The following is a 57671-nucleotide window of genomic DNA, read 5'->3' as shown; positions in this document are numbered from 1 at the left end:
AGCGATACCCATGCGCTCGTTAGCCATCTTGCCATCGAGCCTTGTCATACGGAAAAACTCATAGCAGCACAGACCGCTCATGACAGAAACAAAGATGGCCGTGGGCACGATACCCAAAACCAGGCACAGGATAAAGACAACGGCGTAGACGATACCGGCGGCGGCACGGGTAATAAAGCCCGCCAACCACGAACCGGTGCCGCTCTTCGCTGCAGGCGCTCCCGCAGTGGCAGCCTTTCGCGCAGGCGCCGCGGAAACTGGCGTCTTGGGAGCAGATGCCTTGGGACGATCGGACATGATTAAGCCTCCTCGGTCTTGCTCAGTCCACCAAACCTACGGTCACGGCCCTGATAGGCCAAAATGGCGTCGACAAGGCCCCAACGATCAAAGTCGGGCCAATAGGTATCGGTGACGTAGAATTCGGAATAAGCCACCTGCCACAGCAGATAGTTCGAAAGGCGCAGCTCACCAGAGGTGCGAATCACAAGTTCGGGATCGGGAAGACCGGCGGTATAGAGGTGGGAAGCCACCATGTCGTCATCAATTGCGGCAGGATCGATCTTACCGGCGGCAGCGTCGGATGCGATCTGACGGACAGCGCGGGTAATCTCGGCACGCGCGCCGTAGTTGACGGCAAGCGCCAGCGTCATACCGGTGTGATCGGCGCACTCGGCAAGACCGCGCTCAAAAACGTCGCGAGTCTTCTTGGGCAGCGCGGAAATGTCACCCAAAAAGACTACGCTCACATTTTCGCGCTTCAGAAGCGGCAGCTCGTCGATAAACGTCTTGGCAAACAGGTGCATCAGAACGTTGACTTCGTGCTGCGGTCGAATCCAGTTTTCGGTCGAAAATGCATAGGCCGAAAGCACGTCGACGCCCAGGCGCACGCAGGCGGTAATGATCTCGCGCAGCGAGACGATACCCGCCTTGTGGCCCTCGGTGCGTGCAAGACCGCGCGACGTGGCCCAACGACCGTTGCCGTCCATGATGCACGAGATATGGTGCGGAATGTTATTGAGGTCAAGGTCGGAAAAACCGACGCCCGCAGGGGCGTCGGCAAAGTACTCGACCAGTTTATGCTCGTCGTATTGCACCTTAGATCTCCATGACCTCGGCTTCTTTTTCCTTCAGAAGCTCCTCGACCTTGGCGACATACTCATCGGTATGCTTCTGGACCTTGGCCTGCTCGCGACGTACGTCGTCCTCGGTGAGCTCCTCATCGCGCTCGAGCTTGTTGTTGAAGTCGCGACGGATGTTACGGATAGACACCTTGGCCTGCTCGGCGTACTCGCGGCACTCCTTGACGAGCTCGCGACGGCGCTCCTCAGTGGGAGCCGGGAACGGAAGACGAACGACGGTGCCATCGGAGTTGGGGGTAATACCCAGATCGGAAGCGCCGATGGCCTTGACGATAGCATTGATGAGCGCCTTATCCCACGGCTCGATGAGCAGCATGTGAGCCTCGGGGGTCTTGACGGCGGCAACCTGCGTGACCGGCGTGGGGACACCGTAATAATCGACGGTGATGTCGGACAGAATGTTGGCGTTGGCACGACCGGTACGGACCTTGGAGAAGTTATGCTTGAGGGACTCGAGCGACTTGTCCATATGGGTGGTGATGTTCTCTGCCATGCTTAATCCTCCTGATAGACGAGCGTGCCGACGGGCTCACCCGCGAGCGCGCGCTTGACGGTGTCCTCGCCATCGATGTTGAGGACCAAAATCGGCATACGGTTATCCTGGCACAGTGCCGTAGCCGTGGAATCCATAACCTGCAGACCGCGGACGAGAACCTCGTGATAGGTAATCTTGTCAAAACGGACGGCATCGGCGCACTTGACGGGATCCTTGTCGTAGATGCCGTCAACCTTGGTGGCTTTAATCAGAATCTCGGCGCCGATCTCGCACGCACGAAGAGCCGCGGCGGTGTCGGTCGTAAAGTACGGATTGCCCGAACCGGCAGCGAAGATGACGACGTTGCCCTTGGACAGATGGTTGATAGCGCGGCGACGAATATAGGGCTCGCAGATCTCGTTCATCTGGATAGCGCTCATCACGCGGCAAGGAACATCGTTGTGCTCGAAGGCATCCTGCAGGGCGAGCGCGTTCATAACGGTTGCCAGCATCCCCATGTAGTCGGCCTGAGCACGCTCCATGCCACCGGCAGCGCCTGCCATGCCGCGGAAAATATTGCCGCCGCCGACAACGACGCCGACCTCATGGCCAACGGCGAGCAGTTCCTTGACCTGCTTGGCAAGATGATCGGTAACCTTGGGGTCGATGCCATATTGGCCGTCGCCCATCAGTGCTTCGCCGGAAAGCTTAAGAAGCACGCGTTTATATCGGATGTCGGACAAAGCGATCCTCCTTTAATTAGACTCTCAATATGATATCAAAGGCTCTGATAAGAGCCATGAAAAAGCAGGCTGTGAGTAAAACCCACAGCCTGCTCATTACCAGCTACAAGAGCTTATTTACTCGCCACGGACCAGACGGTCAAAGGCAACGACGGTAATGGTGTCGCCGAGCTCCTTGGAGACCTGCTCAGCGTACTTCTTGATGGTGAGGGAGCTGTCCTTGATGAACTCCTGCTCGGTGAGCACGGACTGCTTGTAGAACTTCTCCAGACGGCCAACAGCCATCTTCTCCTGGATAGCCTCGGGCTTGCCGGACTCGGCAGCCTGGGCCATGTAGATCTGCTTCTCGTGCTCGACGGTCTCGGCCGGAACCTGATCGCGGGTAGCGCAGATCGGGGCGACGGCGGCAACCTGAAGGGCAACGTCGTGAGCGAAGGTCTTGAAGGACTCAGCCTGAGCGGTCTCGGCCTTCTCGAAGGCGAACTCGACGAGGACGCCGATCTTACCACCCATGTGGATGTAAGAAGCGAGCGCGCCGTTCTCGGCCTTGCGGGCAGCGAAGCGGGAGATCTTCATGTTCTCGCCCATGATGTGAATCATCTCGGTGAGCTCGGAGGAAACGGTCTCCTCGCCCATCGGCTTCTCGAGCAGAGCATCGACGTCAGCAGGCTCGGTGGTAGCGACAACCTCAGCGACCTTAGAAGCAAAGCCGGTGAACTTGGCGTTGGAGCCAACGAAGTCGGTCTCGCAGGAGAGCTCGAGCAGAGCGCCGGTCTTGCCATCCTCGGAGACGAACGCGGCGACAGCGCCCTCGTTGGTCTCACGGCCAGCCTTCTTGGCAGCCTTGGCAAGGCCGTTCTTACGCAGAACGTCGACAGCGGCGTCCATGTCGCCGTCAGCCTCGACGAGAGCCTTCTTGCACTCCATCATCGGGGAGTCGGTCATCTCGCGGAGCTGCTTGACCATAGCGGCGGTAATCTGGGCCATTGTGGTTCCTTTCAAAGAGATGAAAAAGAATTAACTAAGACTGATTTACTCGGCCTTGGGCTCAGCGGCCATCTCGGCCTCGGAGACCTGCTCCTTACCGGAGCCAGCGAGGCAGGCGTCAGCCATGAGCTCGCACATAAGGGTGACAGCGGAGATAGCGTCATCGTTGCAGGGGATGCCGTACTCGACCTCGTCGGGATCGGAGTTGGTGTCGATCAGAGCGACGACGGGGATGTTCAGGCGCTGAGCCTCCTTGATGGCGTTCTCCTCGCGCTTAGTGTCGATGACGAAGAGAGCCTGGGGCAGACCCTTCATGTCGCGGGCGCCACCGAGGTTGGTCTGGAGCTTGGTGAGCTCCTTGCCGAGCACAGCCTGCTCCTTCTTGGGGAGCACTGCCATACGGCCGTCCTCGACCATGGCCTCGAGCTCCTCCATGCGGTTGATGCGGGAGCGGATGGTGACGAAGTTGGTCAGCATACCGCCGAGCCAACGCTGGTTGATGTAGGGCATATTAGCGCGCTCAGCAGCGTTCTTGACGGCCTCCTGAGCCTGCTTCTTGGTGCCGACGAACAGCACGTTGCCGCCCTTGGCGACGTTCTTGACGAAGGTGTAGGCCTGGTCGGCGTCGAGGATGGTCTGCTTAAGGTCGAGGATGTAGATGCCGTTGCGCTCACCGAAGATGAACGGCTTCATCTTGGGGTTCCAGCGACGGGTCTGGTGACCGAAGTGGCAGCCGGCCTCGAGCAGGGTGCGGATATTAATCTTGGTAGCCATGTTAAACCTCCTGTGGTTTGCCTCCGCGCGGGGTCATCCTCCAAAACCAACCCGGACATGTGCTACCAAAGCCCGGGCACCACGGTATGAAGTAGCCGCGCGTGCGTGATAAAAACCTGTTGCCGTGAAGCAACCCGATGAATGATAGCAGGAATGCATCTTCCTGCCAACCCGCAATCAAAACCACACACCTGAGCGCGGCGCGGGACGTCCCAGCCACTATTCGCCGCGGGGATGGGCTTGAGCCACAGCCCGCTTAAGCCGATCGGGTGTGAGATGCGTGTAGATCTGCGTCGTGGACAGGCTCGCATGGCCCAGCAGCTCTTGAACCGAGCGCAGGTCCGCACCGCCCTCGAGCAAGTCGGTCGCAAAGGTATGGCGCATCGCATGCGGGGCGATGTCGGCAGGCATGCCGGCGAGCGTCGCCAGCGTATGAAACCGCCGCCTGAGCATGGCGGCACTCATGCGATTACCGCGCGCCGATATAAGCAGCGGATGCGGCCCGGTAACGGGGTCACGACGCTTTGCCTGAGCGAGCAACTCCGGCCTTCCCTCCTCAATATAGAGACGCGTCGCCTCGAGCGCACGACGATACAGAGGGACGATACGTTCTTTGCTCCCCTTGCCCCACAGGCGCAGCGTGCGTTCGGACCACGCAATGGACTCCACATTGAGTGCTGCGAGCTCAGAGATACGGGCGCCCGAGGCATAGAGCAGCTCGAGCATCGCCGCATCGCGCAGTCCCGCGGGTGTTGAGGTATCAGGCGTCTTGAGCAGCGCCTCCACCTGTTGGGTCGTCAGCACACCGGGTAGATCGCGCGGAAGCTTGGGCGAGGAAATTGCCGAGACCACATCGCCCTCCACGACCCCCTCGGCAGCCATCCATCGATAGAGCGATCGGATAGCCGACAGATGCGCCGCAAGCGTTCGGGGAGCCACCTGCTCACGCGAAAGCTCGGCAAGATAGCGACGAATGGTGCGCACGTCGGCAGCGAAAGCATCGATATCCTCGCGCTCGCACCAGGCAGCAAAGCGCTCCAGCCTCGAGCCATAGGCCGTCACCGTATTGGGAGAAAGCCCCTCGACACGTGCGATATAGGCGATAAACGAGTCGACGGTGTCGTACAGGTCAAAGGCTATGACCGGTCGCCTCCAAACAGATCGGGGCGAGTGGCCAGATAGGCATCAAGGGCCACGAGCGCACGGTCCGCATAGGCCTGGTAGCGGTCGCGCTTGCTGCGGCGCTTACCATCCTCGAGTGGCGGCACCAGGCCAAAGTTGACATGCATAGGCTGATAGCCCACCGTGGCCGGATCGGTAGCATAGCCCACGAGCGCGCCCAAAGCACCCACGCGCGGCAGCTCGATGGGAGCGGCCCCGACAGCCTCGGCATAGGTGTTGAGTGCCGCGAGCAGACCTGTCGCCACGGCTTCCATGTACCCCTCGGTGCCGGTGATCTGACCGGCCAGGCGCACGCCGGTACCAGGCACGGCAAAGGTGCCATCGAGCACGTGCGGCGCATCGACAAAGGTATTGCGGTGCATGACACCGTAGCGGAAGAACTCAGCGTTCTCCAGGCCCGGCACCATATGGAAGACGCGCTTCTGTTCGCCAAAGGTCAGGTTGGTCTGGAAGCCCACCAGGTTATAGGCGGTCTTCTCCTTGTTCTCGGCACGCAGCTGAATCGCCGCCCAGGGACGACGACCGGTTCGCGGGTCGGTGAGGCCGACGGGCTTCATGGCGCCAAAGCGAATGGCGTCCTTGCCGGTGCGCGCAACTTCCTCGGCAGGCTGGCAGGCCTGGAACAGATCGCCGCCCTCAAAGTCCTTGAGCACCACGCGGTCGGCCGTGGTAAGCGCCTCGATAAAGGCCTCGTACTCTTCCTTGTTGAGCGGAGCGTTGAGATAGTCGCCGCTCCCCTGCTCCTCGTAGCGCGACTGCGAGAACAGCACGTCCATATCGAGCGTGGAGGCATCGACGATCGGCGCCGCGGCATCGAAGAACGCAAGGGCGTCGCCACCGACGAGCTTCATGACCTCTTCGCTCAGCGCCGGCGAGCACAAGGGGCCAGCGGCAATGACCACGTGACCTTCGGGAATCTGCGTGACCTCGCCGTGAATGATCTCGATATTGGGACGGGCGGCAACCTCGGCCTCGACAAACTCGGAAAACTTGACGCGGTCGACCGCCAAGGCGCCACCGGCGGGAACAGCCGCGCGATGGGCGCAATCGAGCAGGACTGAACCCATGCGCTCAAGCTCGGCCTTCAGCAATCCAGCCGCGGAATCCGGACGGGTCGACTTAAACGAATTGGAACAGACGAGCTCTGCCAGGTGATCGGTATGGTGGGCCGGGGAGCTAACCTGGGGGCGCATCTCGCACAGCTTTACGGCGAACCCGCGATCTGCCAGCTGAATCGCGCACTCCGAACCCGCCAGACCGCCACCGATAACCGTCACCTGATCAAACAGCATCTGCAAACACCTTTCTAATTGACATGTTTTCCATTGTGACCGAAGGGTGTCTGAGCGTGAAGGGCAAACTTGGAGGGCGCATACCTTCCATCCATCATGCGCTCGATAAGACCCTCGAGCTCAAGCGAACCCAGGAGTTTGAGTACGCCGACGGCATCGAGCGAGACGAGCGCCGCGATGTCGTCGACCTTGAGCGGAGAGGCGATGAGCGCATGCATCACGGTCTGCTGTGTTTGATCCAGGTCGGCAATGCCGGGAGCATCGGGGCGCGAGTAGCGCAGGGTGCCGTAGATGCGTGAAATAGCCATCTCGATAGATTCCTCGTCGATGATGCAGCAGGCACCGTTCGCAATGAGGTAATTCGTGCCACGCGACTCGGGCGATAGGATCGACCCTGGCACGGCAAGAAGTTCTCGCCCCAAATCCATAGCAGCCTCGGCTGTAGAAAACGTCCCGGAAGGCATACCCGCCTCGGATACAAAGAGGGCTTGCGACAGGGCCGCGATTACGCGATTGCGGCGCGGAAAGGCAAACTTGCGCGGACCCATGCCCCACGGAGAGATCGACACGACCGCGCCACCCGTATCGAGCGTGCGCGTAATAAGCCCCGCGCTCGAACGCGGGTAGACCACGTCGGCGCCCGTCCCCAGCACCACGACGTGTTTGCCGCCGGCATTGACCGCAGCCCAACCCGAGGCCTGGTCACAACCGACCGCGCCGCCCGAAACTACCGTCACGCCCGCCTCGACCGCAACCTTTGCCGCAAGCTCTGCCACGGCAAGACCATACGGAGAGGCCTTGCGCGCGCCGATGATGGAGAGCGCGGGCGTCGAAAGCACCTCGGGGTTGCCGCGCACATAGAGTGTCTGGGGTACATCAGAAAGCTCCAAAACGGTCTCGGGATACAACGCGTCACCTGGATGCAGCTCGAAGGTCCCCTCGGCCATCATTGGTCCCTCCTTCCCTGGTACATCGCCGCCTCGAGCACGTGGTCCTGCGTCACTTGCTCGCTCTCGGCGACGTCGGCGATGGTACGCGCGATACGCACCAGGCGCACGATGCCGCGGCCCGTGAGATGCGTGCGCTTCGACAGGCCGAGCACACACTTCTCCGCCGCATCATCGAGCTCAAAGGTCGAAACGACGCCGTCAATGGACCGTGTCTCGTCATCCTCGGCCTCGGCATCAGCATCGTCCATACGGGATTCGCGCCAAGCGCGAAAAGCGCGACCGCGCACAACGTAGTCACGTAACTCAGCTGACGACATACCCTCCGCGCCCTCGATAATCACCTGAGGGTCGGGACGGGTCACATCGATCATCATGTCGATACGGTCGGCCAAAGGACCGCGCAGTTTAGACCGATAGCGCTCGACCATCGCCGCCGAGCAGCGACACGGTACCTCACGATCGCCCAAAAAGCCGCAGGGGCAGGGATTGCTCGCAGCCAGCAGCTGAAAGCGCGACGGGAAGGTAAAAGCCCCGTCGACGCGTACGATCCTGACGTAGCCGCGTTCGATGGGCTGACGCAGCGTCTGCAGCACACCCGTGGGAAACTCAGCAAGCTCGTCCAAAAATAGCACGCCGCCATGAGCAAGGCTGATCTCACCCGGGTGCACCGGGCGCCCACCGCCGATAAGACCTGCGGTCGAAATACTGTGATGGGGACTGCGGAAGGGCCGGTGCCCCGCCAACAAGCCATCAATGTTCTCACCCAAAACCGAATGGATGCACAGCGCCTCCTGTTGATCCTCAACGGAAAGCTCGGGCAGGATGCCGGTCATACGACGCGCGAGCATCGTCTTGCCCGATCCCGGGGACCCGATCATGAGCAAGCCGAGTTCTCCTGCCGCCGCAAGCGCCATGCCGCGCTTGGCGACCTCCTGCCCCAGTACGTCGGCATAGTCGAGCTCGGGCTCAAAGGTCGCCTCGAGCACTTCAAAATCCAAGTAGTGCCGCGCGGCATCGCCCATGCCATGGGCAAGCTGAGACAAATGATCGATGAATCCACAATCCACGCCCGCAAGCGGCACATGCTGATCGGACCTGCCGGCGATAAAGGACAGCCCCATATCACGCGCCAATAGCTGAAACGCCACCTCGCCCTTGACAGGAAGCACCGTACCGTCCAAGCCAAGCTCACCAGCGATAAGACAACGATCGAGGTTGTCGCGGGGAATCTGACCATCGGCCGCCAATACCGCGATGGCGATGGGCAGATCAAAGCCGCTACCGGTCTTGCGAATATCGCCGGGCGCCAGATTGACCGTAATGCCCGAGCGCGGGATCTCGAACCCGGCGGAGCGCATCGCACAGCGAATACGACCGCGTGACTCCATCACCTCCATACTCGGAATGCCGAGCATCTGAATACCCGGAACGCCGCCGGCAAGCGAGACCTCGACCGTGACGGGAATTGCCTCGACGCCGCGGATGCAGGCCGCGTGAACGGCAAACGTCTCGAACGCCATCACGACACCTGCCAATCGAATGCGTTGTACTGATGCTCGATCTCGGCGATATGCCCGCCGCGAATGGTGACACCCACGGCATCGAAGCGAATCGCCTTGAGCGGATAATGCTCCATGAGATAGCAACTTGCGATGCGGCGGTAGCGGCGTTGTTTTTGGGCGTCCACGGCCTCCTCGGGAAAGACCCGCGTGTTGCAATCCAGTGCGACGCGTCTGGTCTTGACCTCGGCCATCACCACGACATCGTCGAGCTCATCGAGCAGCACCAGATCGGCCTCGCCCTCGGTGCAACGATAACCCTGCTCCAGCAAGGTGTAGCCGCGCTCGTTAAAGTAGTCGATGGTGATCAGCTCGCCCAGCATGCCCAGCTCGCGGGGACTGAGTCCCTTGATAAACTCGGGCGTCATCGCCCCGCAGTCGAGCTCGCCGTTTTCCCAACGCTCCTTGAGCTGCTGCGTCTTGCTCTTTTTGCTTGCGGCACTCATGGGGTCTCCTTTCCCGCACGCTGCATTGCCCCGATGATGAGGGCACCTTTCATGCGGGTAAGTACCGGAAGCAAACCAAAAGCTGACCAAATGCCGTCAAAAAACGGGCCGTACGCAGCAATGGTGTTGCATACGGCCCGCTACCAGCAGGTTTATAAAACCCCTGAGGTCCCTGTCTCCACAATTGACCTAGAAAAGGCGCTCAGTCTGCAGAAAGTTTCCGCAAAAGCTCACGCGGTGCAGTGGACAAAGTCCATGTTTGCGAATGGCCTCGATATGCTCGGGGCTTGCATAGCCCTTCGACTCGGCCAGATGGTACTCGGGATACTCGGCGTCGTACTCGACCATCATCTCGTCACGCGTGACCTTGGCCATGATGGACGCCGCGGCGATACAGGCGATCTTGGCATCGCCCTTCACCACGTCGCGCTCGTTGGGAACGGCGCCCAAGGGGTTGCCATCCATGAGGACGCAGTCGGGTTCAAGTCCCGTATCGGCCACGGCGCCCGCAACGGCGGTACGGATAGCACGGGCCATGCCCATTTCATCGATATCCTTCGGCGCGATATGGCAAAAACCGATTGCCGTCGCCACCTCGGCAATCTTCACCGAGAGCAACTCGCGGCGCGCGGGCGTGAGCTTTTTGGAATCGTTGATACCCCAGACGCGCGGCTCCATAGGAAGACAGACGGCGCATACCGTCAAAGGGCCGGCCACCGATCCGCGACCTACCTCGTCGACACCAACGACCACCCCATCGCCGCCAAGCTCATGCATAAGCTCGTACATGTCATTGACGCGCTCGCGCTCGGCAAGCTCTTTGTCATGGCGTTTGAGGGCGCGTTCACAAGCCTTGATCACCTGCTGGCGCGGGTCCTCGCGATAATGCTCCACGAGGGCGGGGATCTCCTCAAACGTAGCGCTCGCCAACTCACCGGCAACCTGCGATGCCGAAACCGAGCTCGTCATGTTGGCCATACCAGGCCCTCCTTGCATGCAAATCAGATAAAAAGAAGGGCCACCCGAAGGTGACCCTTGTGTCCAAACGAGTGGACAGACGCTGCGATCTTCTTAGCGCTTTTCGGGGATGCGAGCAGCCTTGCCCACCTTGTCGCGGAGGTAGTACAGCTTGGCGCGACGGACGCGACCATGACGGACGACCTCGAGCTTGGCGATCTTGGGGCTGTGAAGCGGGAAGGTACGCTCAACACCGACACCGAAGGACATCTTGCGGACGGTGAAGGTCTCGCGGGCACCGGCGCCGGCCATGCGGATGACGTCGCCCTGGAAGACCTGAATGCGCTCGCGGTCGCCTTCCTTAATGCGGTAGTGAACCTTGACGTTGTCGGCGACGCGAACCTGAGGAATGTCCTCGCGGATCTGCTGACGCTCGATTGCGCGGATGTAATCCATGTGCAATTCCTTACTCTTCTAGAGGTGCCGTACCACCTTGGCCGGCACGTAGTTGAACAAACGTATTCGAGTATACACGCGCGGGTTTCTGCTGCAAGAACAATTTTTTACGCAGACAAAAAGACAAAACCCGCACATGATAACCGCCCGCCTCACGAATGAGACGGGCGGTATGAAGGGGCGCTACGCTAGGCGTCGATGCGCAGGGGGCTAGGCGTTGCGCTTGGCCTCGAGCTTGGCCTGAGCGGCAGCCAGGCGCGCGAGGGGCACGCGATAGGGCGAGCAGGACACGTAGTCCACGTCGGCCACGTTAAACAGGCCCTTGATGGACTTGGGGTCGCCGCCGTGCTCGCCGCACACGCCAAAGTGCATGTCGGGATTGGTGGCGCGGCCCTTCTCGACGGCCAGGCGCACGAGCTCCAGCACCGCCGCGTCGATGGTCTCGAAGGGGTTGTCTTTCAGGATCTTTTTATGCATGTACAGCGGGATGAACTTGGCCTCGGCGTCATCGCGCGAGAAGCCAAAGGTCGTCTGGGTGAGGTCGTTGGTGCCAAAGCAGAAGAAGTCGGCATGATGGGCGATCTCGTCAGCGACCATGCAGGCACGCGGCAGCTCGAGCATCGTGCCCACGGGAATATTGAGCCCGACGCCCTCTTCGGCGGAAACCTCGGCGATTACGCGCTCAATGACCTCGCGGGTCTGGACATGCTCGGCCGTGATGGAAACGAGCGGAACCATGATCTCGGGGCGCGGGTCGACACCCTCCTTGATAAGGCGGGCAGCGGCCGTGGCGACGGCGCGAACCTGCATGAGCGGCAGATCGCCAAAGACGACGGACAGGCGCACGCCGCGCAAGCCCAGCATGGGGTTGGACTCGACCATGCCGTCAATGCGACGCAGGCGGGCGCGCAGGACGGCAAGCTCTTCCTCGCTGACGCCAGCGGCCTCCTTCTTGGTGATGGCGACCTCGAGCTCGCGAGGATTATCCAGGAACTCATGAAGCGGCGGATCGAGCAGGCGGACGACCACATCGCGACCGGACATGGTCTTGAACATCGCCAGGAAGTCCTCGGTCTGAACCTTGAGCAGGTCGGCCAGGGCCTGCTGCTTCACGGCCTCATCGTCAGACAGGATAAAGCTCTGGATGATGTTCTTGCGATCGCCCAGGAACATGTGCTCGGTGCGGCACAGACCGATGGCCTCGGCGCCAAACTCGAGCGCGAGTGCAGCATCCTCGGGGTTGTCGGCGTTAACGCGCACGTGGTTGGCGTGGCCGCAGGTCTCGTCCAAACGGATCTCATCGGCCCAAGACAGGATGGTGTCCAGGTCGCCGGTGAGCTCTGCAGAGACCAAGTCGACCGCGCCGTCGACGACGATACCCTGGGTGCCGTCGATGGAGATGACATCGCCCTCGCGCAGCACGCGGTCGCTGCCCTCGATGCGCACGACCTTCTCTGCCGCGTCAATGTGGAAGCGCTCAACGCCGCAAACGCAGGGCGTACCCATGCCGCGGGCGATAACGGCGGCATGGCTCGTCTTGCCACCGTGGCTGGTCAGGATGCCCTCGGCGGCGACCATGCCCTTCAGGTCGTCGGGGTTGGTCTCCCAGCGGACCAGAATGACCTTGTGGCCCTCGGCGGAACGCGCGACGGCGTCATCACTCGAGAACACGACCTCGCCCACGGCGGCACCAGGGCTGGCGTTAAGGCCGCTGGCCAGGGCCTCGTACTTCTTGGAGGCGTCGAACTGCGGGTGCAGGAGCTGGTCGAGCTGCGCGGGATCGATGCGGCTCACAGCCTCCTCGCGGGTGATGAGGCCCTCCTCGACCATTTCGATAGCAATGCGCAGGGCGGCAGTGGCGGTGCGCTTGCCCACGCGGGTCTGGAGCATCCAGAGCTTGCCCTGCTCGATGGTAAACTCGATATCGCACATATCGCGGTAATGATCCTCGAGCGTCAGGAACACGCGCTCGAGCTCCTCGCCTGCGGACTCGAGGCCCGAGGTGGTCTTGAGGTCGTCGATGGGCTCGGTGTTTCGGATGCCGGCGACGACGTCCTCGCCCTGGGCATTCACCAAAAAGTCGCCATAGAACTCCTTGGTTCCGTCGGCCGGGTTGCGCGTAAAGGCGACGCCGGTCGCCGAGGTCTCGCCCTTGTTGCCAAAGGCCATGGCCTGGACGTTGACGGCGGTGCCGAGCTCGTCGGAAATGCCGTGCTGCTTGCGGTAGATGCAGGCGCGCTCGTTCATCCAGCTGCCAAAGACGGCCTGGATGGCAAGGCGCAGCTGGAGCTCCGGATCGTGCGGGAAGACGGGCTTACCGTCGGCGACCTCGAGCTCGGGATACAGGGTCGCCTCGACGTTCTCGGAGAAGATGCCCTTAAAGGTCTCGACGAGCTCCTGCAGGTCCTCGGCCGAAAGCTCGGAATCGACACGAACGCCGGCGACCAGGCGGGCCTGGGTCAGGGCGTTCTCGAATAGATCGGCGTCGACGCCCATGACGACGTTGGAGAACATCTGGATAAAGCGACGGTAGCTGTCCCAGGCAAAGCGCGGGTTTTGCGTCTGCGCGATAAGGCCCTGGACGGAATCGTCGTTGAGGCCCAGGTTGAGGACCGTGTCCATCATGCCGGGCATGGAGAACGGAGCGCCCGAGCGAACCGACACGAGCAGCGGATCGGAGGCATCGCCGAGTTTCTTGCCGCAACGGGCCTCGAGGTCCGCCTCAGCGGCAACGATCTCATCGAGTGCGCCTTCGGGCCAGACGTTGCCGGCACCGGAGTACTCGACACAGGTCTGGCAGGTAATGGTAAAGCCACCGGGAACCGGCAGACCGATACGGCTCATCTCTGCAAGGTTAGCGCCCTTGCCGCCAAGCACGAAGTTCATGGACTTGTCGCCCTCGGTGACACAGGTGCCCTGGGCGTCGGTTCCAAAACGGTAAACCCTCTTGCAATCGCTCACGATACTTCCCCTTCCATGCGCTTACGCGCACGACGTTGGTAACGAATCGACCCGCCGGATGCAGGCCGTGAGGGAACTATACGGCGGGTTTTGGGCAGGCTTGAGCAGAGGGTGCGCGGTTTGGTAAACGTGCTAAAACAGGCGGTAAACGGTAGGTAAAGGTGGTTACCTTATGAAGATACCACTACAAGGAAAGTGCAGGTCGGATGTGATGTTTTTGCTAAATCGCTTTACCATTTATCAGCATTATTTCCAAGTATTCTCTTTGGTTAGCTAAAAGAGCCCCGTCCCAAATTAGCTACCCAAACAACCTTGTCCCAAGTGAGCTACTTTTGTTGAGCGCGGCGGGCGGCACGGCGGGCTCTTGCCTCTTGAATCTCTTCGAGGTGAGCAATGATCTCGGCAGCGCTTTCCTCGATGGCTTTGCCGTCGGTACGCACCACAAAGCAGCCCAGGCGCTTCATGAGGGCACGGGCTTCCTCGAGCTCGCTGCGCACGCTCTCAGGCTCGGCATAGGAGCCGGCAACGGCACGGGCGTAGTCATCGCCCAAGCGGCTATCGCGAATCTCAGAAATAACGTCGACGGTCGAAATCAGGCCGAACAGGTGCATCGGGTTAACCTCGTAAATCGACTTGGGCGGCTCCATGCCATGCGCCAGTGGGACATTGGCGACCTTGTAGCCCTGATAGGCTAAATACATCGACAGCGGCGTCTTGGATGTACGCGACACACCCAGCAGCACGATATCGGCACCCGACAGATCGTCGCAACCACGACCGTCATCGTGCTCAACGAAATACTCCATGGCCTCGATACGATGGAAATAGCGGTCATCGGTCTTGTGAATCACGCCCGCAACGCACTTGGGCGGCACACCGATGAGCGACGACAGCACGGCAAGCGTCGGGCCGATGAGGTCGACCGAACGGATATGCAGCATACCCAGGTAATCGAGCACGCGGGCGCGAAGCGCCGGATCGACAATGGTATGGAACACGGCGACATCGCGATGGTCGGCATCGACGCGCGGCCCCACAAATGACTTGACCTGCTCCACGGAGGTCACCTTGGGCAGGCGTAAAACGCGAAAAGCCCCTTCATCAAATTGCCCGGACGCCGCAAGCACCACCTCACAAGCGGTATCGCCGAGCGAGTCGGAGATAACGATAACGGTGGGACGAGCGGTGACCGGGCAATCCATGCGGGGCTCCTTTTGCGCTTATGCGCAGGCTGGCTTACTTTTTGCGGGCAAGCTCACCGATGTTGGCAATGCCGGAGAAAACGGCCTCGAAGCGGTTGAGCAGCTTAAGGCGATTATCGCGAAGCTGCTCGTCCTTGTCCATGACCATGACCTCATCGAAGAAACGGTCGATGGGCGCGCGCAGGGCGGCGAGGGCGGCAAATGCGGCCGGGTAGTCCTCGGCAGCAAGGGCGGCATCGACGGCGGTCTGAGCAGCCTCGGAGGCGTCGGCGAGCGCAAGCTCGACCTCGCCCATCAGGCTGCGGTCATACTCCGCACCCAGCTCGGGCTTGGAGATATGCGCGGCGCGGGCATAGGCGGTCGCCAGGTTGTCGAACGTCTCAGCGTCGTTCTTGCGGGCCTCGTCGAGGGCGGCGCAGCGGGCAAAGAAGACGGACGGGGCGATGATGTGCACCGCGGAGACGGCGGCGACGGTATCGGCCGGAATCTTTTCGTCGCGGGCCATGCTCACCAGGCGGCCATGGAAGAAGTCACGAACCTGCTGGGCGACCTCGGCGGCGTCGAACTCAATGCCCTGCTCACTGTAGAGTTCGAGGGCAAAGTCGATGAGCGACGTGGGGTCGATCGGCAGACGGTCGCGCAGGATGTTGATAATGCCGATAGCGGCACGACGCAGCGCGTAGGGGTCGGAGGAGCCGGTCGGGGGCTCGCCGATGGCAAAGATACCGGCGATGGTATCGAGCTTGTCGGCGCAGGCCACGATGCAGCCAGCGGTGCCCTCGGGCAGCTCGTCACCGGCAAAACGGGGACGATAGTGATCGCGAATAGCATGGGCGACCTCGTCGTTCTCCCCCATCGCGGTCGCGTAATAACCGCCCATCACGCCCTGCTGGCTCGTGAACTCGACGACGGCGTTGGACACCAGGTCCGCCTTGCACAGGTGTGCGGCGCGAGCAGCGTCGGCGGCAAGATGGGCGCCCAGGTGAGCCTCGCGGGCGATAGCGAGCGCGAGCTGCTCGATGCGCTCGGACTTGGCGAGCACGCTACCGAGCTTCTCCTGGAAGGCAACCTTGGACAGACGCTCACGGAACTCGTCGAGGGAGATCTTCAGGTCCTCCTCGTAGAAGAACTTAGCGTCGTCCAGACGGGCGCGCACGACGCGCTCGTTACCGTCGATCACGCGCTCGGCGTTCTCGGGCTTGCTGTTGGAGACGACCACGAACTCACGCGTCAGCTTGCCCTCCCCGTCATAGATCGGGAAGTAGCGCTGGTTGGTGAGCATGGACTCGCAGATAATCTCGTGCGGGACCTTGAGGAACTCCTCGTCGAAAGTACCGACGAGCACCGTCGGCCACTCGCAGAGGTTAATGACCTCCTCAAAGACCTTCTTGGGCGTATCGACATGGCAGCCGGGGCGAGCGGCCTCGACCTCGGAGATACCGGCAAGGATGGCCTCGCGACGGCGCTCGGCAGAAAGCACGCCGGCGTCCTCGAGTACCTGCTCGTAGGCGGCGGGGCTGGCGACAACGTGGTCACCGGGGCCGAGCACGCGATGGCCGCGCGTGGTGTTGCCGCTCGTCACGTCGGCAAACGACACGGGCACAACATCCTCGCCCAGAAGGCAGCAAATCCAGCGGACCGGACGCACGAACGTCGCGTGCTCGTGGCCCCAGCGCTGGGAGCGGTAGTTGGGCCACTGCAGGCCGGCAATGGTCTTCTCGCACAGGGCCGTCAGGATCGGGGTTGCCGGTGCGGAGGGAATGTTCTTCTCGGCAAAGACATACTCGCGACCGTCGGTATCCTCACGACGGACCAGGTCCTCGGCAGCCACACCGCACTTGCGGGCGAAGCCCTGGGCGGCCTTGGTGGCGTTACCGTCAGCGTCGAAGGCGATGTTTGCCGCGGGGCCACGCTTGACCTCGTGAACCTCATCGGTCGCGGTGGCAACGTCGGCAACGAGCGCAGCCAGGCGACGCGGGCTCGAGATCACGCGGACCTCGCCGTGGGCCAGACCGGCCTCGTCGAGACCCTTGGCGATCATGGTACCAAGCTGCTTGACGGCATTGTTCAGCGGTGCAGAGGGCATTTCCTCCGTACCGATCTCAAACAGGAAATCCTTAGCGTCTGCCATGGCTTACGCCACCTCGCCTTCCTGGTCGGCATTCTCGTTGACTCCGGCGACCTCGGCCATGTAGGCCTCGCAGCACGCCTTGGCGACGGCGCGGACGCGCAGGATGTAGTTGGCACGCTCGACCGCGGACAGGGCGCCGCGGGCATCGAGCAGGTTGAAGGCGTGGCTGCACTTCATGACACAGTCGTACGCCGGCAACGGCAGCTTGCGCTCCAGGCAGGAATGGCACTCGGCCTCGTAGTCGTCAAACTTCTGACGCATCATCTCGACGTTGGCGACCTCAAAGTTATAGGCACTGAACTCGCGCTCGTTCTCGAGGAACACGTCGCCGTAGGTCATGGGCGTGCCGTCGGGCAGATAGCTCCACACCAGATCGTAGACCGAGTTGACGCCCTGAGCGTACATGGCGATACGCTCCAGGCCATAGGTGATCTCGACGGGCACGGGGTCGACCTCGATACCGCCCACCTGCTGGAAGTACGTGAACTGCGTGACCTCCATGCCGTTGAGCCAGACCTCCCAGCCAAGGCCCCAGGCGCCCAGCGTCGGGCTCTCCCAGTCGTCCTCGACAAAACGGACGTCATGGTCGTTGGGGTCCAGGCCAATGGCAGCAAGAGACCCCAGGTAAAGCTCCTGAGCATTAACCGGAGAGGGCTTAATGAGCACCTGGAACTGATAGTAGTGCTGCATGCGGTTAGGGTTCTCGCCGTAGCGGCCGTCGGCGGGACGGCGGCAGGGCTGCGCATAGCAGGTGCGCCATTCGGCGGGACCGAGCGAGCGCAGCGTGGTCGCGGTATGGAAGGTACCGGCACCGACCTCGGAGTCATAGGGCTGCATAATGACGCAGCCCTGCTCGCCCCAGTACTGCTGGAGGCGCAGGATGATGTCTTGGAAGGAAAGCGATGAAGCGTTCATGCCTCTAATATCCCCTCGTCGAAACGATTACACGGTTAGGTACTGTACTATAGCGGTTTTTAGTCGATAGCGCCGATGCGGTTGAGCGGCCAGTAGCGCACAAGCGCCACAGCGATCAAATCAGAGCGATCGACGGGACCAAAGTAGCGCGAGTCGGCAGAGTTTTCGCGGTTGTCGCCCATCACCCACACGCACCCGTCGGGAACGGTGTAGGGATAACTCACCTGGGCGCCAGGCGCTTGGACCGAAAGCGGCCAGCTCATGCCCGTCGTATAGTCCTCATCGAGCGCTTGGCCGTCAACGACCACCTTGCCGTCCTGCAGGTCGACCGTCTGGCCGGCCGTGGCAATAACACGCTTGACAAGAACATCATGCTCGGAAGTGACATCGGGGTTGTGGAACACCACGATATCACCCTGTTTGACGGGCTGACCGAGCTCGAGGCTCACCTTTTGTGCCAGGATCTGGTCGCCAATCTCGATCGTGTCCTCCATGGAGCCGGTGGGTACCACAAAGGGCTCGACCACAAAGGTGCGGATCAGGAAGGTGGCCACGAGCGCGATCGCGATGACCGCGACCCACTCAAAAGCGCCCCTCAACGCGGAATGCTGCGATGGAACCATTCTCACTCCTCGCTCTGCGAATACGAAGCGTCCAGAATCTCCTGCGCGTATGCGCGCTCCTGGGGCGTAAGCCGTGCCGTCTCGATCAGGTCGGGACGCCAGCGGCAGGTGCGCTCGATGGCATTCTTACGGCGCCAGGCGTCAACCTTGGCATGGTCACCGCTCACGAGCACCGGCGGCACGCCCTCGCCGTTGAATTCAGCAGGGCGAGTGTACTGCGCATACTCGAGCAGGCCTCCGTCCTCGGCGGTCGAGAACGACTCGTCGACGTTGCTCATCTCGTCACCAAGGGCGCCGGGAATCAGGCGTACGACGGCATCGGCAACGACCATAGCGGGAAGCTCGCCGCCCGTGAGCACGTAATCGCCGATCGACAGGCGCTCGTCGGCATACGCATAGGCACGCTCGTCGACACCCTCGTAACGGCTGCACACAAACAGCAAGCGCTCGCTTTTGAGCAGGCGCTCGGCCACATGCTGTGTAAAGGGCTCGCCACAGGGGGTAAAAAACACCACGGTGGGCTTAGGACCCTCGGAGCTAATAGCCTCGATGGCCTCGACAATAGGCTCGACCTTCATGAGCATGCCCTGCCCGCCGCCGTACGGCTCGTCATCGACGGTACGATGGCGGTCGTGCGTCCAGTCGCGCAGGTTATACGCCTTAAAATCAAAAAGGCCGGCCTTGCGGGCGCGGCCCAAAATCGATGTGGACATGACGGGCTCAAACATCTCGGGAAAGACCGAAAGGGTCTCAATCAGCATGTTGTCCTCCCTACTTGTCCATATCGATCAGGCCGTCCATAACGTGGACGGAAATTGTTCCTGTGTCGGGAAGATCGAGCACAACCTGCTCGATCACGGGAATCAGTACCTCGCCGTACCGATCACCCTCGACAACCCAAACATCGTTAGCGGGCGTCGACATGATCTCGACGATCGTGCCGAGTGAACCGAAGCGCTCGTCGACCACCTCGCGACCCATCAGGTCGGTATAGGCGGCGTCGAGTGAATCGAGCTCAAAATCGTCACGATTTGCCAACACATAGCATCCCGTGATGCCCTCGGCGGCCGTCAAGTCGTCAATGCCCTCAAACGAGACCAGATCGCCATCGCCCGTATCGGTGACGGACACGACCGTGCAAAAGCGGTCGCGCTTGAGCGCCGGCGGCGTCAGGGCGACGCGCATACCCGGCTCTAATACAGAAGGAAGCCCCCGCAGCGGTTGCGCGAGGACCTCCCCCTTCCTTCCGTGCGGCTTGACCACACGGGCGATGTTTTTGTACTGGGACCTCAAGGTCCTAGCCCAGAACCTCTACCTCGACAGCAGTGTCGAGGCGAGCGGCCAGTGCACGGGCGAGCGTGCGAATGGCCTTGATGGTACGGCCACGACGGCCGATGACCTTAGCGACGTCATCCTCGGCGACAGAAACCTCGATCGTAGAGGCGTCGTCACCATCGATGACCTCAAGGCTCACGGAATCCGGGTCGTCGACGATCTGAACAACGAGATATTCGACGAGATCGGCGATGCGATCTGAGAGCATTGCCTCACCCTCGAGCTGTGCAGCGTCAACCTCAGGCACGATTTACTCCTCGGCGCCCTCAGCGGCCTCAGCGGCAGCCTTAGCTGCCTCGGCCTCTTTGGCGAGCTGCTTCTTGGACTTCTTGACGACGGTCTCGGTCTTCTCGCCCTCGTTGGCGGCCTTGACCAGAGCGGCGACGGCGTCGGTGAGCTGAGCGCCCTTGGACTGCCAGTCGGCAATCTTCTCGAGGTCGAGGTTGATGGTCTTGGGGGCGGTCATCGGGTTGTAGCGGCCAACCTCCTCGATGATACGACCGTCACGCGGGGCGCGGGAATCGGCGACGACGACACGGTAGTACGGACGCTTCTTAGCGCCGTGACGAGCAAGGCGAATCTTGACTGCCAAAGGAAACTCCTCCAACCAAGCAGCTTTAGGCTGCAACTACAAACAAACAGTTGAACATAATACGCCATCGACGCGGGCAGGTGAAGTCCGTGAGACCAACTTCTTCGGTGTAGTCGAGGGCAAATCCATATCTTAGACAAGAATTCGGGATTTGCAAGCACATACACGCACCCCACATGAGCTGCGCGGTATACTCATGACATGGAAAGACGCGAACATACATACGGTTATGAGGATGCCATGGGCGTCACGCCACCTCCCTGGACGGGTCCGGCGGTGGGCCTCATGGACCTCGATGCGTTTTTTGCGAGCGTGGAGATGCTCGATCATCCCGAATGGCGCGGAAAGCCGCTCATCGTGGGCGGAGACGCCGATTCGCGTGGCGTCGTGTCCACGTGTTCGTATGAGGCACGTCGCTTTGGCGTGCGCTCTGCCATGGCCTCGGCCGAGGCGCGGCGCTTGTGCCCGCAAGCCATTTGGACGCACGGGCACTTTGATCGCTACCGCGAGGTGAGCGCGCAGGTCATGGCTATTCTTGCCGAGGAGACGCCGCGCGTTGAGCGCGTATCCATCGACGAAGCCTTTATCGATATCACACCGGGTCGCTTTGCGCCCGAGGACCCACTGCTGGTTGCACGGCGTATAAGCGACCGCGTGGCAGCGCTGGGAGTGACGTGCTCCATTGGCGTGGGCTGCAACAAGACGGTCGCAAAGATCGCAAGCGAGCGGGATAAGCCGTTTGGGCTGACCATCGTGCGCCCCGGAACCGAGCAGCGCTTTTTGGCCGCGCTGCCGGTATCTGCCATGAGCGGCATCGGGCGCTCGGCCGAGGAGCGACTGCGCCGTATGCGCATCTACACGCTCGGCGAGCTGTCACGCGCGCCGGAATCCACCTTGGCCTCTATTTTTGGCGTCAACGGCGAACGTATGCGTCAGCGTGCGCTGGGACTTGAAATCTCCGAAGTCACGAGTCTCGATGAAGAGCGCAAGATCAAGTCGGTCAGCAATGAACGCACCTTTGCGAAAGATTTAACTGAGCGCGGAGACATCGAAGCGGCGATTGCACTGTTGGGCGAGTCAGTTGGACGCCGCCTGCGCCGTCAGGGACTGACGGGCGGCACGGTAACGCTCAAGCTCAAGTATTCGTATGGCAGCGGGCGTACGGCACAGCGCCGGCTGCCTCATCCGACCGACGATGAGAACATCTTTGTGGCGGTTGCGCTCGAACTGCTCGACAACATCTGGCAGGAAGGCATGCATGTGCGTCTGGCGGGTATCGGGATGAGCGACTTTGACCATCAGGGCGGCATCCAGACCGACCTGTTCTGCGAAGTCGACGACCGCGGAGCCCAATCCAGCGACCGACGCGACCTCTCGGTTGCTATCGACGCCGTCCGAGACAAGTTCGGCGACACCGCCCTATCCTTCGGCCGCCAATCCCGCTTCAACGATTAACCGCCTTTGGGCAAAAAGAAAGCCGGGCAGGTACGGAAAACCGCAACTGCCCGGCAAAATGCGCGAGGCTAACTAAAAGCCCCGTATCAAATGAGCCACTAGAGGAGGTCGAGGGGGAGCTGGGGGGCGTCACCCCAGAGCTTTTCTAGACGGTAGAAGTCGCGGGCTTCGGGAGTGAAGACGTGAACGACGACCGAGCCGTAGTCCATGAGCATCCAGGTCTTCTGCTCGCGGCCCTCGATGGAGAACGGATGCTCGCCGCAAGCCGCGGCGACCTTCTCCTCGATCTCGTCGACGATAGAATCGACCTGGCGGTTGTTGGTACCGGTGGCAAGCACAAAGTAGTCGCACACGTCGGAAAGCTCGGTCAGGTTGAGCACCTGCACGTCCTCGCCCTTCTTGTCGTAGGCGGCCTGCGCGGCGGCGCGGGCGACATCCTCGGCGGCGACACCGCTCGCGGACAGCGAGGCGGCGGTGCGGTCGGACGTGGCAACGAAACTCTTATGCTCCACACCTTCAAGAATCTGCTCGTCAGTCATGGTCTCGTCGGCCATGGAATACCTCTTTCTAGACACACCCGAGCTAGCGCAGCTGGGCGTAATGGTTGTAAATCGTAATAGCCGTGGGATAAAGATAGCGCCCGGACTGGATCACATAGACCAGACCCTGCGCAAAACAGGAGAAGAACAACTCGTCGAGCGAGGACTTCCCCACCATCTTGCGCAGCGCATGGGCATAGTCGCCGTGACGGTTGGGCTCGATGGCATCTGCCACAAAGACCACCATATCGAGCGACGTCATGTCGCAGGCACCCACGGTGTGACGGTCGACAGCCTGGAAAACGGCCGGTGACAGCTCGGGAAAAAGCTGCGGAAGCTCATAGGCGGCAACAGGGCCATGCAAAAGCGGCGTCGCGGCGGAAGGAGAGCCGGCAACCTTGATGCCATAGTGAAGCGCGCGGGCCACGAGCTCGTCATCGGAAAGAACCTTGTCCCAGTCGTGAACTAAGCCGGCGGCAGCCGCATCAAAGCGGTCAACGCCGTAGACCTCGGCCAGATGAAGTGCGGTCTCGGCAACACCCAGCGAATGCACATAGCGCTTGCGCTTATCTTTCATGCGAACATCGAGCAGCTCTTGAATGCGCTTGAGCAGCGCGCGCTCATCGCCCTCAAACTGATCCTCTACCGACAACGTAGCCCCCATCACTCAAAATCTTCTTGGCCCAAATCGGCATATAGCCTGCGCTTGCGAATGTAGCCGAGCACGGACTCGCTCGTAAGATAGCGCACGCTCATGCCGCGGGCAACTCGCTTACGAATGTTCGTCGAGCTGATCGCCAGCGCCGGAATCTGAATATAGCGCACGTCGAACGGCAGCCCCGACTCTTTGATTCGGGCACGCGCCGTATCGATATCAAAGCCCGGTCGCGTCGCCGCAATAAAGGTAGCAAGCTCAGCGATTCGTTCGGCATCATGCCAGGTCACAATATCGATAATCGCATCGGCGCCCGTAATAAAGTAGAGCTTTACCTGCGGCGGGTAAAAGTCGCGAAGGGCATGAAGCGTATCGGCCGTATAGGTCACGCCCGGACGGTCGATCTCGAAACGGCTCGCCAAAAAAGCCGGATTCGCGGCGGTGGCGAGAACCGTCATGGCATAACGGTCCTCAGCAGGCGTCACCGGTTTGTCGAGTTTAAAGGCAGGAGAGCCGGCCGGCATAAAGAGCACAGCGTCCAAGTCGAGCGACTCGCGCGCCTGCTCGGCAGTCACCAAGTGCCCGTAATGAATCGGGTCGAAGGTGCCGCCCATAATGCCAAGCCGAAACTCTTTGCCCTCTTTTATGGGCAGCTCGGGCAAACCGATTCCACCGCGCAGCGACATGGCTTACTCGCCCTCCGAGGTCTCGGCATCGTCCGCGGCATCCGCCGCATCGACAACCTCGACGCCCTCATCCGGAGCATCGGTCACGTCAAGGGCCTCAACGGCAACGTCCTCGCCAGCGTCCTCGAGCTCCTCGTACTCCGAGAAGTCCTCGGCGCCCTCAAAGTCAAAGGCGCGCTGGCAAATGCGGACCTCGTCGCCCGCACGGCAGCCGGCCTTCTCGAGCGCGTCGTCAACACCCATGCGCGCAAACTTATGCTGCAGGTAGATGACGGCTTCCTCGTTTTCCCAGTCGGTCTGGATAACCATGCGCTCGATGGCGCGACCGACCACGCGGAAGGCACCGGGCTCTTCCTGAACAATGCGGAAACGCTTCTCGCGCTGCAGGCGACGGCGCTCCCACTCCTCGTCGCGAAGATCGACCGGCTCATCGGAGACCGCCAGCTCGGCGCGCAGCTTAGCCACCTGCTCGCCCACGGCAAGCATCAGCGTGTTGAGGCCGGCGCCCGTCACGGCGGACACGGCAAAGAACAAATGTCCATCGTCGAGCGCGGCGCGCTTAAGGTCGGCAATCTTGTCGGCCGTGCCCGGCGCATCGCACTTGTTGGCGACGACGATCTGCGGACGCTCCGAAAGCTCGGCGCCATACTGCTCGAGCTCACGGTTGATGATGCGGTAATCCTCAACCGGGTCGCGATCCTCAAAACCGCCCGTCATGTCGACGACATGCATGATCAGCGCCGTACGCTCGATGTGGCGCAGGAACTGGTGGCCCAAGCCCTTGCCCTCGCTCGCGCCCTCGATGAGGCCGGGGACGTCGGCAACGACATAGGAGTACTCGCCGGCACGCACCATACCCAGGTTGGGCACGAGCGTGGTAAACGGATAGTCGGCGATCTTGGGTCGGGCGGCACTCATGCGCGCGATAAGCGAGGACTTGCCCACCGAGGGGAAGCCCACGAGCGCGGCATCAGCCATGAGCTTCATCTCGAGCTCAATCCAGTGCTCCTCGGCCGGCTCGCCCAGCTGGGCGAATGCGGGCGCGCGGCGCACCGACGTCACAAAGTGCGTATTGCCCAGACCGCCGGCACCGCCGGGCGCCACAACGACGCGCTCGCCATCATGCACCAAGTCGGCAATCTCGAACATCGGGGTCTGCGTCTCGGGGTCGAGCTCGCGCACCACGGTACCCATGGGAACCTTGAGAATAAGGTCCTCGCCGCTCTTACCGTTACGACGGGCACCCTGCCCGTGCGTGCCGCGCTCGGCGCGGAAGTGATGCTTAAAGCGGTAATCGATCAGCGAAGACAGCTGAGCATCGGCCTGGATGACGACATTGCCGCCACGACCGCCGTCGCCGCCATCGGGGCCGCCCTTGGGGACAAATGCCTCGCGCCTAAACGACATGCATCCGGCTCCGCCGTCGCCGCCGCACACGTTAATGCGGCTGATATCGGTGAACTGTGACAACAGAATCGCCTCCTACAAAAAGAGGGAGACCCTTGAATCCTAAAACTCAAGTGCCTCCCACATATGTGCTCTATGAAGGGTGAATTATGCGTTCGCGAGCGGGCGTACGCTGACCCTGTGCTTGATACCCTTGTGGAACTCAACGGTACCGTCGACCAGCGCGAACAGCGTGTCGTCCTTGCCACGGCCAACGTTCTCACCCGGGTGGATGTGAGTGCCGTGCTGACGGACGAGAATCGTGCCCGTGGTTACCGTCTGGCCGGCATAGCGCTTCGTGCCAAGGCGCTGACCGCGGGAGTCACGGCCATTACGGGAGGAACCGAGTCCTTTTTTGTGTGCCATTGTGTATACCTACTCTTTCGTTACGAGTGTAATCTACTCGGCGACGGGAGCCTCGGCAACAGCCTCGGCCTCTGCCTTGACAGCCTTCTTGGCGCGGGACGTAGCCTGGACCTTCACGATCTTCAGCTTGGTGAGCTGCTGACGGTGACCCTTCAGACGACGATAGCGCTTACGCTTGTGGAACTTGAAGACCAGCTGCTTCTCGCCCTTGAACTGCTCAACGATCTGAGCGGTAACCTTGGCCTTGGCCAGCTTGTCGGGATCGGTGACGATCTTCTTACCATCGTTGAGGAAGATGACCGGCAGGGTGACCTTGTCGCCCTCATTGCCCTCGATCTTCTCGACGGTGATGACATCGTCGGTGGCGACCTTGTACTGCTTGCCGCCCGTGTTAACGATTGCGTACATGTTTACTTGCCCTTCATGCATCAGTTAGTGCAACAGCCGAATATAGTAGCAGGCGATAATACCCCCGTCAACGAGTATGTGGAGCAAATCCACAAGTTCGCACAGGTATGGGGCTGACGAGTCGGCCCTCGTCGTCCTCGCATGCTTGATTCTGACGCTCGACATCGTAGGAGCAGATGGTCACGAGGTCTTGCATACCGGTGGAAACAATAGGTGCATCGACGCCCGGGGTCAAGCCCTGCAACAAAACATCAGCAGCAGAAAGCAAAATCTCCGGACGCATGGAGCCCTCGTTGTCGGCATGGGTGTCGAGCATGAGCACCAGATGGTCCTCACACTCCCCCGCCGTGAGCTCATAGCCAACGAGCGTATGGTCCAGATCAAGTCGCTTGCTCTTTTTGCCGCGTGCGTAGTCGATGCCATGGCCTGCACGCAACGTGTCGATCGCGGCGCGTACCTCATCGGCGCTCACGGGCGCCTCGGGATCCAGGTGCAGGTCGATGCGATACGACAGGCGCGTGAGCTGAGCCGTGAGCGCCGGCGTGCGCACGTCGATGTAGGCAGCCTCGATAGGCGCCAGATCGGCAGGCGATGCAGCGGCCAGACGCTCAAAGGCCTCGTCAAGCGCGACGAACTCGGTCATAAACAGGTCATACCACTCGCAGGTCGACGACGTGCCCACGGGCAGCGCCGACGAAAAGCCCACGCGCATATGCGGTGAGAAACCCTGCGTCACGGCATAGGGCAGGCCCGCACGGCGCACGATACGCTCAATGGTATGGATTAGTTCCAAATGGCCCAGGTACTTGAGGCGATCACGCTTGCCGTAGCGAACGCGCAGCCTAAAGAGCGTGGGATTGTCGGTCAAACGCTCACTCATGCGCGATCACCCATCAATACATTCTTGGCGTGGAGCGTGGGGCAGATTCCGCAACCGGTGCACGACGTGCGGGTGCAGTCGGGCGTCGTGACGCCCTCGAGCGAACGGCGGTATTCGCGCTCGAGGAAGCCGCGCGAGCAGCCGGGGCTCACGTGCTCCCAGGGCAGACGCCAGTCCAGCTCATAGGGCAGGTGCACGAGCTCGTTGAGGTCGATGCCGTTTTTGGCAGCGGCCTCCTTCCAGTTGTCGAGCGAAAAGTGCTCCACCCAGGCGTCGAAGCGCGAGCCCGCACGCCAGGCATCGATGATGACCGGCGTCATATCGCGACCGGCACGGGAGAGCGCAGCCTCGATGAGCGAGGTCTCGGCATCGTGGTAATGCACGCGGACGGCACGGTTACGAACGCTCGTGATGAGCAGCTTCTGGCGGCGCTTGACGTCGTCGTAATCGAGCTGCGGGCACCACTGGAAGGGCGTTGCCGCCTTGGGGATGAACACCGAAACCGAGATAGACACCGAGATAGACCCGCGGCGCGCCTTGGGCACCACGGAACGGCCAAGCTCCAGCACGTGATCGGCCAGGTTGGCGATAGCCACGATGTCCTCATCGCGCTCGCCGGGAAGGCCCATCATGAAGTAGAGCTTCATGCGGTTCCAGCCGGCCTCGAAGGCTGCCTTGGCCGCGCGATCCAAGTCCTCCTCGGTCACGTTCTTGTTGATGATGTCGCGCATACGCTGGCTGCCCGCCTCGGGCGCGAACGTCAGGCCGCCCTTCTTTTCGCCGGCGACCGACTCGGCCATATCCACGCCAAACGAATCCAGGCGCTGCGAGGGAATGGACACGCGAATGCCCGTGTCTTCCAGACGGCGGTTAAGGCGACCGAGCACATCGCGGATGCAGGAGTGGTCGGTCGTCGAAAGCGAGGTAAGCGACACCTCGTCATAGCCGGTCTTTTCCAGGCCCTGGATCACCGACGAGACGATCTGGTCGGCCGAACGCTCACGCACCGGGCGATACGTCATGCCGGCCTGGCAAAAACGACAGCCGCGAGCGCAGCCGCGCAGAATCTCGATAGACAGGCGGTCGTGAACCAGCTGCGCATAGGGCACGCACGACTGCGACAGCGGATTCGTGGCGCCGAAATCCTCGACGACGCGTTTGTAGACCACGGTCGGCGCATCCTTGCCCTCGCGCGGCACGGTGTAGCCATGCGGCGAGCAGGGCTCGTCGTGACGAACCTCATAGAGCGACGGCACGTAGTTGCCGGCAATGGATGCAAGCTGCTCAACAATCTGCGCGCGCGGGACTCCTTCGTCGCGCAGGCGGCGATGCAGCTGGCAGGTCTCGAGCAGCGATTCCTCGCCCTCGCCGATGAGGATGGCATCGAAGAAGGCCGCGTACGGCTCGGGGTTGTACACCGAGGGGCCGCCGGCGATGATGATGGGGTCGTCTTCACCTCGGTCGGCCACTAACAGCGGAATGCCAGCGAGGTCGAGTGCCTCAAGGAAGTTCGTCACCGCCATCTCGTGCGGCACATGCAGACCGACGATATCAAACGAAGCGACGGGGGCGGCACCCTCGAGCGACAGCAGCGGAATACCCGCCTCGCGCATGGCGTCACCCATATCGGGCCACGGCACATAGCCACGCTCGCAGGAGATGCCCTCGGCCTGGTTAAGGATGTTGTAGAGGATGGCGATACCCTGGTTGGGCAGACCGACCTCGTACACATCCGGGTAGATCAGGCAGCAACGGTAGTCGGCATCGGCCTTTGAAAGCGTGCCCCACTCGTGATCGATATAGCGACTCGGCTTTTCGACCTTGGCGAGCAGCGGCTCAATTAAATGAAAACAGTCTTGATACGGAACGCGCAACGGAAAACCCCTAAGCAGCGAGATCGGATGCGTCCTCGTAGGACGCCATAGGACGGGTAGCGCCCGCGACCGTGGTCACCAGATCGCGAACGCGGGAGAACGTGGCAGTGACCACCTCGTTGGCACGGCTGTAGTCGACATCGCGCTCGTAGAGCGAAACGAGCGCACGGCCCATGCCATAGGTGCCCGCGGCGGCAGTAAGCGCCTTGACGGCAAACCCAATATGCGGCGTCTGCTTGACGAGCGCGCGGGTGAACGCGCGGATCACAAGACCGCCGGCAAGCACGCCCGCGACCTCGTAGCCGCGCTCAGGCTTAATGCCGCGTCCAAAGACGGCAGCGAGCTCAAAGAGCATGCCCACCTGCGCCAGCGCCATCACGGGATAATCGGCGCCCGGCAAAAACACCAGCGCACCGGTCGCCATATTGGTGAGCGCGCACGAGGTGATGATACGATTGGCCGCCGCGATGCGCATGAAGGCAAAGTTCGCCGCAAAAGCCGTTTCCTTGTCGGTGCGATCGAGAATCCAGCGGGCAAGCGTCTCGAGCAGATACGTCTTATCGGTTGCCGCTACCACGCCGAGCATAGGCGTGGACTCCTCGATAAACGGCACCTCCACAGCAGACTCGGCAAGCACGCACACGGGCGCGCCGGCGATCACGAGCTCCTGCACGGCACTCTCCAAGCGGTCGGAGCCGCACGAGAGCACCAGTACCACATCGGTATCGGTCTTTGGAGCAATTCGCTCCTCCCCCAGACGCTCGACGCGCACAATGCCCGAGGTCGTCTGCGGTACAAAGGCGTCACGCACCGTCTCGGCCAGAAAGCGCGAGGCGGACGAATCCAAATAGACCGAGACGCGCACCGGCGTATCGGAATCCTTCTTAACGGACGCGCCCATCTTAAAAGCGCGGGTCAGCTTATCTACGGGAATTTTCATAGCAAACCCCTCCAGCGGTTACGCGGCGCCCGAACGATGCCGCCATATGGATTGTACGATACCCACCGTCAGCAGCTGAATCATCATCGAAGACGAACCGAAGCTAATAAACGGTAGCGGAATACCGGTAATCGGCATCATGCCGATGCACATGCCGATGTTTTCGAAGGTCTGGAACGCCCACATGCCAACGATGCCCACACACGATAGGCGCAAGAACAGCGACTCACACTTAAAGGCGACGCGAATCGTCGAAAAGATCAGCAGCACGTAGAGGCACAGGAGCAAAAAGGAACCGCAAAAGCCAAAGGTCTCGGACAGGAAGGCGAAGACGAAGTCGGTGTGGAACTCGGGCAGAAAGCCGCCGGCCGACTGCGTCGCATGGCCCAAACCCTTACCAAAGAAGCCGCCCGAGCCAACGGCGATAAGCGACTGCTGCAGGTTGTAGGCATCGTCCGAATCGGCATTATCGGGGTCGATAAAGACCGTCAGACGGTTCATCTGATACTGCTTGATGAGCACATCGTGGCCGAGCAACGAATCAAAGACCGAATCGAGCGCCAGGACGAGGGCCACCAGGCCCACGAGCAGGGCCAGGGTCGACAGCACCCATTCGCGGCGTGCACCGCTCATGCAGATTACGATGGCGCCCGAGACCAGCACGACCAGGCCCGAGCCCAGGTCGCCCATGGCGACGACGGCCAAAAACGGAATGGACAGCATGCCGCAGAGCTTGACGTAGTCGCGAACGGTATCGATGCGGCCGTTATACTGCGAGCCAAGCGTGGCGATAAAGAAGATGGTGATGAGCTTGGCAAGCTCGACCGGCTGGAATGTCAAGCCGATACCGGGAATCTTGATCCAGCCTGTCATGCCCAGACCGCCCGTATAGGACAGACCCGGAATCTTGGGCGAGAAGATCACGATCAGGTCGATGACGAGCAACGCCGTCGAAAAATTGGAAATACCGCGCAGATCGGTACGCCAGACGAGCACCGCAAGCACCGCGCCAATGCCAATGCCCAGCAGGTGGCGCGAGAATGAGGCGTCGGCCTTAAACTGTGACGCCGACCAAATAATGATGGCGCCATAGGCAACGAGCGCGACGGTAGCCAGCAGCACACCGATATGCACCTTTTGGCGAAACGTACCGCGCGAGGCCGAAAGTTGCTTGTTGACGCGGTCCAGGCTGCTGCGAGAGCCGGTCTTGGTTGAACGGAACAGATCCGCCGGAGAAAAATCCATCGCAACCTCCTATCGAACCGAAGAATCGCCCGAGGCCGAAGAGGTATCGGGCTCGTCATAAATCACGCCGAGCACGTCGCGCACGACATGCATCGCGGTATCCGAACCACCGCCGCCCTGCTCCAGGACAGTAGCGATGACATACTTGGGGTCATCGGCCGGTGCATAGGCGCAGAACCACGCGTATTCGTCCTCGCCGCTTTTCTCGCCCGTGCCCGACTTGCCGTACACCTGCGGCGTCAGGGTGCCAAAGTGAGCCGCCAGGGACGTCGATGCCGTGTAAATCACGTCGTGCATGCCGTTGCGAACAAGAGTCAAATCCGAATCGCTGTTGATCTTGGCCTCCAGGCGCTTCTTCTTGCCCTTGCCGTTGTACTTATAGGCATCGCCGTCGCCATCGCGCGACACGGCAGACAAAAACACGTGAGGCACGTACTGTTTGCCGCCGTTGGCAAGACCCATATAGGCGCACGCCATCTGCAGGGGCGTCACCAGGATGTCGCCTTGGCCGATGGCAATGTTGGTCATATCGCCGGCATTCCACTTGCGGTCCTCGGCAGAGGCGTCGGTAAAGTACGACTCTTTCCACTCGGCATCGGGAATACGGCCCGCGCCCTCACTCGGCAGATCGATACCGCAGGTCTTGCCTAGGCCCCAGCGACGAAAGACCTCCTGCAGGCCCTCGGAATGTTGCTCGTCATAAAAGAAGGCCTTGCCCATGTCGTAGAAGACGGGGTCGCACGAGTTGGCGATACCCGACTGCAGCGTCATGGTGCCGTGGCCAGACGTCAGCCAGCAGCGCTTGCCCCAAGCCTTGCCCAGGCCCGTCCAATAGCCCGTGCAGTTGGTTGTCTGCGTTGAAGTGTAGGTTCCAAACTCAAGACCGGCCAGTGCCGAGAGCGGCTTGATGGTCGAGGCCGACATGTACTGTCCGCTAATGGCGCGGTTGAGCAGCGGGTGCGAACCCTTGTCATCATTGAGCTCGGTCCACACGTCATTTGAGACGCCGCCGATAAAGACGGACGGATCGAACTTGGGCTCGCTCGCCATGCCCAGGATCTCGCCATTGTTGGGATCGAGACACACCACAGCGCCGTTGCCGGCATTGCTGTAGCCAGTGGTCTTGGCAAGCTCGATGGCGCTCGCCAGCGCCGTCTCACAGGCCTGTTGGATCTTAAGATCGAGCGTGAGCTTAATGTCGGAGCCGGCCTTGGCGGGCACGGCGCCGGCCTGACCGGTCACATTGCCCGAGGCATCGACCTTGACGGTCTGCTCGCCACGAATACCCTGCAGCAGGTTTTCGTAGTAGCTCTCAACACCCGCCTGGCCCACGATATCGCCCGACTGGTACGTAATCCGGCCAGCAGAAGCATCATCATCACCAGAGGTTTTCTTATTCTGGGCCTCGAGCTGCTCGGAGGTAATGGTGCCGGTATAGCCCAAGATATGGCATGCCGTCTCGCCATATGGATACTGGCGCTCGGTACGCTCGGCAATCTTGACGCCCGGGAACTCGCCGGCGTGCTCCTGAATATAGGCAACCGTGGAGCGACGGACGTCCGTCGCGATGGTATGCAGGCTCTGAGCGCCCTCGGAATTGTCCTGAATATTGCGCAGCACCGCCACGTAGGGCATACCGAGCACGTTGGCAAGATGGCGAACCAGAACCTCATCCTCGGCAAGGTCGCGGTAGGCCACGACAGCAAGTGAGGGACGGTTCTGGACAAGCGCCACGCCATTGCGGTCGAGGATGCGGCCGCGCACAGCGGGTGTGGTAACGGTGCGCGTCTGATTGCTATTAGCCTGCTTTTCGTAATAGTCCGACGAGACCATCTGCATGCCCCACAGCTTGACGGCAAGCGCCGCGAACATCGCGCCCACACCCGTGGTGAGGATGGAGAAGCGGCCCTTAAAGGCGGTCGCCGCGGTATTGCCCTCGCCCTCGGTGGCGCGCGGGGCCGTCCCATGCTGCGTATCGTAGGTAAAACGAGAATCGCCGCGACGCATAATGACCAGTGCGACCACGATGGCCACAACCAGCACGATACCGGCGATAATAACCGTCATCTGGGAAGACATCTACGAGCCTCCCCTATTTGAGCTTACGGGTCTTGGGCTTAAAGCGCATGCCCGTCTGGCGTCCGCCACGTGCGGAGAATCCATAACCGGACTGCGGCACGACGCCGGACATCAAAAACGGAATGGCAACCAGACCCGTCAGGATCGAAGACGGCAGCGCATGGCCGAAGATCGCCACGACAAAGCTCGTCTCCAAACCCATAAACAGCAAGATGATGCTGTAGATCACATTAATGACGAACGCGAAGGCGCCCACCGTGATGCCGCGCGCACTCGGGGCACCGCCCGTCTGACCGGCAGCGCTATGCACCAGGGCAAAAGAACCCACGGTCAGCAGGAGCGACATAACGCCCACCGGCACGGCAGCGGAAAGGTCATAGAACAAGCCGCTGCAAAAACCGCACACGACGGCACGGGTCGGGTCGCCCGAGAACACGCTTAGGCACACCAGGATAATCATAAAGTTGACGCGACCGCCCGCAATGGAGATCTGCGGTGCCAGGCCTGCCTGCAGCAGCACGCACACAATGGCGGCGATTACAAACGTGCGGGAGCTCATCCCCTGCTCGTGTAGATCCATGGACATGCCCCCTATTCGCTCGAGCCGGAATCGGTCGTCTCGGACGTGTCGGAACTGTCATCCGGGCTCTCGTCCTTCGTCTTGGTCGCAGCATCGCGCGACGTTCCCTGCGGCGTGCTGTTGGCCGTGTTCACGTCCTCATCCGAGGCCGACTGTTCGTCGGTCAGCGAGGTAATGACCAGCACTTCCTCGTTGTTCTCGGCCGTCGTCTGGGCGCGCACCACAATGGTGTAGTACACGTCGTTAGCCGATTTCTCAACAGACGAGACGGTGCCGAGCGGTAGACCCTTGGGGAACACACCGCCAATGCCCGAGGTCACGATGATGTCGCCAACCTTAACGTCGGAATCGACGCTCACGTACTCAAGACGCAGCGTGCCGTCAGCCTGACCCTGCAGCATGCCCTGGGCGCGCGTGTCCTGCACCATAGCGGACACGCCCGAGTTCTCATCGCCAATCAGGCGCACGGTGGACGTCTTGGCCGAGACCTCGATAATCTGGCCTATGACACCGGCAGAACTCGTCACAGGCATGTTGATGGTAAGACCGTCGGCAGAACCCTTATCGATGGTGACGGTCGAGGTCCAGGCATCGCCCGAAGCGCCGACGATACGAGCTGCGGTTGATTTGAGGTTGTAGGTCGACTGCAGGCCGACCAGCCCCTCCAGTCGCTCGGCGGTCTTTTGAGCCTCGGAGAGCTCGGCAACCTTAGAGGTCAGTTCCTCGTTTTGCTTCTTAAGCTCGTCAAGCGTGTCCTGCGACGCCGTAAGGTTAGAGAACACGTTACCGATCGCATTGAAGGGAGCCGCCACAGCCGAGCCCACAAAGCGCACCGGCGAGGTAATCGTCGTCACGCCCGAGCGCACGGCATGAATCGGTCCTGCCTCGCCCTCGCGGATGTAAAACGTGAGCAGCAACACCGAAATCAGGCTGAAAACAATCAACGGGCGCATACCCGTTGATTGTCGCTTGGTATTCAGATTTGTGGAGAAACCCGAAGATCGTGCCAAATGGAATCCACCTTTTGGAAATTAAGCATTGGTCTGGACGAAGCCGCCATCAAACGCATTGGCCTCGAGCACGCGGGCACAGCCGTTAACAACGTTATCGAGCGCCGTGGGGCTGACGTTGACCGAAACGCCGGTCTCATCGCGCAGGCGCACATCGAGACCGCGCAGCAGCGCGCCGCCACCGGTCAGCAAAATGCCATAGTACATAAGGTCCGAGGCAAGATCGGGAGGCGTAGCGTCGAGTGCGTCCTTGACGGCCTTGGCCATCTCGTCGAGCGGCTTGTTGAGTGCGCGACGAATCTCCTCGCTCTCGATGCGCACGGTCTTGGGCAGACCGGTGATCACGTCGCGGCCGTTGACCTCGACGTCGAGCTCATCCTTGAGCGGCACGGCGGAGCCGACCTTGATCTTGATGTCCTCTGCCGTACGCTCGCCGATGGCCAGGTTGTAGGCATCACGAACGTGCGTGAGGATGGCCTGATCGAACTCGTCGCCGGCAATACGGATGGACTGCGAGACGACGATGCCGCCCATAGCGATAACGGCAACCTCGGTGGTACCGCCACCGATGTCGATGACCATGGAGCCGGTGGGTTCCTCGACGGGCAAGTCGGCGCCGATGGCAGCCGCCATGGGCTCTTCGATCAGATAGGCCTGGCGGGCACCGGCCTGGATCGTGGCCTCAAAGACAGCGCGCTTCTCGACCGACGTGACACCGGAGGGAACGCAGACGACAACACGCGGACGCGGAGTCCACGGATAGCGCTTCTCGGACGCCTTGTCGATAAAGTAGCGAAGCATGGCCTCGGTAACATCAAAGTCGGCGATGACGCCGTCCTTCAGGGGACGAACGGCCACGATGTTGCCGGGCGTACGGCCGAGCATGCGCTTTGCCTCGATACCGACCGCCAAGATGCGCTCGTCGTTCTTGTCGATGGCGACAACAGAGGGCTCGCGAATGACGATGCCCTTGCCGCGCACGGAGACAAGCGTATTGGCGGTGCCGAGGTCGATGGCAAGATCGCCCGCATAGCTACCGAAGAACATATCCATCAAAGAAAACAACGCAACTCCTGATGTGTTGGATGATTGCTGGAAAACTACTAGCTCATCATACTAGCGCAAGCCCGGCGCCTCACTTGCGGTGAAGCGCCGGGCAAAGCTAAATCCCATAAGGTCACTACTGGTTGTCAGCAGCCGAGAAATCCATATCAAGCGAAGAAACGGCCCAGCCGATATGGTTGTCGGAGCGCACGAATTTGACGGTGTACTCCTGCTCGCCGCCCTTGGACAGCGATGCCTTCACCTTGGCGGTCGTCTCGGTCATGGACTGATCCATGCCCTCGACGGACACGGTGGCACCCTGCGGAATCGAGGAGATGATCATCGACTTAGCGTCCTCGGACAGGCTCGAGGCCAGGCAAGACTCGGCCTTTGCGGCGTCACCGTCGCCGGCAGCCTGGAACAGATCGGTAACGACAGACTCCTGAGACGGGAAGCCAAAGCCGCGCGTGTAGGCAAAGCCCAGACCGCCCGCGGCGATCAAAATAAGCAGAAGCAGAACGATGAAGACTTTAAGACCCGTATGGCGATGGCGACGACGGACCTTGGCCTGCTTACGATCCTGACGGTCCTGCTGGACCATCTCGGACTCGGACAGCGTAAAGAAGCCGGTGTCCGAGGGATCGGGCATAAACTGACCGGTCGCGCCCGTAGGATCGAGAGGATCGACGGCAGGAGCGTCCATCGCGGGCGCCGGAGCCGTGGCCATAGCCGTCTGGGCAGACAGCGCGGCAAGCGAATCGTGCACGCGGGCAAGCTCATCGGCCTGCTCGGAGGTGAGCTGGTAGATGCCATCGGCAGTAGCGGCGTTAAAGGCATCGAGTGCGTCGGAGGGGCGGCCGGCGGCAGAAAGCGCCTGACCCATGCCGGCGTTGAGCGCACGCGTGTCGTCGCGGGGGCCGGCAAAGTCGATAGCCGTGCGGTAAGTCTCCACGGCATCCGCCGGACGGCCGAGCTTAATGAAGCAACGACCGAGCTCGCCGAGCGCGGCGGCAGGAGCCGGATTGGCGCCGTCGATGGCAGCCTGACGGAAGGCGGTTCCCGCGTTGGCATGGTCGCCCGACTGGAACAGCGCATTGCCCAGGCCCAGATAGGCCTTGAACGGCGTGGCATAGGAAGCATCCTGCGTAGCAGCAGAGAACGCCTGAGCGGCCGTCGTGTAGTCGCCCACGGCGGCAAGCGCCTTGCCGCGGTTGGTGAGCAGCGCGCCGCGCTTGCCGTAGGTGCCGTCGTTGAGGGCGGCGGCATAGGCCTCGGCGGCCTCGGCATACATGCCCAGGTGCATCAAGGCGTTGCCACGAAGGTGATCGGCCTCGCCCATAATCTCATCGGAAGTCTTTGCCGCCCCAAGCATCTGGGCTGCAGCGGAAAAATCACCCGCGCGGTAAGCGGCGCGGCCCTGTTGGATCAGCTGGCTATTCAAGGAAGTCCCCTTTACTCGTGAACGATCTCGACATGGACGATCTCGTCGCCGGCACGCAGCTGCGAAATCACATCGAGACCCTCGACCGTGGTACCAAAGACGGTGTAACCGGAATCGAGGTTATGCTGGGCACCCAGGCAGAAGTAGAACTGCGAACCCGCGGAATCGGGGTCCATGGAGCGTGCCATGGCAAGGGCGCCATCGACATGGCTGTTGCGCGGATTGGTGGCAAACTCGCCCTTGATGCAGTAGCCGGGGCCACCGGTACCGGGCATGCCGTCGGGGCCCTCAAGACCGGCGGCGACGTCGGCGCCGGACATGTCGCGGGTATTGGGGTCGCCACCTTGGATAACAAAACCGGGCACATAGCGATGGAACTTAAGGCCATCATAGAAACCCATCGTGGAAAGCTCGCAGAAGTTCGCGACATGAATGGGAGCGCCCTCGCCGTCAAACTTGACCTTGATGGTACCCTTCGACGTCTCGATTACGGCGCACTCGTCGCCGACAAGCTGATACTCGGGCGTGTAGAGCTCTTTCTTAAAACCAAACATGTGGTTCCTTCCTCGTGCGTTTAAAGCATATTTGTACGAATTGTAGCAATAAGCACGGGCTTACATCAATTGCGCACGTAGGTTATGCCGACTATGGCGAACTAATTTTAGGAACGCTGCTGCGGCTTCCAGGAACCCACATTGGCGTCGTACTGGTTCAGCGCGCTGTTGCCGCCCTGCGCGATGGGCGCCAGGATCTCGCTTTGGTGGGAACTCATCGACTCGCCATCGGGAATGGCCAGCGAGATATCCCAGCTCTGGCAGATCACGTCAACGCGCTCATACATCCACTCGGCAAGCTGCTTTAAGTGGGCGATGTCATCCGCATAGACCGTATCGTCCTGGTACTTAAGGTTGTTGAGCTCATCTTGCGTCTTTTTGATCTGGTCGCGCAGGGCGTAGGCACTCTGCGACAGCTCCTGACGGGTGGACAGCGGCGTTCGGAGATAGCCGTTGTTAAAGGAATCGATGACCTCGCCGATCTGGTCCTCGTCAGCGTAGGACACGATGGTCTGATACAGACCGTCGAGCCTGGTATAGAGCTGATCATCGGTGAGCACGGTTTCTTCCTGGACCACCTCCGCAGAATCGTCCTGCTTGGTATCGTCCTCAGTGGCCTCGCCCTTTTGGCGCGTGGGGAAGGTGGTCTGTGCAGCTTGGCCAAACTGGTCGTAGAAGCCGGGCATAACACCCATGGGATCGGTCGTCACGAACCAATAGGCACCGCCGCAAACGACGGCAAGGACCGCGATTACGATAAGCGGCTTGGGAATATGACGCTTGTGCTTGTGATAGGCGTCCTCGTCGGGGTGCACCTTGCGCTTGGGTTTTTGAGCATCGTCATGCAGGGAAACGGGCATGGGAATATCGACCTTGGGGATACCGAAATCCTTATCGAAAGCCGGCAGCACGCAGGTCTCATTGGGGTCGGCGGCGTCCGAAAGCACCGCAGCGGCAGAGGCCGGCGCATGCGGCACCTCGGTATCGATCTGCTCTTGCGTTAGGCGCGGAAAGCCCGCCGTGCGGCCCGCTGCCAGGTCGGATGCGGCCGCGTCCTCGGAGAGGATACCCGGAGCGGGGCGTCCGCATTTGGGGCACGTACGATCATGCGGAGAAAGACGGGCACCGCAGCCCTCACAGAACACGAACTCGGTGTGCTCGGGACCATCGCCCGGACCCACATAGGCGTTGCAGTAGGGGCAGAACGAGGCGCCGTCCTCGATGGTCTTAAGGCAATGCGGACAGATCACGGCATCCTCTCTTCGAAGCAATTCAAACAATCGAGGTTAGAGCATAACATCGCCAAGGCCCCACAGGAGCAAGGCACCAATTCAACATCGCCAGGGCGCGTAGTTACTTCTTCTTTTTGCTCGGCATCGAGACTTTGATGCCTTGGGCGGACTTGGTTACGCGGGAGCGCTTGACTCCGGTACTCTTCTTTTTCTTGGGCTGGGCCTGGGCCACGCCCTCGAGTGCGCGGGCCTCGGCCTCACGAACGGTGCGAGCTTCGCGGCGCTGCGCCATGTCGGCGGCGACGCGCTTGGCAAAACGCTCGGCCGTCGAACCCGTCGAGCTCACCTTGCCGCCACCGCGACCCAAGCGGACGCGCACACCGCGGCCAAAACCAGTTGCGGCATGACGACGACGCGGCTTGAGCGAATCCATCATCGTGGCGAGCTTAAAGAACACCGAGCAGGTGATGACCACGATGACAGCCAAGATAACCATCTGGCCCATCGACAGGTTGGCAATAGACAGCAGCTTCGGGAATCCGATAACGCCCGTCAGGATGCCGGCAACTACAAACACAAAGAGCGCCACACGTAAGGGCGTGAGGGGCTGCGAGATACGCCAGATCAGGCTGACACTCGCCGCGCACGACGTAAGTAGGCACATCGTAGACAGCGTGAGCCGGTTAAAGCCGAACACGCGCGCCACAAAGATATCGAGCGCCGCGGCCAAAATGACCGCAAGCGACGCCGGCAGTGCCCGCTTGAGCACGTTCGTCAGGAACGACCCCTTCACGCGAGCATTGTTGGGCTCCAGGCCCAACACAAAGCCCGGCGCGCCAATGCAGAAGAAGTTGATGAGCGTCATCTGAATCGGCTCGAAAGGGTACGGCGGCAGTGCGATGCACAGCGCCGCCAGGCCCATCGAGAACAGCGTCTTAGTCAGGAACAGCGAAGCCGAACGCTGCAGGTTGTTGATGGAGCGACGGCCCTCGGCCACCACGGCGGGCATCGAGGCAAAGTCGTTGTCGACGAGCACGATCTCGGCCACGTTACGCGCGGCATCGGAGCCGGCCGCCATGGCCACGGAGCAGTCGGCCTCCTTGAGCGCCAGCACGTCGTTGACGCCGTCGCCTGTCATGGCCACGGTGTGCTCGCGGCGCTTGAGCGCCTGCACGAGCTCGCGCTTCTGCTGCGGGGTCACACGACCAAAGACATGGTAGCGGTCCACTGCGGCATCGAGCTTGGCCGGCGTATCGAGCGTCGTGGCGTCCACATAAGCGTCCGCCCCCGGCACGCCCACCACGCGCGCGATCGACGACACCGTACGCGGGTCGTCGCCACTGATCACGTTGAGAGTCACGCCCTGCTCGTTAAAGTAGCCGATGGTCTCGGCCGCCGAGGTACGGATCTCGTCGCGTATGGTCACAAAGCCCACGGGCTCGGCCTCGCCCACCATATCGCCATCGGGCGTAAAGCCGTCAACGCGCGCCACCACGAGCACGCGGCAGGTATCGGCAAGCTCGGCGACACGGTTCTCGACCTGGGCAAACGCACGATCAGAGAGCACAAACTGCGCCGCACCCATCACATATGAGCCCTGTGCAAACGACGCGCCGCTCCACTTTTTGGAAGACGAGAACGGAATGACCGACAGCGGCTCGGACACCTCGACCGGACGGTCGGCGTAATAGTTGAGCAGCGCCTGACAGGTCTCGTTGGCATCGGCCGAGGTCGCACGTGCGACGTTAGCCAGCGCAAAATCGAGCACCGTGGTATCGACGGGAACGGCGGCGTCGCCCTCCCCCGCACCCATACCCTCGACCGGCAGCGGATAGGTACCCTCGACCTCCATGCGGCCCGACGTGATGGTGCCCGTCTTGTCCAGGCACAGCACGTCGACGCGCGCGAGCGTCTCAATGCAGTAGAGCTGCTGCGCGAGTACCTTGCGGCGGGCCAGGCGCACCGTGGCGATGGCGAGCACCGACGAGGTCAGCAGCACCAGGCCTTGCGGGATCATGCCCAGCAGGGCGCCCACCGTGTACAGCAGCGCCGACGAAGGCACATGACCAGCCAACAGCTCGGAGAAGCACCACGAAAGCGCGCTATTGCCTGGGGTTCCCGCGGCATCCCACAGCTCGCTCACGCTCGAGGCAAACAACGCCAAACCGAGCGGGATCATGATGATGCTCGCAAAGCGCACGATGGCGTTAGGCGCGTTCATGATCTCGGAATTGACCTTTTTTACGTACTTCGCCTCGTTATTAATTTTGGCCACGTAGTTGTCGGCGCCGACATGGATCACGCGGGCGCGCAGCAGGCCCGAGTCGATAAAGCTGCCGCTCATGAGCTCGGAACCGGGCTGTTTCTTAATGAGGTCGCTCTCACCCGTCAGCAGGCTCTCGTTCACGAGCGCCTCGCCCGAAACCACCACGGCGTCAGCGGGAATCTGGTCGCCGCGCCCCAGGCGGATGATATCGTCGAGCACGATCTGGTCCAGGTCGAGCTCCACCTCGGCGCCGTCGCGCACCGCAATGGCCTTCTTGGAGGTCAGCAGCGTGAGCTTATCGACCATCTTCTTGGAACGCATGGACTGAATGACGCCAATAGCAGTATTGAGGAACACTACGAACAGGAACGTCAGATTCTTAAACGAACCGGTCAAAATGACTAGGAACGCCAAAATCACGTTGATCAAATTGAACAGCGTGCAGAGGTTCTCGATGATGAGCTCTTTGACCGACTTGGTCTTGAGCTCCATGTTGCGGTTGATCTTACCGGCGGCGATGCGCTCCTCGACCTCGGCGGTCGAGAGTCCGCGCTCGATATCCGTTGCTGCCATACCACGTCCCATCACGTCGCGTCGGTATAAGAAAAACCGCCCGGACCATGCGAGGTTCGGACGGTCTCACGTTCGATGGTGCCCCATGTTGGATTCGAACCAACGGCCTTCTGCTCCGGAGGCAGACGCTCTAATCCCCTGAGCTAATAGGGCCAACGTTTGGCATTATACCCAAGTGCACCACGGGCTATCAAAATAAAAGAAAAAGCTTTGCAATTCCGAGGAAGACGCGGCTCAACGGCCCACTTTAGAAGGCAAAAGCGAGTCAGATAGTATAAACTCTCATGCACCATATGTACACGGCTCGCGATGCGGGCCGTTTTTGCAAGGGTTATCCATCGAGGTGAGAGGCACACCATGATTGCAATTTTAAAAGAGAGCGCCAGCGACGAGGCCGTCAGCCATATCGTCAGCTGGATTGAGAAAAAGGGCCTGAAGACCGATGTCTCGCGCGGCGAGAATGAGACGATCATCGGCCTGGTGGGCGATACGACCAAGATCGACCCGTTCCTGCTCGAGTCCATGGATGTCGTCGAGCGCGTGCAGCGCGTCTCCGAGCCGTTCAAGCGCGCCAACCGCAAGTTCCACCCCGAGGACTCCGTCATCGACTGCGGCCACGGCGTCAAGATCGGCGGCGATCAGTTCCAAGTCATCGCCGGCCCGTGCTCCGTCGAGGGCGAGAACCTCATCCGCATCGCCCGCCGCGTGAAGGCCGCCGGTGCCACGATGCTGCGCGGCGGTGCCTACAAGCCCCGCACTTCCCCGTACGCCTACCAGGGCATGGGCCCCGCCGGTCTGGACCTGCTGTGCGAGGCGTCTGCCGAGCTCGACATGCCGATCGTCACCGAGATCATGGACCCGCGCGACGTGCAGGTCTTCCTGGACAAGAAGATCGACGTCATGCAGATCGGCGCCCGCAACGCCCAGAACTTCCCTCTGCTCAAAGAGGTCGGCAAGACCAAGACTCCGATCTTGCTTAAGCGCGGCATGTCCGGCACGATCGATGAGCTGCTCATGGCCGCCGAGTACATCATGAGCGAGGGCAACGACAACGTCATCCTGTGCGAGCGCGGCATCCGCACCTTCGAGACCCGCACCCGCAACACCTTCGACCTCAATGCCGTGCCGGTGCTGCACCACCTGTCGCACCTGCCCGTCGTCGCCGACCCCAGCCACGCCACCGGCTACACCCGCTACGTTGAGCCCATGGCGCTCGCCGCGACCGCCTGCGGTGCCAACGGCCTAGAGATCGAGGTCCACGACGAGCCCAGCCGCGCATGGTCCGACGGCGCTCAGGCCCTCACCCCCGATCAGTTCGACGACACCATGCGCCGCATCCGAGCCATTTGCGAGGTTGTCTGCCAAGAGACCATGGAGTAGCCCATGGGTACAGTGAGAAACGCGCGCGTTAACCAGGGCGGCCCCAAGTGCGCCGGCATCGTCGGCCTGGGCCTCATCGGCGGCAGCTTTGCCCGCGGCTATGCGCAGGCGGGCGTCCGCGTGCTGGCCTGGGACCCCGATGACGATGTCATGACGGCCGCCAGCATGGGCACTGTCGCCGGAGAGCTTAACGACAAGACGCTCGGCGAATGCGACATCATCGTCCTTGCCTGCTATCCCGAGGCATGCATCGAGTGGCTCGAGGCGCACGCCCAGGCGCTCGCCGACGCCACCGACACCGAGGCCATCATGGGCCCCGTGGTGATCGACACGGTGGGCGTCAAGGGCATTGTGTGCGAGCGCGCCTTTGAGCTAGCCCGCGAGCACGGCTTTTACTTTGTGGGCGCGCACCCCATGGCGGGCACGCAGTACTCGGGCTATGCGCACTCCCGCGCCGACCTGTTCCAGGGCGCCCCGCTCGTGCTCGTACCGCCCGCGGTGGACGATGCGCTCAAACTGGAGCTTTTGGGCCAGGTGCGCGAGATGGTACGCCCCTTGGGCTTTGGCAAGTTCAGCGTGACCAGCGCCGCCGAGCACGACCGCGTCATCGCCTTTACGAGCCAGCTCGCGCACGTCGTCTCCAACGCCTATGTTAAGAGCCCGACCGCTCAGGTCCACCACGGCTTTTCGGCCGGCAGCTACCGCGATCTCACCCGCGTGGCGCACCTCAACCCGCAAATGTGGTCCGAGCTCATGATCGACGACGCCGACGCGCTCGCCTTTGAGATCGACCATCTGATCGAATCGCTTGGCGCCTACAGCCGTGCGCTCAAGGACCGCGACCAGCGCTATCTGGAGAATCTCCTTGCCGAGGGCGACCGCATTAAGCGCGCACTCGACGACGAGGCCTCCCACTAGACAACCCATCACGCCAGGTCGAAAGGACCGAAGCTTATGGCGATTACCATCGATATCGACACTGCACGCCCCTACCAGGTGCATGTTGGCACGTTTTTGCTGGAGCAGGCGGGACCGCTCGTGCGTGCCACTGCCGGCGGCACCAAGGCCGTCATCGTGACGGACACCAACGTGGGCCCGCTCTACCAGATGCCCGTTAAGCAGAGCCTGGAGGCGTCAGGCTACGAGGTGAGCATCTGCACCTTCGAGGCCGGCGAGGCCCATAAGCGCGCCGAAACCTATGTTGCCATTTTGGAGTTTGTGGCCGAGCACGAGCTTTCGCGCTCCGACGTGATCGTGGCACTCGGCGGCGGCGTCGTGGGCGACGTGGCGGGCTTTGTGGCCGCCACCTACATGCGCGGCTGCAAGTTTGTGCAGATCCCAACGAGCCTGCTCGCCATGGTGGATTCGTCGGTGGGAGGCAAGACCGCCATCGATCTGGCTGCCGGCAAGAACTTGGCCGGCGCCTTTTGGCAGCCGAGCGTGGTTATCGCCGACGTGGGGTGTCTGGCCACACTCACGCCCGAGCAGTTCGCCGACGGCTGCGGCGAGGTCGTCAAGCACGCCGTGATCGCCGACCCGGAGCTTTTCGCCGAGCTGGAGAAGACCCCGCTCACGCTGGAGCTGCTCAACCGCGATGTGGCCCGCGTAGCACTCATCATCGCCCGCAACATCGACATCAAGCGCGCCGTGGTCGTCGCCGACGAGCGCGAAACCAACCAGCGCAAGCTCCTCAATTTTGGACACAGCGCCGGGCACGCCGTCGAGGCCTGCGAGCACTTTGAGCTCGGACACGGCAACTGCGTTTCAATCGGCATGGGCATCATCACGCGCGCCGCGGCCCTGCACGGCATTTGCGATGCTGCACTGCCCGATCGTATTGAGGAACTCTGCGCCCGCCATGGCCTCAAGACCCGCTGCGACCTAGATGCCGATACCGTCTTTGCCGAGGCGCTCCACGACAAGAAGCGCGCGGGTGACACCATCGATCTAGTGATTCCGCACGGCATTGGCCGCTGCAGCATCGACCGCACACCGCTTTCCACTTTCCACGAACTCATTGCCGAGGGCCTCGGCCAGAAGGGAGACGCATCCGCATGCTAGCCCGCATCACCCCGTCCCCGCTCAAGGGCACCGTTCCCGCCATCGCGTCCAAGTCGATGGCGCATCGCCTGATCATCTGCGCTGCGCTTGCCAACGGCGAGACACACGTCACCTGCAACACCACCTGCGCCGACATCGAGGCTACGGTGCGCTGCCTTACGGCCCTGGGGGCTCGCATCGAGACCGTCGAGGACGGCTTCCAGGTCCACCCCACCATGAAGAGTGTTGAGTTTGGCCTGCTCAAGGCCCTTGCCGGCAGCACGCTTGACTGCGGTGAAAGTGGATCCACGCTCCGCTTTATGTTGCCCGTCGCCTGCGCGCTGGGCGCAGAAGCAACTTTTGTGGGTCAGGGGCGCTTGGGCGCCCGCCCGCTCTCCCCGCTCTCGGACGAGATCATCGCCGCCGGCTGCGACCTACAGGGTCTGGGCGGTTTTCCGCTCAAGACGAGCGGCCGCATGCGCCCGGGCACCTTTGTGCTTCCGGGCAACGTGAGCTCGCAGTACATCTCGGGCCTGCTGCTGGCAGCCCCGCTGCTGGCCCAGCCCTCCTGCGTGCAGGTAACCGGCCTCATCGAGAGCCGCCCCTACATCAACCTGACGATACAGGCCATGAAGGCCTTTGGCGTCGAGGTCAACGTCGAGCGCATTCCGGCCAAGGACGGCCAGCCCGAGGTCACGAACTTCCGCGTGAGCAGTGGCTCGTACCGCACGCGCGGCAGCGTGGCCGTCGAGGGCGACTGGTCCAACGCCGCCTTTTGGCTGTGCGCCGGCGCCATCGGTACCGACCCAATCACCGTCGAGGGCGTGTCGCTAAGCTCCGCACAGGGCGACCGTAACGTGCTTGCCGCGCTTTCGCGCTTTGGCGCCCGCATCGTGCGCTCCACCAACGCCGCCACCGTGCAGTCCGACAAGCTCGCCGGCTTTGAGATGAGTGCCCACGACATTCCGGACCTGGTGCCCGTCATCTCGGCCGTGGCCTCGCTGGCACAGGGCCGCACCTTTATCCGCGATTGTGCCCGTCTGCGCATCAAGGAATCCGACCGCTTGGTCACCACCACCCGCGAGCTCACCGCGCTGGGCGCGCAGGTGCGCATTGCCGGCGACGACCTCATCATCAAGGGCGTCGACGCCTTTACCGGCGGCGAGGTCGATTCGCACAACGACCATCGCATCGCCATGATGGCCGCTATCGCCGCGAGCCGCGCCACCGGCGAGGTCGTGATCCACGGTGCCGAGGCCGTCAACAAGTCCTATCCCGATTTCTTCGACCACTACCGCCTGCTGGGCGGCAAGGTCACACTCGAGGAGGAATAGCATGTCCTCGACCTTTGGCAACGTCTTGCACTTAAGCATCTTCGGCCAGTCGCACTCCCCCGCCATCGGCTGCTCCCTCGATGGCATCCCGGCGGGCATCGCTGTTGACCAGGAGCGGCTGCAGGCCTTCCTTGACCGTCGTGCCCCCGGTCGCGACGAGACCGCGACCAAACGCCGCGAGGCCGACGCCGCCCACATCATCGCCGGTGTGGTCGATGGACATACCACGGGAGCACCCATCGCCGCGATTATCGAGAACACCAACACGCGCTCAAAGGACTATTCCGAGCTGCGCCGCAAGCCCCGCCCCGGACACGCGGATTTTCCGGCGCGCGTGAAGTATCACAACATGCACGATGTCGCTGGTGGCGGGCATTTCTCCGGCCGCCTGACGGCACCCCTGTGTATCGCCGGCGGCATTGCGCTGCAGGCACTCGAGGCCCGCGGCATTAACGTGATGGCGCACGTCGCGCAGATCGGCGGCATCTCCGACCTGCCGATGGACGATATGGTCTATCGCGAGGCCGACCGCAAGGCGATCCTAACGAACGATCTTCCTTGCATTGACGCCGCCGCAGCCGGCCGCATGCGTGAGGAGATCCTAGCCGCGCGCGACGAACTCGACAGCATCGGCGGCATCGTGGAGTGCGGCATTTACGGGCTTCCCGCAGGCATCGGCGACCCCATGTTCGACGGCATCGAGAACCGCATCGCGCAGATCGCGTTTGGCATTCCCGCCGTAAAGGGCGTGGAGTTTGGCATGGGCTTTGCCGTGGCCGCCATGCGCGGCAGCGAGAACAATGATCCGTATCGCATCGATGCCGAGACCGGCGAGATCGAGGTCGAGTCCAACAACGCCGGCGGCATCCTGGGCGGTATTTCGACCGGCGCGCCCGTCATGTGGCGCATGGCCGTAAAGCCGACGCCCTCCATTGGCCGCGAGCAGCAGACGGTGGACATGGACGCTATGGAAAATGCCGAGCTCTCGGTCCACGGCCGCCACGATCCCTGCATCGTCCCCCGAGCTGTCCCCGTAGCCGAGGCAGCCGCCGCCCTTGCCATCTGGGACGCCCTCCTCGAAGACGCCGCCCAGCGCTAACTACCCACCCCTCAACATCCCCCGACACGTGAAAGGGGTCTCCATGGACCTTGCTGACATCCGCCAGGCCATCGATGGCATCGACACCACGCTCCTCAACAGCTTTGTCGAGCGCATGGACATTGCCACCGAGGTCGCCAAGTCAAAAATCGAGATGGGCAAGGCCGTCTTCGACCCCGCCCGTGAGCGCTCCAAGCTCAACAACCTCGCCAGCCGCGCCCCCGAGCGCTACGAGGCGCAGACCATCACCCTGTTCCGTCTCCTCATGAGCATGAGCAAGGCCGAGCAGCAGCGCTACATCAACGAGCTCAAGGGCATCACGGTGTCGCAAAAGGCCCATGCCACGGCTGCAGCCTCCGACACGCCCTTCCCTCAAACGGCCACCGTCGCCTGCCAGGGCGTCGAGGGCGCTTACAGTCAAATCGCCGCGTGCAAACTCTTCGACGTGCCCGACATCGCGTTTTTCGAGACCTTCGAGGGCGTTATGCGCGCCGTGCGCGACGGCTTCTGCGAGTTTGGCGTGCTGCCCATCGAGAACTCCACCGCCGGCTCAGTCAACGCCGTCTACGACCTGCTCGCCCAGTTCGACTTCCACATCGTGCGCTCGCTGCGCCTCAAGATCGACCACAACTTGCTCGTCAAGCCCGGCACCAAGCTCGCGGGCATACGCGAGGTCTACAGCCACGGTCAGGCCATCGCGCAGTGCGCTAGCTTTATCGAGGCGCACGGCCTGCACGCCACCAAGTACCCCAACACCGCCATGTCGGCCGAGATGGTCGCCAGCTCCGAGCGCACCGATGTTGCCGCCATCGCATCGCGCAGCTGCGCCGCACTCTACGGTCTGGAGGTGCTGGAGCCCAACATCCAGGACTCGGACAACAACTACACGCGCTTTGTCGTCATCAGCCGCGAGCCACGCGTCTACCCCGGTGCCAACCGCACCTCGCTTATGATTACCACGGCCAACGAGCCGGGCGCGCTCTATCGCGTACTCGAGCGTTTCTACGCGCTCAATATCAACCTCATCAAGCTCGAGAGCCGTCCCATCCCCGGGCATGACTTTGAGTTTATGTTCTACTTTGACCTGGACTGCCCCTTTGGTAGCAAGGCCCTCGACGACTTGCTCGACTCCATCGATGACGTGTGCGAGAGCTTCACCTACTTTGGCAGCTACACGGAGGTGCTCTAGATGACCGATACCGCCGCAACCCGCCCCTACGGCGTGCTGGGCCGCGTGCTGGGCCACAGCTACACCCCGACCATCTACAAGGAGCTCGCGGGGCTCGAGTACGTACGATTTGAGCGCGAGCCCGAGGATCTTGAGGCCTTTATGACAGGCGACGAATGGGAGGGCACCAACGTGACCATCCCCTACAAGCGCGCCGTCATGGACTACCTGGACGAGCTGAGCCCACTCGCCGAGCGCATGGGAAACGTCAACACCATCACGCGCCTGCCCGACGGCCGCCTGCGCGGCGACAACACCGACTACTTCGGTTTCCAGTGCTTGGTTGAAGAGCTGGGCGCCCAGGTTGCCGGCAAGAAGGCCCTCGTGCTCGGTGCCACCGGTGGCGCCGGCACCACTGCCAGCATGGTGCTCGGCGACCTGGGCGCCATCGTCGTGCCGGTCGGCCGTACGAGCGAAGTCAACTACGACAACATCGCGCAGCAGTCCGATGCCGCCCTGCTCGTCAACTGCACGCCCGCCGGCATGTTCCCCCATTGCCCCGACGCGCCTTGTACGCTCGAGGGGCTCGATGCGCTCGAGGGCGTCATCGACATTGTCTACAACCCCGCTCGCACGGGACTCATGCTCGAGGCCGAGCGCCGCGGCATCCCCTGCATCGGCGGTCTGCTCATGCTCGTGGCCCAGGCGGCGCAAGCCGTTGAGCGCTACACCGGCCAGGTCACTCCGCGCGAGCGCATTCTGGACGTAACGGAGCGCCTGTCACGCCGCGAGCAGAACATCGCGCTGATCGGCATGCCGGGCTCGGGCAAGACCCGTGTGGGCGAGCAGATTGCCCTGCTCACGGGGCGAGAGCACATCGACCTGGACCGCGCCCTCGAGGAGCGCCTGGGCAGGCCCTGCGCCGACTTTATCGTCGAGAGCGGCGAGGCGGCCTTCCGCGAGCAGGAGACGGCGGTGCTGGCCGGCATCTCCAAGTGCAGCGGCCTGGTGCTTTCCACGGGCGGCGGCGTGGTCACGCGCGACGAGAACTACCCGCTACTGCACCAGAACAGCCAGATCGTGATGCTCAACCGCAAGCTCGACGAACTCGCCCACAAGGGACGCCCCATCACCGCCCGCGATGGTATCGACAAGCTGGCCGAGCAGCGCATGCCGCGCTACCGCGCCTGGGCCGACTACATCATCGACTCGCGCGACTGCGCCGCCAACACCGCCCAAACCCTCCTCGACACCCTCCCACCCGCTCTCTAATCAAAACCACCACAAAGGGGACAGGCAACTTTGTGGTGGTTTTCCAATCGCAAAGGAAGCAACCATGAAAGCACTCGTCATCAACGGCCCAAACCTCAACATGCTCGGCATTCGCGAGCCGGGCATCTATGGCAGCGACAACTACGACCGTTTAGTGCAGATCTGCCAGGAAGCGGGCGCCGCACAGGGCTTCGACGAGGTCGAGGTCTTCCAGTCCAACCACGAGGGCAGCATCGTCGACAAGATTCAGGAGGCTTACGGGAAGGTCGACGGCATCGTCATCAACCCGGCGGCATACACGCACACGAGCGTCGCGATCCTCGACGCCCTCAAGGCCGTCGCCATCCCTGCCGTCGAGGTCCACATCAGCGCCGTCGAGACCCGCGAGGACTTCCGTCAGATGAGCTACGCCCGCCTGGCCTGCTTCGCCACCATCACCGGCGAAGGCCTGCAGGGCTACGCGCATGCGCTAGAGCTGTTGAAAGAGCATCTGGAAAAGTAAAATGCCAACCCCAACAAACAGCAGCGGCTTGCTCGCGCTCGGCTTCAGCAGCATACAAGATGAAAAAAGCCCAGACCACCAAGCGGTCCGGGCTTAATAAACGATGGTGCTCCATGGCGGATTCGAACCGTCGACCTTGGGATTAGAAGTCCCCTGCTCTATCCAACTGAGCTAATGGAGCAAATAACCGCACGCCCAAGCAAGCGCAAACCTGTCAGGCGCAAGTAATTATAACCTAGTTGAACTGCTCGCGGTACGCCTTGCAGACCTCATCGACCGGGCCGTCCATGCGAAGGTCACCCTTCTCAATCCAAACGGCACGCTGGCAGATGCGCTCAACCTGCTCCATGGAGTGCGAAACGAACAGAACCGTCACGTCGCCGCTCTGGATAAAGTGCTGGATGCGGGCCTCGCACTTCTGCTGGAAGAACACATCACCGACGGACAGCGTCTCGTCAACGATCAGAATATCTGGCTCGGTAATCGTCGCGATTGCAAAGGCAATACGCGCCACCATACCCGAGGAGAAGTTCTTGAGCGGCATGTCGACAAAGTTCTGAAGCTCAGCGAACTCGATAATGCCGTCAAAGTTGGCGTCGATGAACTCCTTGGTATAGCCGAGCAGGGCGCCGTTCAGATAGATGTTCTCGCGGGCCGTCAGCTCAGGATCAAAGCCGGCGCCGAGCTCAATCAGCGGTGCGATGTTGCCATGGACCTTAACGCTGCCCTCGCTAGGCTCAAGCACACCGGCGATGATCTTGAGCATCGTAGACTTGCCGGAGCCATTGGTGCCAACCAGACCGACAACTTCGCCGCGATGAATATCGAACGAGATGTGCTTAAGCGCTCCAAACTCCTCAAAGAACAGCTCGTGCTTGGCAAGCTTGATGAAGTACTCCTTGAGGTTGGTCAGCGACTCGGACGCCATGTTAAAGATCATGGTGACGTCGTCGACCTCGACAGCCAGAGGCTGCTCGCTGTAATCAACAACAGATTCAGTCATCACAGCACTCCTTAGATGTAGAGGATGAACTTGCGCTCGGACTTATGGAACACGGTATAGCCAATAACAAGCGCAAGAACCGCCCAAGCAGCGCACATACCAAACGTCATAAGCGAGGGCGTAGTTTGGAACAGAAAGATATCGCGCATAAACTGCAGATAGTTGTACATGGGGTTCGCATACACCAAGATCCGAACGATATGCGGCATCTTCACAACAAAGTCGGTCGTCCAGAAAATAGGCGTGATGTAAGTCCAAGCCGTAATGACAACGCTCCACAGATGCATAACGTCGCGGAAAAAGACCGTAAGGGCAGAGAGCATCATGCCCAGGCCCATGCAGAAGCACATAAGCAGCAGCAGGCAAACCGGCAGCAGAATCAGGTGCCAAGAAGGCATAACGCGGAACCACAGCATGACGATGGCGACGGCGACCAGCGAGAAGGCAAAGTTCACCAACGAGAAAAGCACTTTCTGCACCGGGAAGACCCAGCGGTGCACCTTAACCTTCTTGAGCAGAGGGGCAGCACCCACGATCGACGTTAGGGCCTGGTTCGTGGACTCGGACATGACGGCAAAGGTAACGTTACCCACGATCAAGTACAGCGGGTACATCTCGGGCGTCATTGATCCATTGCGGCCCTGGCCAAAAATCGTCGAGAACACGATGGCCATGACGATCATCATCAGCAGCGGGTTGAGAACCGACCATGCGACGCCCAGAACGCTACGGCGATACTTGATCTTAAAATCCTTGGTAACCAGCTGACGAAGGATAAACGCGTCCTTCTCAAATTCGTTCTTAGCAAACGTCGCAGGCAGACTGCGAGTTTCTTGTTGCTTTGTCTGATCCGACACGGATGCAACTCCTTTACTCGTAATCGTTGACAAACGAACAGTATAGACCCGACGGCCATGCAAACGATTCGCGCAACAAAACTGGAGAACTAACCCACATTTTAGGATGCCAAGCCCAAACGGCTATACTTTCAAGAATTGAATGTATAAGGAGCATTGAGTGAATTCTGAATCCATCGCCGTCATCATCCCCTGCTACAACGAAGCCCTCACGATCGGCAAAGTCATCGACGACTTTCACCGCGAGCTTCCGCAAGCGACGGTCTATGTCTATGACAACAACTCGTCGGACGATACCTCACGCATCGCCACCGAGCACGGCGCCACGGTCCGCTTTGAGCCCCGTCAGGGAAAGGGCAACGTGTGCCGCCAGATGTTTCGCGATATCGACGCCGATTGCTACCTGATGGTCGACGGCGACGACACCTACCCCGCCGAGGCGGCCAAAGCCCTCTGCGAGCCCATCCTCAACGGCACGGCCGATATGACCGTAGGCGACCGCCTTTCCAACGGCACCTACGCCGAGGAAAACAAGCGTGCTTTCCACGGCTTTGGCAACAATCTGGTCCGCGCCATGATCAAGTGGATCTATGGCTACAGCTTCGATGACGTCATGACCGGCTACCGCGCCATGAGCCGTCCTTTCATCAAAACCTTCCCCGTGCTTTCCGAGGGCTTCCAGATCGAAACCGAGCTCTCAATCCACGCCGTCGACCACCGCTGGCGCATCAAAGATGTGCCCATCGAGTACCGCGACCGTCCGGAAGGCTCCGAGTCTAAGCTCAATACCGTGAGCGACGGCATTAAAGTCGTTGCGATGATCGGCACGCTGTTCAAGGACTACCGCCCGCTGAAGTTCTTCAGCCTGGTTGCGCTTCTGTTTGCGGTGATCGGCCTCGCCCTGGGCATGCCCATCGTTGTCGAGTATTTCCAGACCGGCCTCGTCCCGCGCTTCCCCACCGCCATGCTCGCCGCGTCGTTTATGTTCCTGTGCGGTCTGAGCCTTGCGACCGGCTTTATCCTCGATTCCGTGGCAAAGGTCGAAAAAAAGCAGTGGGAGGTCAACGTGTACAGCAAATACGCCTACGACGACCAGCCCGGCCACCCTACTTCCAAGCCAAGCGAGAGGTAAACCACCATGCCGCTCATCTCCATCGTCGTGCCGTGCTACAACGAGCAGGAATCGCTTCCGATCTTTCTCAAAGAGCTCGATGGCGTCGTTCGCATCATGGCTCAGCAAGACCCCAGCATCTCCTTTGAAGCCGTCCTCATCGACGATGGCTCAGCGGACAAAACGCTCACCGTCATGAAGGCGGAAGCCGCGGCGGCGCATCCATACGTCATCCACTGGCACTCTTTCTCACGCAACTTTGGCAAGGAGGCGGCACTACTCGCCGGACTCCAACACGCAAAGGGCGACTATGTCGCCACCATGGATGCCGACATGCAGGACCCGCCCTCACTCCTGCCTCAGATGTACGAGATCTTGCAGACTGAAGACTACGATAACGTCGCCACACGCAGGACCACCCGCGAAGGCGAGCCTCCCATCAGGTCGTTCTGCGCCCGTATGTTCTACAAGATCATCAACCGCATTTCCAAGGCCGACATCGTCGACGGAGCACGCGATTTTAGGCTCATGAAGCGGCCTATGGTCAACGCCATCATCTCCATGGGCGAATACAACCGATTCTCCAAAGGCATTTACGGCTGGGTGGGCTTCAAAACCAAATGGCTCCCCTACGTAAACGTCAACCGCGTGGCCGGCGAGACCAAATGGAGCTTTTGGTCGCTGCTCCTCTATTCCATCGACGGCATCGTCGCGTTTTCCACGGCGCCGCTCTCCCTCGCCGCCCTCACAGGTATCGTCTTCTGCCTCATCGCTATTCTGGGATTCGTCGTCATCCTAGTAAAGACGCTTGTCTGGGGCGACCCCGTCGGCGGATGGCCGTCGCTCGCCTGTCTCATAACGCTGTTTGGCGGCATGCAGCTTCTGTGCCTAGGAATCATAGGTGAATACTTGGCAAAAGCCTACTTGGAAACCAAGCGACGTCCCATCTATATCATTCGAGAATCCAACGAGGAATCTGATGACACGGCCCAATAACAGCACGCTCAAGAATGTGGCGTTCTACGCCGCCTGCTTCACGTTTTCCGTCGCACTCTTTGTCGCACTTGCAGCGGCGGGGCATGTCTACCCCTTTGGCGACAACTCATTTCTCACCAACGATCTCAAATACCAATACATCGACTTCTTCGCGTGGTTTCGCCGCGTCCTTTTAGGAGAGGCAAACCTTCGCTATTCCTTCTCGCAAGGACTCGGCATGAACACATGGGGGCTCTATAGCTACTACCTCGCCAGCCCCTTCAACCTGCTCTGTGTGCTGTTTCCCGCAGACAAGCTGACGCTTTTCATATTTGCCATAACCGCGCTCAAACTGGGCTGCATCCACATCAGCAGCGCTTGGTATGTGCAAAAGCGCTTTGACCTGTCCAAGCCCGCAGCATTCCTGCTTTCCCTCTCGTTCACGTTTTGCAGCTGGACCATCAGCAACCTGCGCAACCCTCTCTGGATCGATTGCCTCATCCTGCTGCCCATCTGCGCCTACGGATGCCACGAGCTCATCCGCAAGCGGCGCATGATCCGCCTCGTCATCGCAACGGCGCTCAATGTCATGTTCTGCTGGTATACGGCCTACATCAGCATCCTGTTCCTCTGCATCTTCGTATTGGTCGAATTTGTCGATTATGTTGCAGAAAAAGGATTTAGCTGGAAGCTCATGCTCGATCGGGCCCTGCGATTCGCCGGGGCCATCGTGCTTGGACTGCTTCTGTCCGCCTGGACCTTTTTGCCGACCATCCTTGCCATGTCCAAGGGCGGTCCCGTTCTAGCACTTGGCCCCCTACTTAAAACCAGCCTCAAGTCGGTCATCAGGGGCTTTCTTCCCTGCATGTGGGTAAGCAACGAAAGCACACCGCAGTTCTATTGCGGCATCATCATGATGCTGCTTGCGGTGAGCCTGCTGGTTAACCGCACGGTTTCAATCAAGACGCGCATCGCAACACTCGTCGTCACGATAATCCTGGTCGCAAGCTCCGTTTTGAGCCCGCTCGAGTACATCTGGTGCGGCATGCGCGTTCCCAACGGCTTCTACTCGCGCACGGCTTTTTTGCTGAGCTTCTTTGCGCTGTGGGCCGCAGGATACGCGCTACAGAAACTCAAAGAGCGGCCAACATTACGTCGACCCCAACGTCCGGCCATCATCATGTCACTTCTGGCACTCACGGCAATTGAACTATTTGCCAACGCCCATGTTATGTGGAACCAGCTGTACACAGGCTATTCCGAAAAAGCCAACAGCGCCTATGTTGCCACCGCAACCGACACTATAACGGCCATTCAAGACCAGACTTCGGCGTCGTTCTATCGCATTGACCGCACAACCACGCGCGCCGATAGCGCTGCCCTCAACGAGGGCTTAGCGCTTGGGTACAACCAGCTGTCGTCCTACTCATCCGCAAATAACCCGCAGGCCATCGCACTGCTCAACTCCCTTGGATACAGCAGCGTCGGCGAATTCTCGACCCGTTATGCCGAGCCCATTCTCGCCGTCGATGCCCTACTGGGAGTCAAGTATGCCATTCCCGAGAACGCGCCTGCGGGATACGTTTCGACCAAGACGAATCAGGTCGACTCCACAAGCGCGGTGTACGAGAACCCCTATGCGCTCAGCATTGGCGTTGCAGCCTCAAGCGATATCCAAAACAGCACGCTGAAAAACGAGAACCCCTTCGAAAAGCAGAACGACCTCTACAGCAAAATCCTAGGCCGCGAGGTCAATCTCTATACCAAGATCGAGGCCACGAGCACGGAGAATAGCGATAGCTTAAAGCAACGGAGCGTTACTGTACCGGCAAGCTCCATCGGGTATCTCTACATCAACAAAGATACGACTGCCGGCAGTTATTGGCCCGTCACCCTTACCATCGACCAGCGAACGATCGAAAACGAGGCCTGGAGATTCGACAATAATGTCCGCCAGATTGCGGATGCATCGGACGCCCCGAGCCAGCATACGGTGTCAATCGGAGTCGCGGAGGGCTATACAGACATGCCCCAAGACAACGAGCCGGTCTTTTACGCCCTCAATCTGGACGTTTTCGAGCAGATTATTAGCGAGCTTAAGACGAGCGAGTTTATTCCGACGGTTTTTAAGGACGGAAGGATCGAAGGCGAGTATACCGCCAAGGATGATGGCAACCTGCTGCTGAGCGTTCCGTACGATGAGGGCTGGAACGTAACGGTAAACGGAACCGCCGCAGAACTAACGCCCGCCGCCGATAAGGGCTTGTCATCCCTGAACATGCAAAGAGGCGCGAATAGGATCGTGATGACCTACAAGACTCCGGGCGCCCTTGCGGGGCTTGCAGTGAGTCTGGCGACCGCCGCCGTCCTTGTTGCAGCGGGGTTATTCACCAGGCATAAGAAAAGCCGCCGTTAAAGAACGGCGGCTTTTACGCTCGAAAAGTTAATAGCGGCTAGAGCGTCTTGAGGTACTCCCCCAGCTCTTCCTCCCAGTCGGGCATGTGGAACCCGACCGACTCGAGCCTGGACAGGTCGAGCGCGGAGTGGACCGGGCGCGGGGCGATGGGGCCCGCGGCGCCGGCGTAGTAGTCGGCGGTCGAAACCGGCACGACCTTCTCCCCGTTGCCGTTGGCTGCCTCGAAGACGGCGCGGGCGATGTCCGCCCAGGACTTGACCGCGCCGGAGCCGGTGCAGTTATAGGTCCCGTAGGGGGCGTGCGTCCCCAGTACGTGGAAGATGGCCTCGGCCATGTCGCGCGTGAAGGTCAGGCGGCCCAGCTGGTCGTCGACCACGGTGACCTGCTCGAGCTTGTCGTCCGGGTCGGCGACGCGGTCTGAGAGTGCCTTCATGGTCTTCACGAAGTTGTGCCCCTCGCCGATGACCCAGCTGGAGCGCATGATGTAGTGGCGCGGGCACCCTGCCACGGCGATGTCGCCGG

General features: G+C 61.1%; 55 protein-coding genes and 2 tRNA genes (1 of these 57 running past the window's edge). 12 read left to right on the top strand and 45 right to left on the bottom strand.

The window, feature by feature from the left end:
- The 22 genes from DWW12_RS01860 to rpsP form a co-directional block, all read right to left on the bottom strand.
- A protein-coding gene (locus DWW12_RS01860; RefSeq protein ID WP_233502344.1) for a phosphatidate cytidylyltransferase crosses the window boundary here: on the bottom strand, positions 1–297 show its start. 618 nt of this gene lie to the left of the window's left edge; only the first 297 of its 915 coding nucleotides appear in the window; the start codon lies at positions 295–297; its stop codon lies off the left edge, out of view.
- Positions 298–299: 2 nt separating this feature from the next.
- Complete coding sequence (locus DWW12_RS01855; RefSeq protein WP_117854720.1) at positions 300–1094, bottom strand: isoprenyl transferase; 795 nt, start codon at positions 1092–1094, stop codon at positions 300–302.
- Position 1095: 1 nt separating this feature from the next.
- On the bottom strand, positions 1096–1632 hold the full coding sequence (frr, locus tag DWW12_RS01850) for a ribosome recycling factor (RefSeq protein WP_117854718.1): 537 nt from the start codon (positions 1630–1632) through the stop codon (positions 1096–1098).
- 2 nt (positions 1633–1634) lie between these two features.
- Complete coding sequence (gene pyrH, locus DWW12_RS01845; protein ID WP_040359955.1) at positions 1635–2357, bottom strand: UMP kinase; 723 nt, start codon at positions 2355–2357, stop codon at positions 1635–1637.
- 117 nt (positions 2358–2474) lie between these two features.
- Positions 2475–3344, bottom strand: a complete 870-nt coding sequence (gene tsf / locus DWW12_RS01840; RefSeq protein WP_022094736.1) for a translation elongation factor Ts — start codon at positions 3342–3344, stop codon at positions 2475–2477.
- Between the two features lie 45 nt (positions 3345–3389).
- Entirely contained in the window at positions 3390–4118 is a 729-nt protein-coding gene (gene rpsB / locus DWW12_RS01835) for a 30S ribosomal protein S2 (protein ID WP_006236109.1), read from the bottom strand.
- A 219-nt stretch (positions 4119–4337) separates the two neighbouring features.
- Positions 4338–5246 (bottom strand): tyrosine recombinase XerC, encoded by a 909-nt coding sequence (locus DWW12_RS01830; protein ID WP_334202455.1) that lies wholly within the window; start codon positions 5244–5246, stop codon positions 4338–4340.
- An 8-nt stretch (positions 5247–5254) separates the two neighbouring features.
- The gene (gene trmFO / locus DWW12_RS01825; protein WP_117854716.1) at positions 5255–6592 is read right to left on the bottom strand and encodes a methylenetetrahydrofolate--tRNA-(uracil(54)-C(5))-methyltransferase (FADH(2)-oxidizing) TrmFO; all 1338 of its coding nucleotides are present in this window, start codon (positions 6590–6592) and stop codon (positions 5255–5257) included.
- 14 nt (positions 6593–6606) lie between these two features.
- On the bottom strand, positions 6607–7542 hold the full coding sequence (locus tag DWW12_RS01820; protein WP_334202454.1) for a DNA-processing protein DprA: 936 nt from the start codon (positions 7540–7542) through the stop codon (positions 6607–6609).
- On the bottom strand, positions 7539–9062 hold the full coding sequence (locus tag DWW12_RS01815) for a YifB family Mg chelatase-like AAA ATPase (RefSeq protein WP_117854715.1): 1524 nt from the start codon (positions 9060–9062) through the stop codon (positions 7539–7541). Before DWW12_RS01815 ends, DWW12_RS01820 begins: the two co-directional genes overlap by 4 nt.
- Positions 9062–9547, bottom strand: a complete 486-nt coding sequence (locus DWW12_RS01810; RefSeq protein ID WP_006236100.1) for a YraN family protein — start codon at positions 9545–9547, stop codon at positions 9062–9064. Before DWW12_RS01810 ends, DWW12_RS01815 begins: the two co-directional genes overlap by 1 nt.
- A gap of 189 nt (positions 9548–9736) precedes the next feature.
- Complete coding sequence (locus tag DWW12_RS01805; RefSeq protein WP_089573411.1) at positions 9737–10525, bottom strand: ribonuclease HII; 789 nt, start codon at positions 10523–10525, stop codon at positions 9737–9739.
- 93 nt (positions 10526–10618) lie between these two features.
- On the bottom strand, positions 10619–10960 hold the full coding sequence (rplS, locus tag DWW12_RS01800; RefSeq protein ID WP_006236098.1) for a 50S ribosomal protein L19: 342 nt from the start codon (positions 10958–10960) through the stop codon (positions 10619–10621).
- Positions 10961–11170: 210 nt separating this feature from the next.
- On the bottom strand, positions 11171–13921 hold the full coding sequence (ppdK, locus tag DWW12_RS01795) for a pyruvate, phosphate dikinase (RefSeq protein ID WP_117854713.1): 2751 nt from the start codon (positions 13919–13921) through the stop codon (positions 11171–11173).
- Positions 13922–14247: 326 nt separating this feature from the next.
- Positions 14248–15123, bottom strand: a complete 876-nt coding sequence (locus tag DWW12_RS01790) for a pyruvate, water dikinase regulatory protein (RefSeq protein ID WP_117854712.1) — start codon at positions 15121–15123, stop codon at positions 14248–14250.
- A 34-nt stretch (positions 15124–15157) separates the two neighbouring features.
- A complete protein-coding gene (glyS, locus tag DWW12_RS01785; RefSeq protein WP_117816863.1) occupies positions 15158–17254 on the bottom strand; it encodes a glycine--tRNA ligase subunit beta in 2097 nt (698 codons plus the stop codon).
- Positions 17255–17257: 3 nt separating this feature from the next.
- Positions 17258–18169 (bottom strand): glycine--tRNA ligase subunit alpha, encoded by a 912-nt coding sequence (locus tag DWW12_RS01780; protein ID WP_006236091.1) that lies wholly within the window; start codon positions 18167–18169, stop codon positions 17258–17260.
- 59 nt (positions 18170–18228) lie between these two features.
- Entirely contained in the window at positions 18229–18792 is a 564-nt protein-coding gene (gene lepB / locus DWW12_RS01775) for a signal peptidase I (protein WP_117757138.1), read from the bottom strand.
- Between the two features lie 2 nt (positions 18793–18794).
- Positions 18795–19553: a tRNA (guanosine(37)-N1)-methyltransferase TrmD gene (gene trmD, locus DWW12_RS01770; RefSeq protein WP_117854710.1), complete on the bottom strand. Its 759-nt coding sequence runs from the start codon at positions 19551–19553 to the stop codon at positions 18795–18797.
- Positions 19554–19563: 10 nt separating this feature from the next.
- The gene (gene rimM / locus DWW12_RS01765) at positions 19564–20055 is read right to left on the bottom strand and encodes a ribosome maturation factor RimM (protein WP_226812527.1); all 492 of its coding nucleotides are present in this window, start codon (positions 20053–20055) and stop codon (positions 19564–19566) included.
- Between the two features lie 34 nt (positions 20056–20089).
- On the bottom strand, positions 20090–20335 hold the full coding sequence (locus tag DWW12_RS01760; RefSeq protein WP_171021534.1) for a KH domain-containing protein: 246 nt from the start codon (positions 20333–20335) through the stop codon (positions 20090–20092).
- A 42-nt stretch (positions 20336–20377) separates the two neighbouring features.
- Positions 20378–20719: a 30S ribosomal protein S16 gene (rpsP, locus tag DWW12_RS01755; protein WP_022094749.1), complete on the bottom strand. Its 342-nt coding sequence runs from the start codon at positions 20717–20719 to the stop codon at positions 20378–20380.
- A 201-nt stretch (positions 20720–20920) separates the two neighbouring features.
- Here rpsP and dinB point away from each other — a divergent pair, with 201 nt between their 5' ends.
- Positions 20921–22174, top strand: coding sequence for a DNA polymerase IV (gene dinB, locus DWW12_RS01750; protein ID WP_199570628.1), 1254 nt, complete (start codon positions 20921–20923; stop codon positions 22172–22174).
- Between the two features lie 98 nt (positions 22175–22272).
- Here dinB and rsfS read toward each other — a convergent pair whose 3' ends face one another.
- The 19 genes from rsfS to DWW12_RS01655 all read right to left on the bottom strand — a co-directional run bounded on the left by rsfS (position 22273) and on the right by DWW12_RS01655 (position 42145).
- Positions 22273–22728 carry a ribosome silencing factor gene (gene rsfS, locus DWW12_RS01745; RefSeq protein ID WP_117637233.1) on the bottom strand — a complete coding sequence of 152 codons (456 nt, stop codon included), beginning with the start codon at positions 22726–22728 and terminating at the stop codon, positions 22273–22275.
- A gap of 28 nt (positions 22729–22756) precedes the next feature.
- Positions 22757–23290, bottom strand: a complete 534-nt coding sequence (gene yqeK, locus DWW12_RS01740) for a bis(5'-nucleosyl)-tetraphosphatase (symmetrical) YqeK (RefSeq protein ID WP_199570634.1) — start codon at positions 23288–23290, stop codon at positions 22757–22759.
- 86 nt (positions 23291–23376) lie between these two features.
- A complete protein-coding gene (nadD, locus tag DWW12_RS01735; RefSeq protein ID WP_117637231.1) occupies positions 23377–24054 on the bottom strand; it encodes a nicotinate-nucleotide adenylyltransferase in 678 nt (225 codons plus the stop codon).
- A 3-nt stretch (positions 24055–24057) separates the two neighbouring features.
- Positions 24058–25524 (bottom strand): GTPase ObgE, encoded by a 1467-nt coding sequence (gene obgE / locus DWW12_RS01730; protein ID WP_199570626.1) that lies wholly within the window; start codon positions 25522–25524, stop codon positions 24058–24060.
- An 84-nt stretch (positions 25525–25608) separates the two neighbouring features.
- Complete coding sequence (gene rpmA / locus DWW12_RS01725) at positions 25609–25866, bottom strand: 50S ribosomal protein L27 (protein WP_006236075.1); 258 nt, start codon at positions 25864–25866, stop codon at positions 25609–25611.
- Positions 25867–25899: 33 nt separating this feature from the next.
- On the bottom strand, positions 25900–26274 hold the full coding sequence (rplU, locus tag DWW12_RS01720) for a 50S ribosomal protein L21 (RefSeq protein WP_035138585.1): 375 nt from the start codon (positions 26272–26274) through the stop codon (positions 25900–25902).
- Between the two features lie 67 nt (positions 26275–26341).
- Entirely contained in the window at positions 26342–27154 is an 813-nt protein-coding gene (locus DWW12_RS01715) for a TIGR03936 family radical SAM-associated protein (protein ID WP_117583244.1), read from the bottom strand.
- Positions 27151–29028, bottom strand: coding sequence for a TIGR03960 family B12-binding radical SAM protein (locus DWW12_RS01710; RefSeq protein WP_117854704.1), 1878 nt, complete (start codon positions 29026–29028; stop codon positions 27151–27153). Before DWW12_RS01710 ends, DWW12_RS01715 begins: the two co-directional genes overlap by 4 nt.
- 10 nt (positions 29029–29038) lie before the next feature.
- Positions 29039–29968, bottom strand: a complete 930-nt coding sequence (locus tag DWW12_RS01705) for a YcjF family protein (protein WP_117786066.1) — start codon at positions 29966–29968, stop codon at positions 29039–29041.
- A gap of 18 nt (positions 29969–29986) precedes the next feature.
- Entirely contained in the window at positions 29987–31213 is a 1227-nt protein-coding gene (locus DWW12_RS01700) for an FtsW/RodA/SpoVE family cell cycle protein (protein ID WP_055249988.1), read from the bottom strand.
- Between the two features lie 9 nt (positions 31214–31222).
- Complete coding sequence (gene mrdA, locus DWW12_RS01695) at positions 31223–33292, bottom strand: penicillin-binding protein 2 (RefSeq protein ID WP_055249986.1); 2070 nt, start codon at positions 33290–33292, stop codon at positions 31223–31225.
- Positions 33293–33305: 13 nt separating this feature from the next.
- Entirely contained in the window at positions 33306–33872 is a 567-nt protein-coding gene (locus DWW12_RS01690; protein WP_117583249.1) for a hypothetical protein, read from the bottom strand.
- A gap of 11 nt (positions 33873–33883) precedes the next feature.
- Complete coding sequence (mreC, locus tag DWW12_RS01685) at positions 33884–34825, bottom strand: rod shape-determining protein MreC (protein WP_117564242.1); 942 nt, start codon at positions 34823–34825, stop codon at positions 33884–33886.
- Between the two features lie 78 nt (positions 34826–34903).
- Entirely contained in the window at positions 34904–35935 is a 1032-nt protein-coding gene (locus DWW12_RS01680) for a rod shape-determining protein (protein ID WP_006236061.1), read from the bottom strand.
- A gap of 127 nt (positions 35936–36062) precedes the next feature.
- Positions 36063–37367, bottom strand: coding sequence for a tetratricopeptide repeat protein (locus DWW12_RS01675; RefSeq protein WP_117854703.1), 1305 nt, complete (start codon positions 37365–37367; stop codon positions 36063–36065).
- Between the two features lie 11 nt (positions 37368–37378).
- Entirely contained in the window at positions 37379–37921 is a 543-nt protein-coding gene (locus DWW12_RS01670; protein ID WP_055249980.1) for a peptidylprolyl isomerase, read from the bottom strand.
- A gap of 107 nt (positions 37922–38028) precedes the next feature.
- Complete coding sequence (locus tag DWW12_RS01665; protein ID WP_158564348.1) at positions 38029–39171, bottom strand: zinc ribbon domain-containing protein; 1143 nt, start codon at positions 39169–39171, stop codon at positions 38029–38031.
- Positions 39172–39274: 103 nt separating this feature from the next.
- Positions 39275–41992, bottom strand: coding sequence for an HAD-IC family P-type ATPase (locus tag DWW12_RS01660; protein WP_117854699.1), 2718 nt, complete (start codon positions 41990–41992; stop codon positions 39275–39277).
- Positions 41993–42068: 76 nt separating this feature from the next.
- Positions 42069–42145 (bottom strand) — tRNA-Arg (locus DWW12_RS01655).
- A gap of 204 nt (positions 42146–42349) precedes the next feature.
- On the opposite strand from DWW12_RS01655, the gene aroF reads away from it, so the two are divergent.
- The 8 genes from aroF to aroQ all read left to right on the top strand — a co-directional run bounded on the left by aroF (position 42350) and on the right by aroQ (position 50787).
- A complete protein-coding gene (gene aroF / locus DWW12_RS01650; RefSeq protein ID WP_117854697.1) occupies positions 42350–43372 on the top strand; it encodes a 3-deoxy-7-phosphoheptulonate synthase in 1023 nt (340 codons plus the stop codon).
- Positions 43373–43375: 3 nt separating this feature from the next.
- The gene (locus DWW12_RS01645) at positions 43376–44290 is read left to right on the top strand and encodes a prephenate dehydrogenase/arogenate dehydrogenase family protein (protein ID WP_117564237.1); all 915 of its coding nucleotides are present in this window, start codon (positions 43376–43378) and stop codon (positions 44288–44290) included.
- A 36-nt stretch (positions 44291–44326) separates the two neighbouring features.
- A complete protein-coding gene (gene aroB / locus DWW12_RS01640) occupies positions 44327–45433 on the top strand; it encodes a 3-dehydroquinate synthase (RefSeq protein ID WP_117797743.1) in 1107 nt (368 codons plus the stop codon).
- A complete protein-coding gene (gene aroA, locus DWW12_RS01635) occupies positions 45427–46746 on the top strand; it encodes a 3-phosphoshikimate 1-carboxyvinyltransferase (protein WP_117854696.1) in 1320 nt (439 codons plus the stop codon). Before aroB ends, aroA begins: the two co-directional genes overlap by 7 nt.
- A gap of 1 nt (position 46747) precedes the next feature.
- Positions 46748–47845 carry a chorismate synthase gene (aroC, locus tag DWW12_RS01630; protein ID WP_117635292.1) on the top strand — a complete coding sequence of 366 codons (1098 nt, stop codon included), beginning with the start codon at positions 46748–46750 and terminating at the stop codon, positions 47843–47845.
- 43 nt (positions 47846–47888) lie between these two features.
- Positions 47889–49034 (top strand): prephenate dehydratase, encoded by a 1146-nt coding sequence (gene pheA / locus DWW12_RS01625; protein WP_117854694.1) that lies wholly within the window; start codon positions 47889–47891, stop codon positions 49032–49034.
- Positions 49035–50285, top strand: a complete 1251-nt coding sequence (locus DWW12_RS01620) for a shikimate kinase (protein ID WP_117854693.1) — start codon at positions 49035–49037, stop codon at positions 50283–50285.
- A 64-nt stretch (positions 50286–50349) separates the two neighbouring features.
- Positions 50350–50787 (top strand): type II 3-dehydroquinate dehydratase, encoded by a 438-nt coding sequence (gene aroQ / locus DWW12_RS01615; protein ID WP_117854691.1) that lies wholly within the window; start codon positions 50350–50352, stop codon positions 50785–50787.
- Between the two features lie 104 nt (positions 50788–50891).
- Here the strand turns inward: aroQ and DWW12_RS01610 are convergent.
- The 3 genes from DWW12_RS01610 to DWW12_RS01600 all read right to left on the bottom strand — a co-directional run bounded on the left by DWW12_RS01610 (position 50892) and on the right by DWW12_RS01600 (position 52647).
- Positions 50892–50968, bottom strand: a tRNA-Arg gene (locus DWW12_RS01610).
- Positions 50969–51022: 54 nt separating this feature from the next.
- Positions 51023–51790, bottom strand: coding sequence for an ABC transporter ATP-binding protein (locus DWW12_RS01605; RefSeq protein WP_117854689.1), 768 nt, complete (start codon positions 51788–51790; stop codon positions 51023–51025).
- Positions 51791–51801: 11 nt separating this feature from the next.
- The gene (locus DWW12_RS01600; RefSeq protein WP_233544200.1) at positions 51802–52647 is read right to left on the bottom strand and encodes an ABC transporter permease; all 846 of its coding nucleotides are present in this window, start codon (positions 52645–52647) and stop codon (positions 51802–51804) included.
- 160 nt (positions 52648–52807) lie between these two features.
- Between DWW12_RS01600 and DWW12_RS01595 the strand changes: the two genes are divergently transcribed.
- From DWW12_RS01595 to DWW12_RS01585, 3 genes are read left to right on the top strand one after another with little or no spacing between them, the layout of a single operon-like run.
- Positions 52808–53779 (top strand): glycosyltransferase family 2 protein, encoded by a 972-nt coding sequence (locus DWW12_RS01595; protein WP_117854688.1) that lies wholly within the window; start codon positions 52808–52810, stop codon positions 53777–53779.
- 6 nt (positions 53780–53785) lie between these two features.
- A complete protein-coding gene (locus DWW12_RS01590; protein WP_117854686.1) occupies positions 53786–54754 on the top strand; it encodes a glycosyltransferase family 2 protein in 969 nt (322 codons plus the stop codon).
- Positions 54738–57149, top strand: coding sequence for a YfhO family protein (locus DWW12_RS01585; RefSeq protein WP_117854684.1), 2412 nt, complete (start codon positions 54738–54740; stop codon positions 57147–57149). Before DWW12_RS01590 ends, DWW12_RS01585 begins: the two co-directional genes overlap by 17 nt.
- Before the next feature lie 37 nt (positions 57150–57186).
- Here DWW12_RS01585 and DWW12_RS01580 read toward each other — a convergent pair.
- Positions 57187–57671 (bottom strand): sugar nucleotide-binding protein (locus DWW12_RS01580; RefSeq protein ID WP_147345454.1); only part of this gene is annotated, 485 nt, incomplete at its 5' end.

The organism is Collinsella sp. AF14-35 (assembly GCF_003464565.1).
Classification (GTDB): Bacteria; Actinomycetota; Coriobacteriia; order Coriobacteriales; family Coriobacteriaceae; genus Collinsella.
The sequence above is the reverse complement of the archived record's forward strand: the minus strand, read 5'-3'. Positions and strand labels throughout refer to the sequence as shown.

Coding starts and splice junctions, on each gene's coding strand:
- rpsB (WP_006236109.1), bottom strand. CDS start 4,118: ATGGCTACCAAGATTAATATCCGCACCCTGCTCGAGGCCGGCTGCCAC.
- aroQ (WP_117854691.1), top strand. CDS start 50,350: ATGAAAGCACTCGTCATCAACGGCCCAAACCTCAACATGCTCGGCATT.
- frr (WP_117854718.1), bottom strand. CDS start 1,632: ATGGCAGAGAACATCACCACCCATATGGACAAGTCGCTCGAGTCCCTC.
- DWW12_RS01805 (WP_089573411.1), bottom strand. CDS start 10,525: ATGGCCAACATGACGAGCTCGGTTTCGGCATCGCAGGTTGCCGGTGAG.
- pheA (WP_117854694.1), top strand. CDS start 47,889: ATGGACCTTGCTGACATCCGCCAGGCCATCGATGGCATCGACACCACG.
- rplS (WP_006236098.1), bottom strand. CDS start 10,960: ATGGATTACATCCGCGCAATCGAGCGTCAGCAGATCCGCGAGGACATT.
- aroC (WP_117635292.1), top strand. CDS start 46,748: ATGTCCTCGACCTTTGGCAACGTCTTGCACTTAAGCATCTTCGGCCAG.
- DWW12_RS01700 (WP_055249988.1), bottom strand. CDS start 31,213: ATGGATTTTTCTCCGGCGGATCTGTTCCGTTCAACCAAGACCGGCTCT.
- DWW12_RS01690 (WP_117583249.1), bottom strand. CDS start 33,872: ATGGATCTACACGAGCAGGGGATGAGCTCCCGCACGTTTGTAATCGCC.
- DWW12_RS01670 (WP_055249980.1), bottom strand. CDS start 37,921: ATGTTTGGTTTTAAGAAAGAGCTCTACACGCCCGAGTATCAGCTTGTC.
- yqeK (WP_199570634.1), bottom strand. CDS start 23,290: ATGAAAGATAAGCGCAAGCGCTATGTGCATTCGCTGGGTGTTGCCGAG.
- aroF (WP_117854697.1), top strand. CDS start 42,350: ATGATTGCAATTTTAAAAGAGAGCGCCAGCGACGAGGCCGTCAGCCAT.
- DWW12_RS01705 (WP_117786066.1), bottom strand. CDS start 29,968: ATGAAAATTCCCGTAGATAAGCTGACCCGCGCTTTTAAGATGGGCGCG.
- rpmA (WP_006236075.1), bottom strand. CDS start 25,866: ATGGCACACAAAAAAGGACTCGGTTCCTCCCGTAATGGCCGTGACTCC.
- DWW12_RS01585 (WP_117854684.1), top strand. CDS start 54,738: ATGACACGGCCCAATAACAGCACGCTCAAGAATGTGGCGTTCTACGCC.
- aroA (WP_117854696.1), top strand. CDS start 45,427: ATGCTAGCCCGCATCACCCCGTCCCCGCTCAAGGGCACCGTTCCCGCC.
- DWW12_RS01810 (WP_006236100.1), bottom strand. CDS start 9,547: ATGAGTGCCGCAAGCAAAAAGAGCAAGACGCAGCAGCTCAAGGAGCGT.
- DWW12_RS01760 (WP_171021534.1), bottom strand. CDS start 20,335: ATGCTCTCAGATCGCATCGCCGATCTCGTCGAATATCTCGTTGTTCAG.
- DWW12_RS01815 (WP_117854715.1), bottom strand. CDS start 9,062: ATGGCGTTCGAGACGTTTGCCGTTCACGCGGCCTGCATCCGCGGCGTC.
- DWW12_RS01780 (WP_006236091.1), bottom strand. CDS start 18,169: ATGAACGCTTCATCGCTTTCCTTCCAAGACATCATCCTGCGCCTCCAG.
- trmFO (WP_117854716.1), bottom strand. CDS start 6,592: ATGCTGTTTGATCAGGTGACGGTTATCGGTGGCGGTCTGGCGGGTTCG.
- rplU (WP_035138585.1), bottom strand. CDS start 26,274: ATGTACGCAATCGTTAACACGGGCGGCAAGCAGTACAAGGTCGCCACC.
- DWW12_RS01645 (WP_117564237.1), top strand. CDS start 43,376: ATGGGTACAGTGAGAAACGCGCGCGTTAACCAGGGCGGCCCCAAGTGC.
- lepB (WP_117757138.1), bottom strand. CDS start 18,792: ATGGTTCCATCGCAGCATTCCGCGTTGAGGGGCGCTTTTGAGTGGGTC.
- DWW12_RS01605 (WP_117854689.1), bottom strand. CDS start 51,790: ATGACTGAATCTGTTGTTGATTACAGCGAGCAGCCTCTGGCTGTCGAG.
- nadD (WP_117637231.1), bottom strand. CDS start 24,054: ATGTCGCTGCGCGGTGGAATCGGTTTGCCCGAGCTGCCCATAAAAGAG.
- DWW12_RS01680 (WP_006236061.1), bottom strand. CDS start 35,935: ATGGATATGTTCTTCGGTAGCTATGCGGGCGATCTTGCCATCGACCTC.
- DWW12_RS01660 (WP_117854699.1), bottom strand. CDS start 41,992: ATGGCAGCAACGGATATCGAGCGCGGACTCTCGACCGCCGAGGTCGAG.
- DWW12_RS01620 (WP_117854693.1), top strand. CDS start 49,035: ATGACCGATACCGCCGCAACCCGCCCCTACGGCGTGCTGGGCCGCGTG.
- DWW12_RS01790 (WP_117854712.1), bottom strand. CDS start 15,123: ATGGATTGCCCGGTCACCGCTCGTCCCACCGTTATCGTTATCTCCGAC.
- aroB (WP_117797743.1), top strand. CDS start 44,327: ATGGCGATTACCATCGATATCGACACTGCACGCCCCTACCAGGTGCAT.
- dinB (WP_199570628.1), top strand. CDS start 20,921: ATGGAAAGACGCGAACATACATACGGTTATGAGGATGCCATGGGCGTC.
- mrdA (WP_055249986.1), bottom strand. CDS start 33,292: ATGTCTTCCCAGATGACGGTTATTATCGCCGGTATCGTGCTGGTTGTG.
- DWW12_RS01590 (WP_117854686.1), top strand. CDS start 53,786: ATGCCGCTCATCTCCATCGTCGTGCCGTGCTACAACGAGCAGGAATCG.
- rsfS (WP_117637233.1), bottom strand. CDS start 22,728: ATGGCCGACGAGACCATGACTGACGAGCAGATTCTTGAAGGTGTGGAG.
- trmD (WP_117854710.1), bottom strand. CDS start 19,553: ATGCTGATTGAGACCCTTTCGGTCTTTCCCGAGATGTTTGAGCCCGTC.
- DWW12_RS01715 (WP_117583244.1), bottom strand. CDS start 27,154: ATGAGTGAGCGTTTGACCGACAATCCCACGCTCTTTAGGCTGCGCGTT.
- glyS (WP_117816863.1), bottom strand. CDS start 17,254: ATGGCAGACGCTAAGGATTTCCTGTTTGAGATCGGTACGGAGGAAATG.
- DWW12_RS01820 (WP_334202454.1), bottom strand. CDS start 7,542: ATGATGGCCGAGGGGACCTTCGAGCTGCATCCAGGTGACGCGTTGTAT.
- mreC (WP_117564242.1), bottom strand. CDS start 34,825: ATGCGCCCGTTGATTGTTTTCAGCCTGATTTCGGTGTTGCTGCTCACG.
- tsf (WP_022094736.1), bottom strand. CDS start 3,344: ATGGCCCAGATTACCGCCGCTATGGTCAAGCAGCTCCGCGAGATGACC.